Source organism: Pseudoalteromonas sp. A22 (genome assembly GCF_018141345.1).
Lineage (GTDB): Bacteria > Pseudomonadota > Gammaproteobacteria > Enterobacterales > Alteromonadaceae > Pseudoalteromonas > Pseudoalteromonas maricaloris.
Genome location: NZ_CP047237.1, coordinates 346,028 through 403,698, shown reverse-complemented (window position 1 = coordinate 403,698; position 57,671 = coordinate 346,028). Strand labels below are relative to the sequence as shown.

Sequence of the window (57,671 nt, the reverse complement as noted above, 5' to 3'; positions counted from 1 at the left end):
GAAGAACAAAGTAAAGCAGGCGTTAGAACCTCATATTACGATCAAAGTGCCGGTGATATTATCATCTATAACCACACTTATTTAGGTGGTATTCAAACCATATCTGATTACGCCCCTTTTTATCCGTTGCGACAAGACTTTGATTCATATGCTGGATACGTTCAAGCAAAGTATCGGTTTAGCGAGCAACTGAGTATGTTCGCGGGTGCACGATATGACGAAGTGAAAGATATAGATGATAAGTTATCGCCTAGACTAGCGTTCGTTTATGGTTACGATGAGGCAAACACTTTTAAGTTGCAATATGGGGAGTCTTTTCGCACCCCTGTGAGCAACGAACTTAACTCAAATGATGATGTTACATCAGGTAATTCGGAGTTAACTTCAGAATATGTAAAAACCACAGAGCTTGTTTGGCACTATCAAGATGAGTCTAAACAGTTTGATGTAGTGTTATTTGATAATAAGCTTGAAGACTTCATTAATCTAGTACCAATAGATGATGAACAAGCGGAGTTTACATTTGATAACGTCTTTGAGACGAGCATGCAGGGTATTGAAGTTAATGCTAATTTTAATCTGAGTGGCACAACTTGGATACAAGGCGCATACACCCAGTTATTTGACGAGCCATTAAATGGCAGTTTTAAAAAGTTTGCTGCACTTGCCTTTACTCATAAAAGAGAGGCGGTAGAAGTAACTTTAAATGCAATTTGGCGAGACACAACATTTATACCTGCTCCCCCTGAGTCAATTGTCGATGATTTCGAGCAGTCAAGTTACTACCTCATCGGCGGCACCGTTTCTTTCAATTTGGATAATCACGCTAAAATTCAACTGAAAGCTGAAAATCTTTTTGATAAAAAATACACCGTATTTGATCCAAGATTGATTGACGGTCATGTGCCACAACAGGGCAGAAATATCATGATTCTGTTTGAATATCGCTTTGGATTAAAATGATAATTAAAACCACCATTTATGAACTAATGGTGGTTTTTTTGCTTTCTTAGAAAGGATCAGGACATTTTCCTTTGCAAGGGTAGCCATTCCATCTGAGGATGATATTTCGCGATGTTGAGGATGAATAACCATCGTTATCACGAACTTTAGCCATTACATTGAAAGAGTCTCCATCTTGTCCAACAAGTTCAGTGGATGAACCACTCTGTTTTACGCCATTAACCCAAAGCTCCTGAGAACCAATCGAACCATCTTTATCTCTGGCAACGATATACACATGTCTATTAGCACTACCAGCTATTGCGCTATGCCAAATTTCGACCGACGGTTTATAGTCACACACAGTTTCATAAACGGCTTCCGAATGAGAAAAAGGAACATTATGTGCTGTACAAGATACTAAGTGAGTTTCTCGTAAGCGTGCGCCAGTAACTCCGGTAACCCACTGTTCTACTAATTCTTGTAGCTGAGCGCTATTTGAAGTTTGTAATGGTATATACTTGCGAATTGTAACAAAGTTATCATCCACGACATGACAACTTCCAATTCCAGAGGGACATGTGCTGTAGGCATATTCACCTACGCACGAAGCTTCACCTTCATAAAAGTTTTTAGTACCTGTTTGCTCGCTTCTGCAGTTAACCGGTTCATACTCTACGGCATTTGAGAAGCATGAAACACACATTAGAATTGAATAGATTATTACTTTCATACGTTTTCCTTGTTGTTTTTATATTACATACAAAAGATATATTTTTATTTATTAATTGTAAATGTTTGGTGTTTTGATTTTTTGGTTTTATAAAGAGGTGATCGAAATGGCTTTGGCTTATAAGTTAAAGAATAGGATAGACAAAATGTTTTCAACTGGAGACTTCTCATACCCTCTACTAGTAGGAGTTTCTGGCGTTCAGGGCTCTGGTAAATCAACACTAAGCTATTCTCTTTGTAAACAACTTAGGGAAGTTGGCATTGCCTGTAAGTGTGTGTCTCTTGATGATTTTTATTTAGACCCAGAAGAGCGGGCAGTGCTTGCTTCAAAGTTTCATCCGCTGTTTCAACAAAGAGGCTTGCCTGGTACTCATGATCTGCAACTATTACAAGGTGTTATAGACAGGTTTAAACGCGGCGAAGCATTAACTTTACCTGTATTTGATAAATCAATTGATAGGAAGTTGCCAAAATCAAAATGGCGAGAAGTTGAGGCGGGTTTACAGGTACTTATTATCGAGGGGTGGTGTATGGGAGTGGAGCCGCAGCCTAGCGATGAGTTAGCATCTCCCGTTAATCAATTTGAGCAAGAGTTTGATAAAGACGGTTCGTTTCGCTTACAAGTGAACCACATTTTATGTGAAGAGTATCAAGCTATTTTTTCACAATTAGATAGTCTCATTTATTTAAATGGAATGAGCTTCGACAGAGTATATCAGTGGCGCCTGCAACAAGAGCATATGCTCAAAGCATCGACTGGAAAGGGAATGAGTGATGAGCAAGTTAGACAATTCATTCAGCCATTTCAACGCCTTTCGGTATGGGGGATGCAAAGCTTACCAAACATCGCAGATATTGAAGTGTGTTTGGGTGAGGATAGAGCTGTGCTGCAAATAAACACTCAACTTGGTGAATAAACAAGTTGAGTGTAATTTTTACTAAAGTTGATGAATTAGGCCGCTAGCTCTTCAACACCAACGATTAACCAGGGTGCATCCCCCGTCGTTTTACGCTCTAAGTGCCATATTTCGTGGATAGGTTCTTCTTGCATGTCGCCGAGGTCACGATATTTGCCACTAAACTTAATGCTAACTTCCCAAACGTCAGGGCGTGTATCTGCACGGACTAACTCAGCATCAACAAACATCACTTCAGTGTTAACGTCGCCTTGCTGCTCTCGCTCACGTTTGAACTCTTCAACCAACTCTGGACTCAAGTATTCAGAAACCGTCGAAAAGTCGTTGTTATTCCAAGCGGTTTGAATGGTTTGATAATGCTGCCTTGCGCCTTGTAAAAAGCCGTTGATATCAAAATCTCTAGGCAGATTCATAGGCACGCTACTTGCGCCAAAACCACCGCCAATTGGTCCTTGGTTTTGAAATTGTTGTGGTGGTGGCGTATTGTTGTAGCCACCCATGTGCGGCGCACCGGCATAACTTGGCTGCTGTTTTTTTGCAAGCATGCCTTTAACCAATTTGAAGATTAAAAAGGCAGCAGCGGCAAGCAAAATCATTTCAAGGAATTGAAATCCTTCAAAATCATCGCCAAGCATTGCGGCAATTAGACCACCGGCTAGTAATCCGCCAAGTACACCGGCCATAATGCCTTTTTTACTCGACTTAGGTGTCGTAGTCGATTTTGCATTTAATGCTTGTGTATCAGTTTGCTGCTTTTGTTGGGTTGTTTGTGTTTGCTGGGTTTTTCCTGAGCTCTTACTACCAAACTTCTTTCTTGCTTCAGCATTAAAACTAGCTGTAAATAAAAAAGAAACAAGGGAAAGTAACACAATGAAATGTTTCATAAAGTTCCTATATACCAAAATAACTGCCGCCATTGTAAAGAACTAACATGGCTATTTAAATAGGTATGTACCTCAATTAAATTTGTATTTTGAGAGGTTTAGTAAGGATATTGAGACACCGCCCCAAAGAGTGGGGCGGTGGCGTTATAACCAGCGCAGTGAGCTTGTCACTTCTGATTGGAAGGTTTCAATCGGCGTACCTCGGTTTGCCACCAGTATGGTGTTGGCTTTGCCATCATGAGCAATTAAGCCTTCAAAGCGGTTATCACCAAAACTATCTTTGCCGTCAATCGTACTTTGTTGACCAGCTGGCACGACAAAAACCGTGAGTGGACCAAACTCGGATTGCATAACCAAGTGAAGGCTTTTTTGGCCTTTAAAATTACAAAATGTCGCGTAAACCACTTTACCCGGCAAGTTGTCGAACTTACCCCCAAACATCGCGAGCTTCTCGTTCACGGTTTGCAGTGACACTGATTCTTGCTTTTGCAGTGCATTCTCTTCGTAATACACATGAGCAAGCGCATGTTCACCGGTATCGACAGGGTGTCCAAAACCACCAAAGTAAAAGACCACGGCGGCAAAAAATACACTGGCGGCAATTGCAAATGGTGCAGTAGCGCGTCTAAACCAAGACATTTTCACTACTTTGTGTTCTTCCGTTTCAAGCTCCTTTTGCTTTGCAATTATCTTATCAGCCAACCCCTCAGGCACATCAATATCGAGTGATTTTCCCAAGAAATCGTCGAAAGCTTGCATTTCTTCGACCAGTGCTTGCAACTCAGGTTGCTGTTCGGCCTGTTTCTTGACCTCTTCATCATGAGGATCAGCAACGAGGCGGCGTCGAAATTCGAGTTCATCCATCAGTTTGATGCCCCCTTTATTGGTTCATATTCAGTCGTTAAAGCGTCTTTTAGCTGGTTGCGAGCACGGTATAACCTTGTCATCACCGTGTTTTTATTCAGCTCAAGTATATCGGCGATTTCATCCCCAGAGCATCCCATCACCACTTGCAGTAGCAGTGGTTCACGATATTCTGGTGCTAAGTTGGCTATTTGTCGTTGCACAACGGTTTGCTCCATTGCATCATCCAAAGCCGAACTGGTATCGTCGACCAGCGTATCTTGTTCAACCTCCGCATAGTCAAATTGCTTGCGCTCAAAACGACGTGCATTCTCTCGTCTTAAAATAGTTAATAACCAAGGCTTTGCTGCATTTTCATCTTGTAATGAATCGAGTGCGCGCCAAGCCCGCAAAAAAGTTTCTTGTACTAAGTCTTCTGCTATTGTCGGATCGCCAGACAACCAATAAGCGAACTTATATAGCTCTTTATGGTACATCCGAACCAGTGACTCGTAGTGATGTTGTTTACTGGCCATATCTATGAGACCTATCTTTTTGCAGGTTTATTTCAACAAAAACGTATTTTATTTTAGTTGATTTTGGGAATGTATCTCACACCAAGCATAATGGATCTGTTAATTATTTACTAACAAATCTAGTTCGTCTTGCAATAAAAAAGCGCCCTGAGGCGCTTATTGATATAGATTGCCTAAATTCTGGCTTTTATTTGTGTGAACCGTGCTTTTTACACTGGTTTTAATTTCATCATATAGTTGAGACAAGTCTACTTTTGCGCTATTGCCTCCATACAGCGAGCTTTGTAGCGTTTGTACCTGTGCGCGCAATGAGCTGGGTTGAAGTGCTAGCCATTGTGTCATGGTGATATTTTGTTGTTTGGTGTAGCGCAGTAGCGCTTGATAAAAGCCCGCTGGGTTATCTTGCTTAACCGCTTCTTCAAACGAAATAAAAAGTGCTGGATTTTCATCAGTGACCGTATTTACTAGTGGGTTTGAGGCCGGTTTTGCCCTTAGGCGCCATATTAGTAATGTTATTAGCCATAATACGTATCCGAAAGCGGCGAGTCCCCACATCCACAGCGGGATAACTTGCTCTGTGATCACGTTGGTTTGCGTAGCCGTTGATGGATTTACGCTTGGACTTGAAAGCGGCTGCGTGATTGGAGCAGCCTGTGGTAAGGCAGGCTGATTTGGATCATGAATTACGCTGACAGACTTACTTGGTAATGTCGCAAACTCTCCACGTTTAGTGATGGTGTTAAACCAAGGTAGTTTTACTTCGGGCAGAGTAAAATCACCGGCAAGTTGCGGTAGGTAAGCAAAAGAAATGGTTAACTGTGAGATGACTTTTCCATCTCGGGTAATTTGCTTACGCTCTGACGCGTCTGGATAAATTCTAAAGCCATTAACGTCTTCGAGCTGAATGTCAGGAAGCTGCTCTTTAGTAACACCCACTGCAGTGAGTGTTAGTGTTCGCGTGATGGGCGTCCCAACCATAAACTCGGTATCTTTGGGCTGCCATTCTTCAGAAAAATTCAAATATTCACTGGGTAGCCAGTTATCAGCAGCGTTAGCAGGGATTGGAGATACTGAAAAGTCAATGGTATTGCCAACCGCAGAAGTCGCCATTCTACGATAGCCATCTCTGATCTGGCCGTTGAAGATCGGCGGCTCTATGCTGAAATCACCACTTTTTTGTGGTTGGATCATATATTCGCGAGTGAGCACCATGTAGCGTCGGCCGTCAATAACTTCGTATTCTTCACTGGCTTTGCCCAATTGTGTGAAATTAGCGCCATCTGATATTGGGGCACTCAGTTGACCATCTAGTAGTTCTTTTCCTACATAGAGCTTAACGGTATAAAGCGCAGCCTGTTGAACATAGAGATTTTTTGTCTTGAGTTCGGTTTTTACGAATATATCTTCACTTTGCTGCTCATCATCACGAGCGACAACTTTTATTTCGATCGGCTGGGTCGTTTCACCATCTACCTCTAACGCAGGAATGGTGTAAGTACCCGGAGTGCGAGCAACGAGCTGCATTTGCCAGGTAGTGGAGCTTGAAACACTACCATTAATGATACTGGTTCTAGAACTGGTATTCACCGGGCTGGTGATAAAGTCGTTACTAAGCACAGAAACATCAGGAATGGTGCCTTTGACTTTGCCCTCAGCGATAATCGACAACGTGAAATATTCACCTGCGAGCACTGGGTTTTTGTCTACGCTGGCTGTGAGATTTTCCAAAGCCAACGAGGCGTGGCTTAATATCAACAAAGACAGAAAAAATAGAATGCGTTTTACCATGATTTTTCAGCTCCTCTTGGTAGACGTCTTTGTTTGCGTTGTTGTGCTTCTAGTTGCATTTTATTTCTCAATAATATGGCCGGATCATCAGGTACTTTTCTAAGCAGTTGATTAAGCTGTTGCGCTTTCTCAATTTCTTCAGGGGTAAGTGGCCGACTATCTTGCATCATTGCAGCTTGTGCCTTTTCTTCATCCTGCGGTGATTGCTTGGGATCGGGCGTAGGTGCGGCTTGTGCTTGCTGTTGTTTTTGCTCTTGAGTTTGTTCGTCAGCTGCTTGCCGGTCTTGGCGGGCAGCATCTAGCTCTGGCTCGTTGTTGTTTTGTTCTGACTCACTTCCTGCTTGTGAATTCTGTTGGTCTTGCTGACTTTGTTGGTCCTGCTGACCTTGTTGGTCCTGCTGACCTTGTTGGTCCTGCTGACCTTGTTGGTCCTGCTGACCTTGTTGCTCTTGCTGACCTTGTTGGTCTTGCTGACCTTGTTGGTCTTGCTGACCTTGTTGGTCTTGCTGACTTTGTTGGTCTTGCTGACTTTGTTGGTCTTGCTGACCTTGTTGGTCCTGCTGATTTTGCTGCTCTTGCTGGTCCTTTAACGCTTCGACTAACGCTTTATTATCCTTCGCTTGCGTAAAATCAGGAGCTAGGGATAAGGCTTTTTCGTAGGCAGAAATTGCGTCGTCTAATTTACCAAGCCGTGCTAGCGCATTGCCCAAATTGTATTGGCCTTCTACTGAGCTTGTTTGTTCGAGTGTTTTTACCGCTCCTTCGTAATCTCCAGCTTTATATAGGGCTGCACCTTTTAGTACCGGATTATCGGCAAGAGCAGCTTCATCGAACGCTTCATTTTGGTAGGCCTGCAGCGCGTTTTGGTCGCTATTTTTAAACCACTGTGTCCATTCATTCGCCAGCGCTTTTTGCTGCGGCAACATCGCAAAAACAACCAAAGCACTGAGCATAACTGCGTGATTTCGAACCAATAGCAGTGCAAGTGGGATAAGTACAATCAGCAGATATATTCCCGCATCTACTCGCCACTTAGCACTTTCTTGGTCGCGTTTAAGCACCGATGTATTTGCACCCAAATTAGGTTTAAATGTTTCTATGTCACTGCTGTCAGCGGTATAGCTGGCAAATTTTCCACCTTTTACTCTAGCGAGTTTTTCAAGTCGAGTCGGGAATAACTTTGGCACGACTATCTGACCATATTGGTCTTTTAAAAAGCCGCCTTCAGGTAATTTGATTGGTGCGCCTTGCGCCGTACCTAAGGCATAGATACTTAACTTAAATGGGCTGTCAGAAAGAAGCTTTTGTACATCTTCAGCGTCTTCTTGTTCAAGTCCATCGGTTACCAAAATAATGTCACCATAGGTTGCACTTGCACCTGTTAATAAGCTAACGGCTTCTTCGATGCCTGCATATACGTTAGAGCCTTTTGAGGGCATGATCTCTGGACGAAGGCTCGGGATCAAATTCTCAAGAGTGGTGACGTCCGTTGTGAGTGGTGACACGGTAAAAGCATCGCCTGCATAGGCAACTAAACCCGTTTCGCCTTCTTTAAAGAGCTTGAGCATGTCTAAAGTCTTAAATCTCGCTTGCGTTAAGCGGTTTGGCGCGAGATCGGTCGAGTACATAGAATAAGACATATCCAGCACTAACACTCTAGGTGCCTGAGTTTTAAAAACCGGTACTTCTTGTTTTTCGATACTTGGTCCTGCAACCGCAATAATGGCCAACAAAAAAAACACAATACCAAGCCAAGAGTTACTTTGTTTTTGGTGCTTTTGACCATCGGCTCCCATCACCACCTTCATCAGGTGCGGTGCGATAAGTTGCGCTGATTTTTGATTGGACTTTTTAGACCATTGCAATGCACTGTATATCACCCAAGGAATAAGGAGCCAAAGTAGATGTGGGCGAATAAATTCAAATTCCATCATATTATTTACCCTCTTAATTTTGTTCTTAGTACGAGACTTAGCTGAACCACAAAAAGCAAGCCGAGTATCGCGAGGAGAGGAATATAAAACAGTGAAATCTTAGGACGGAAAGTCTGTGTTTCATCACTTATCGGCTCTAGCTCATCGAGCATAGCGTAGATCTGTTGTAGGCCTTCCACGTCTTTTGCGCGAAAATATTGCCCACCAGTTTCTTTGGCGATATGTTGCAACGTTTTCTCGTCGATACTACTACCAGCCATAGAATTAAAACCAAATAAACCAAAACCGCGTCTACCATCAGAGCCAACACCAACAGTATAAATCTTTATGCCCTCTTCTCGGGCTAAGATCAGTGCTTCTTCTGGTTGAAGGTTGCCCGCGGTGTTTTGACCATCGGTCAGCAAAATCAAGATTTTGTTACTTTGTTCACGTTTACCAAAACGCTTTACCGACAAACCAATAGCATCGCCAATCGCTGTGGCGCGTCCAACTAAACCAATTTGTGCCTCACTAAGCATTTGGCTAACCGTCGCTAAATCTCGGGTGAGTGGCGTTTGCAAAAACGCGGTGTCACCAAAAAGAATAAGTCCCAGACGATCTCCTTGGCGCGCTTCGATAAAGTCGCTAACAACGGCTTTGACGACAGACAATCTGTCCACTAAGCGACCTTGGTATTCCATATCTTGCTCTGTCATTGAGGCCGACAAGTCAACGGCAAGCATAATATCGCGTCCCTCGTTTGGTACAACGATTGGGTCGTCAAGCCAAGTCGGGTTTGCCGCTGCGGTTACCAGTAGTAGCCAGATGAGTGTTTCTACTAGGCTTACTTTTGCGCGCTTATTGAGTTGATTTGTGCTCGCGAGTTGTAACTTCGCGGCACTTGGCATACGAATATTGATGTTGGTCTGCGCGATACTCGGTTTAAACTTCGCAATTAGCCAAGGCAGAGGTAACAATAAAAAGGCAAGGGGCCAACTAAACTCAAACATCGAGACGCTCCTTCACTTTGAAGGTATTAATCGCACGACATAGTTTATCGCTGAGTGCGGGGTCTTGAGTCGGAGCATATAACGAGTCGAGCTCTTGCTGAGTGAGTTCAACGCGTGTGAGTCTTGCTTGTAGCGTTAACCATGCTTGGCCCGATCTACTTGCAGCGGTATCACCGTAATAGTGTTTTACTAAACGTTTGAGTATGGTGTGTAATGCTTGGGCATTACCCTGCGAATGACTCAGTTTTACGGCTTCCTTTTTTGCCTTTAAAAATTGCTGGCGACGATACAATAGCCAACATATAGCCCCAAATATTGTGAGTAGAACACAAATGGCTCCCCACATTGGATAAGAAAGTGGCCACCAGCTCACGCTTTGAGGGATGACCACATCATTAAGCTGGTCGAGTGGATTGACTTGCATTTAACCCCTCATGATTTGTAATTCGATTGGTAATGACGCGTCGTACTTTTGTAACGACATACCAGAGCGCTTAAGTAGCGCTAATCTTCGATTGAAAAAGTCAGACGCATTTTGCGAGAATTTGTCTCTAAATTGCTTGTCCATCAAGGGCAATGTCCAGTTTTGTTCACCAGCTGAGACCTCAATCGCTTGACTGTATTCAGGCAGGTGATGCTCAAAAGGATCGCTTACCATACAACCAATTACTTCGTTATGGCGGGTGGCACGCTCTAGCAATTTAAAGCTTTCATCATTCAACTCCGTAAAGTCCGAAATGAGATAAATCAGGCTGCCGGGTTTGGCTAGATGCACAAGCCGTTTTAAATTCTCATTGAAACGATCCCCCGAGGGGGAGTCTCTTTTTGAATTAATGCTTGTTCGTGTAGGGCACAAAACTGATGAGCTAGCGCAAGCACTCCACGGTCGCGAGCAATCGGTTTTAGCTCGTGGTGATTGCTGTCATTAAATACCACACCACCAACACGGTCGCCGCGTTGGCATGCAGCCCAAGACACCAAAATGCCTAAGTGCGCCGCAAGCACCGACTTAAGTAACAGCTTTGAACCAAATAGCATGCTTGAGGAAAAGTCACAAAATACAAAAACGGGGCGTTCTTTCTCTTCTTGAAAGAGTTTCGTGTGTGCTTCACCGGTACGCGCGGTAACTCGCCAGTCAATCGCACGAATATCATCACCATATTGGTATTGTCTGACTTCAGCGAACTCCATCCCCCGACCTTTATGCGGTGCAAGGTATTGTCCTGATTGAGCACTTTTCACTTTTCCTCTTGGTTTGAGCGAAAGTAAATGCGCTTTGGACTTATAAAAAAGTAGCTCTTTCAGGCCGAGTTCGACACCATTACTGTGGCTTTCATTAAACCAGCTGGCTGAATTAAACTGCTTGATGTCGTTCATAGTATTATGGAACAGCAACCAATTCTAAAATCTTACTGATCACCTGATCTTTGGTGATCCCATCCGCCTGTGCCTCATAACTCAGCACGATACGGTGGCGTAGCACGTTATGTACCACAGCTTGAATATCTTCTGGGGTGACAAAGTCTCTGCCTTGTAGCCACGCATGAGCACGAGAACATTTATCAAGCGCAATTGTAGCTCGAGGGCTCGCACCATAATCAATCCAGCTTGCAAGCGTTGCATCAAAGCGTTGTGGCTGTCTGGTCGCAATAATTAATTGTACAAGATATTGCTCCAGAGGCTCAGCAAGGTGCATGCTTAGTACGGTTTTACGGGCCTCAAATAGGGTTGCTTGACTAATAGGTGTGAAGGTTGCTTGATACTCCTCCAGCGCCTCGCCACGAGTGAGGCGCAAAATATCGACCTCGGTTTCTGCATCCGGATAATCGATATTCAGATGGAGTAAAAAGCGGTCAAGCTGCGCTTCAGGTAGCGGGTATGTACCTTCTTGTTCAAGCGGGTTTTGCGTTGCCATTACCATAAATAGCTCAGGTAACGGATACGTTGTTTTGCCAACGGTTATTTGGCGTTCGGCCATTGCTTCTAGTAGTGCTGATTGCACTTTGGCTGGCGCTCGGTTGATTTCGTCAGCCAAAATCAAATGATGAAAAAGCGGGCCTTTCTCAAATACAAATTCATTGGTTTGTTGGCGATAGATATCTGTACCAGTTACATCAGAAGGCAATAAGTCAGGGGTAAATTGGACGCGTTGGAAGCTCCCTTCAATGCCTTTAGCCAGCGCATTTACTGCACGGGTCTTAGCTAGACCTGGGGGGCCTTCAACCAATAAATGACCATCTGCTAAAAGCGCGATAAGCAAGGATTCGGTCAGTGCACTTTGTCCTAAAATTTGGGTATCTAAATATTCTTTTAGTTGAGAAAACTCGTTTACTGCCATGAGACTGCCTTTTAAGCCGACAAAAATAAAAATAGTTATATGGACGCGGAATGAATAATCAAGTTGATTAGACCCATAATTTTAGAAAAGTTCATAAATTTTAAATAACAATTTCAAATACTTTGAGATTGCTTGAAAAAACATCTAAAGTTGGTTTTCACGGTTTAAAAAGCAGCCATTTCGTGCTTTGCTATTGGCAACTTCGATTTGGTTGTTTAGAATCGGAGGAAATTAACAGGTCAGACCTGTCAGCGGGAGAGCAAAATTCATGTCTGAACAAAACATACTAAAAACATCAAAAGGCGACCGAATCGCTATCGTGAGCGGCCTGCGTACGCCATTCGCAAAGCAAGCTACCGCTTTTCACCACGTTCCAGCCCTAGATTTAGGTAAAATCGTCGTCAACGAAATGCTTGAGCGTTTGAACTTCGATCGTAAAGAAATCGACCAACTGGTATTCGGCCAAGTTGTACAAATGCCGGAAGCACCAAACATTGCGCGTGAAATCGTGCTTGGCACTGGCATGCCCGTTTCTGTTGACGCTTACTCTGTATCACGTGCATGCGCAACCAGTTTCCAAGCGATTGCTAACGTTGCAGAGAGTATTATTTCAGGTCAAGTGAGTGTCGGTGTCGCTGGTGGTGCGGATTCTTCATCAGTGCTACCGATTGGCGTGAGCAAAAAGCTTGCAGGTAGCCTTGTTGACTTGAACAAAGCACGTACACTTAAGCAGCGTTTACAGATTTTCTCAAAGCTAAGACTCAAAGACTTACTACCAGTGCCACCGGCAGTTGCAGAATATTCGACTGGCTTATCAATGGGGCAAACCGCTGAGCAAATGGCTAAGACTCACGGGATCAGCCGTGCAGATCAAGATGCGATGGCGCACCGCTCACATACCTTAGCTGCAAAAGCGTGGTCGGAAGGCTTATTAAACAATGAAGTAATGGCTGCCCATGTTGAGCCATACAAAAGCTTTATTGATAAAGATAATAACATCCGTGAAAACTCCTCATTGGAAAGCTACGCCAAGTTAAAGCCTGTATTTGACAGACAGCACGGCTCAGTAACTGCAGCAAATGCAACGCCACTGACCGATGGTGCGGCGGCAGTATTAATGATGAGCGAAAGCAAAGCCAAAGCGCTTGGTTATGACATCTTAGGTTATGTGCGTAGTTTCGCCTTCTCTGCTATCGGCGTACACGAAGATATGTTGATGGGTCCTGCACATTCAACGCCTGTAGCACTTGACCGTGCGGGTATTACACTTGCTGATCTTGACCTGATAGAAATGCATGAAGCTTTCGCAGCGCAAGCGCTGTCCAATATGAAAATGTTTGGCTCAGACAAATTCGCGCAAGAAAAACTTGGTCGCAGTAAAGCAATTGGCGAAATCGACATGGATAAGTTTAACGTGCTTGGTGGTTCACTTGCATATGGTCACCCATTCGCAGCAACCGGCGCACGCTTGATCACGCAAAGCCTACATGAGCTTAAGCGCCGCGGCGGTGGTCTTGCATTGACAACTGCCTGTGCTGCAGGTGGTCTTGGAGCAGCATTCGTATTGGAGAGCGCATAATGTCAGTATTTTCTTATGAATTAAACGACCATAAAGTCGCCATCGTCACCATCGACGTGCCGGGCGAAAAAATGAACACCCTACGTGATACATTTGCTGATGAATTATTAGAGATCATCGCAAAGAGTAAGCAAGACGACGTAACGGGTATGGTTTTTATCAGTGGTAAAGACGATAATTTTATCGCTGGTGCAGACATTAAAATGCTAGACAGCGCGAAAACCCGCGAAGATGCGTTAGCGATTTCGGAAATGTGTCATAAAACTTTCTTTAAATTGGCTGATTTACCATTCCCGACCGTTGCCGCGATCCACGGTGTAGCACTGGGTGGTGGCTTAGAGTTTGCGCTGGCTTGTGATTACCGTGTATGTACTGAAGACAGCAAGACTAAATTGGGTCTTCCAGAAGTACAGCTTGGTCTATTGCCAGGCGGTGGCGGTACACAGCGTCTACCGAAATTAGTTGGTATTCAAAAAGCACTTGAATGGATGCTAACTGGTAAACAAGTTCGACCTAAGCAAGCGAAAAAAGCGGGCCTAGTTGACGATTCCGTGCCGCACAGTATTTTACTCGACGTAGCGGTGAAGCTTGCCAGAAAAGGTAAGCCTAAGCCTCGCAAACCGAAATTAGACAAAATTAGCCAATTGCTAGAGTCTAACCCGTTCGGACGCAATATCATTTTCAAAAAAGCACAAGAAAATGTTGAGAAGAAAACGGGTGGTCACTATCCAGCGCCGCTCGCTATCATCAAAGCGGTACGTGCATCTGTAGAGCTGGACAAGCTTAAAGGTTATAAAACCGAAGCCGAGGGTTTTGCTGATTTAGTGATGTCTGAAGTATCGCGCTCGCTACGTGGGATTTTCTTTGCGACAACGGAAATGAAAAAGGATTTCCAAGGTGAAGATCTTGCTCCTGTGAAGCGTGTTGCAGTGCTAGGTGGTGGCTTAATGGGCGCAGGTATTACCCATGTTAGTGCGGTTAAAGCAGGCACACCAGTACGTATTAAAGATGTTGCGCATCAGGGCATTAGCAACGCATTAAATTACAGCTATAAGATCCTAACTCAACGCCAAAAGCGTCGTATTATTTCAAAGGCAGAGATGCAGTCAACTTTGAATATGATCACGGGGACAACAGATTACTCTGGTTTTAAACACACAGACATGGTGATTGAAGCCGTATTTGAAGACTTAGACCTTAAACAGTCGATGGTGGCGGATATTGAACGCGAATGTAGTGAGAGTACGATATTTGCAAGTAATACGTCATCATTACCAATCGGCCAAATCGCGGCAAAAGCGACGCGTCCTGAAAACGTAATTGGTTTGCATTATTTCTCACCAGTAGAAAAAATGCCGCTGGTGGAGATCATTCCGCACGACACCACCAGTGATGAGGTTATTGCGCGCACTGTGGCTTTTGCTCGTAAGCAAGGGAAAACACCAATCGTCGTAAAAGACAAAGCTGGTTTTTACGTAAACCGTATTCTGGCACCTTATGTCAACGAAGCAGCAAATCTTTTGCTTGCCGGTGAGCCGATAGAGAAAATCGATCAAGCCTTGGTTGAGTTTGGTTTCCCAGTTGGTCCTCTTGCGCTTCTTGATGAAGTAGGTGTAGACATTGGCTCTAAGATTGCGCCAATTCTAGAAAAAGAATTAGGTGCTCGATTTAAGGCGCCGGATGCTTTTGCACGTATGATAGATAGTAAACGTCTTGGTCGCAAATCTGGTCGTGGTTTCTACACCTATGAAGGTAAAAAAGGCAAGCAAGTGGACGAGTCAGTTTATGAGTTACTCGGTGTCACGCCTTCTCCTAAATTGAATAAACAAGAAATTGCGAACCGCTGCGTTGCACAGATGCTCAATGAGGCTGCGCGCTGTCTTGATGAAGGTATTATCCGTAATGCAAGAGATGGTGATATTGGTGCTATTTTTGGCATTGGTTTCCCTCCATTCTTGGGCGGCCCATTTAGTTATATGGACAAAAAAGGCGCCAATAAGGTGTGTTCAGAGCTATCAACATACGCTGCTGATAACCCTGTATTTACACCTGCGGAGCCGCTACTTGCTATGGCCGAAGAAGGCAAAGCTTATTACGAGTAACGATACCAATTTATCTAGGGCTTGTTGACCTTCGCTGTTTGATTTTTGTTCTTCTGAGTGTGTTTTGGTAGCGACGCTCGACTTGCCGCCTAGTAATCTAGGCAAAAGTTGAGCAACAATGAACAAAGCGCACTCAGGTGAACCCAAAGGGCAGCGCTTGACTGGCATTTCTACTGTGTTATCGCCAGGCTTACATAGAATGACTATGCTACGCAGGCTTTGCCTTGTATAAATACCAGTCAAACTGCTGCAAAAACAAACTTGAAAGATCAACAGGCCCTAATACTCGCTTAAAAATATCCTATCTGTAAGCCGCTGTAATGCGGCTTTTTTCGTTCTCTGGTCTAGACTTAATAGCTGTAATGGTATGTAACTTTTGTACCATCGACATGGATTCTACAGCACCTAGACGGCCTCTAATTTCTTCTTTTGCACACTTCGCTCTAGGATTTGCTGAATTTGGACAGCAGAGTATATGAATAAACGTATCTTTTTGCAGATCAGCGGGTTAGTTATTTTTACTATTTTGGTGAGTGGTGGCCTATTTTATTGGTCCACTTTGTTAAACCACTCCATTTCTTCATTTCATCAGTCATGGCAATCAGAAACGGAAGTTGCAATTAAGCGTGCTGAACTGCTAGCTGAGCTTGAGCGTAGCTTTGGTTATAACGGCTTTATTCATCACTTCAAAAATTATGTACTACGCCAAGACGAGATTTATTACGAACAGGCTTTAGCTGATGTTGAAGCGACCAAAGCGACAATCCTAAAATTGCAAAGTACGGCGCTAAGCAGCCAAGAGACAAAGGCATTAACCGTTATTCAACACACCTTTGATGAATATACACAAATGCTTGCGCTTGCTAAGTCAAAATTCACATCGAGAAGGTTGAGCTCTGACGCTGTGGATCGTTTAGTGAAAGTAGATGACACGGACGCAGAAGCAGCATTTAATTATTTGCGTAAGTCGATTGGAAAGAAATTTGAGTTTGCAAAGCAAAACCAGTCGATAAAGCTTGCTCAAACCCAAGAGTTTAGTAACACCGGTGTATTGTTGCTGCTACCAATAGTCTTGTTGTTTGCTTGCTTAAACATTTTTACGCTTATTTTTGTGGTTAAACTTATCAACGAAAAGCGAAAGTTATTCAACTCTACTCCTGATGCCATTTTATATTGTGATAAAGATGGTAGGCTTACAGAGGTCAATAAGGCCTGTACAGATTTATTTGGGTATCAGCCTCAAGAGCTATTAGGTATGCAGGTTGAAGACCTCATTCCAGAGCGGTATACCGGTAAACATGTAGTGGACAGAGAGAAGTTCCAAGGCACTTCTACCATGCGTAGGGTGACGCATGATGGTCTAAAAATTGTAGGGCGGCACCAATCAGGTGTAGAGATCCCTGTGGATATCGCGTTATCCACGGTGTCCGTCTCTAAAAATGATGTTTTTATTGCTGTGATCCGAGATTTACGTCAAGAACAAGAATTGAAGAACCGAGCTGAACTGGATTTCTTAACTCAGGTTATGAATCGCAGAAAGATTGAAGCGCTGCTGAAAGAAGAAGTGCAGCGGGCCATACGTTATCATCGAGCGCTATCGCTACTGGTAATCGACGTTGATCATTTTAAACAGCTTAATGACACCGCAGGGCATCAAGATGGTGATAATGCATTGAAGGAAGTTGGGCAGTTTCTAAGAGAGCAAGCACGCCCAAGCGATCATATTGGACGATGGGGCGGTGATGAATTTGTAATTATCTGCCCCGAGACTAGGCCGGATGCCGCGCTTAATTTTGCACAACGACTGGTACATGAATTTACCCGTTTCACCAGTTTTGGACTGACGTTCAGCATTGGTGTTGCTGGATATGAGCTTATTGGTGAAAGCTTTAATCACAAACGATGTTTTGAAGAAGCTGACTTAGCCCTCTATGAGTCGAAAAAGTCAGGTCGAGATCGTGCTTCGCTTTATATCGCGCCACGCAGCTCGTTGGACAAAAAGGCATAGTCTAAAACGAGATCTTTTACTTTAGCCGCTAAAAACCTTACAATTTGCGCCCAGTTTAGACTTGTGGCGGATGTTGATGCATAAAATAGAAGACCTCATTGCTGTTTTTAATGGATTATTTCTGCACACGCTCAACACGGAGCTGGTAGTGGGCGGCGACGAACCTATCTATCTACCTGCAAATGAATCACACCCTCATCACCGCATTATTTTTGCTCATGGCTTTTATGCTAGTGCTTTGCATGAAGTAGCGCACTGGCTTGTTGCGGGCGAAGAACGTCGGCAACTCGAAGATTACGGCTACTGGTATTGTCCTGATGGACGAGATAAAGCGCAGCAGCTCGAATTTGAAAAAGTGGAAGTGAAACCACAAGCGATTGAGTGGGCGTTAAGTGTCGCAGCTGGTTTTTCATTTAATGTTTCCGTTGATAACCTCAACGGTGAACAAACTTGCCGTTTCAGTTTTCAACAACGGGTGCATCAGCAAGTGCTAGCTTTATTAGAAAGTGAATTTAATACCAGAACGACTCAACTTCTCAACGCATTAAGCAATTTTTATAATACACCTTGGCCTTTACGCCAGCAGCAATTTAACTGGGATATCCCGACAGAGCTAAGCATGGAGTTTGACGATGCAATTTAAGCTTGGACTTATCATCAATCCTTTGGCTGGGCTTGGTGGGAGCGTTGCACTAAAAGGTAGCGATGGCGCAGAAACAGCCCAACAAGCATTGGCGTTAGGCGCAGAGCCTCGCGCTAATCAGCGAGCAAAAACGGCTTTAACACAATTACTTCCACATCAACAAAACATCGAACTATTTACCGTTAACGGTGAGATGGGGGAGCGTACGGCAAAAGAGCTAGGTTTTAACACCCAAGTGATTTATCAAACTCAAAGCACGGTAACTCGTCCTGAAGATACCGAGACCGCAGCGCAAATGATGCAACAGCTCGGTGTCGATTTGATTTTGTTTGCGGGTGGCGATGGTACTGCCCGTAACATTTGCCACGCGGTGGGTGATTCATGTCCTGTACTTGGGATCCCTGCTGGGTGCAAAATTCATAGCGGCGTATACGCGATAACGCCAAAAGCAGCTGGTAGAGTCGTTGAACTTTTGGTTACCGGAGAGCTCGTCTCCATTGGCGAAGCCGATGTGATGGACATTGATGAAGCTGCATTTCGTGAAGGGACAGTGCGTGCTAAACGATTTGGTGAAATGCAAGTGCCGACCGAGCTGAGATATGTTCAAGCGGTGAAAAACGGTGGCAAAGAAAGCGATGAATTAGTGTTAGCAGATATCGCCGCCTATGTGGTTGCCGAAATGGAAGAAGACGAAACCTATATCATGGGATCTGGTTCTACCGTTGCAGCAGTGATGGAAGAGATGGGACTTGATAATACACTTCTTGGTGTTGATGTTGTAAGGGACCAAGCGCTGATCGCGCAAGATCAAACCGCGCAGCAATTGTTGTCGCTTGCTGATGACAAAACAAAGCTAGTGATCACATTAATTGGTGGGCAAGGACACATTTTTGGCCGCGGTAATCAGCAGCTAAGCCCTAACCTCATCAAAAAAATCGGTAAAGATAATATTATCCTTATCGCCACAAAATCGAAATTAAAGGCCTTAAATGGTCGTCCTTTAATTGCTGATACCGGTGACGAACAGCTTGATGAGTCCTTAGCTGGATTTATTAAAGTGATCACTGGATTCAATGACCATGTAATGTACGCCATAGGCCATCAAGAATAATTTAGGAATAAATATGTCTTTAGTAGAATATGTAGAGAAAGCGCAGCAGTTTTTTGATGAGCTTGTTGATAGAGCGAGCGATGACGAACTATTTGCTGGCGGCTATTTACGCGGTCACTTTGACTTAGCGGTAGGCTATGCACAAGTAGAAGAAGCAGATCTTTCGATTGATGAGTTAAATGCCAAAGTTGAGAGCAGCTTGGTAAAAGCATACCGAAATGGAGAGCTAAATGACGATGATAAAGCGCACGTAGTTTCTATTTGGGAGCAGGTGCAAAATCTAAAATAATGCACTTCGCTCGAGTGTAGCAGATGCTAGAAGTCTAATTTGCGTCTGCTACTCAGCCTCTTTTGGCTTTACATCAAAAATCGCCAATAGATGAACAACAGTGCAAAGCCCACTAAATAAACCAGCCCCAGTCCCGTTAGAACCTTGGTATAAATTGGTTGACGGCGATAGATCTCACCTTTCACTAATCCTAAATTCATCCAAGCAAAGATAGGAGTAGTGACAAACGCTGAGCTCATGGCAAACATTAGCATGCTCTTTAAGTCGGCTTTAAAAAACAGCACCACGGCCATACCAAGCGCTGCTTGTAGCAATAGAATGAGCGTGTAACTCTTTTTCGTTGTGTTAGGTCGTAACAACTGAAGCGATTCACTAAGCACTCGGGAGTAGCCATCTAACACCGTGATGGTTGTTCCAAACATACATAAAAATGCGACGCCAGCAATTAGCCATCTGGCCCATTCGCCAATCGTATTAGCATACATATCAATGAGCTGCTGTGAGAACGCAACACCAGCGAGTTCCACAGGCTTCTCTTGACCGTATTGCATTAGCATACCGAGTAAACAAAAAACGACCGCCAGACCCAGCGTTACAAAATATCCCACCTTGAAATCCAGTAGGATCTGGCTACTTGTTAGCGGTTGTTTAGTCATCTTCGTTTTTAGCCAAGACGAATTAATGGCTGAAATCTCGATTGGTGCGGGCATCCAACCCATCAAGGCAACTAAAAAGCCCAGTAGTGCGATGTCGTAGGGGGAAACCGGATCAATAGGGGCTGGATGGGCCGGACCATTATTAGCCGCAATGGCAAGGGCCATAACCGTGGAAATGGTCAAAATTATCATTACCCATTTGCTAGTCACATCGAGTATTTTGTAATGCCCAACCAATAAGATTGCCAAGCAGCTAGCCAAAAGTAGAAAGCTTAACAATTCAATATTTATTGGAAATGGCAGCGAGTAGCTCAGAAGACTTGCGGTAAGTAATAGCACGCCTGCGGTATTTACAATGGCTGCGAAAATATTGAGTAGCACAAAAACCTTAAATCCGAAGCGGTAATGTGCGTGATAACCTTCGACGACACTATGCTTAGAATGGCTTGTGTACTCTACTGCATATTTAAAAAAGGGATATTTGAGCAAGTTAACGGCAACAATTAGCCAGATCAATTGACTACCAAATAGTGCCCCAGCCTGCGTTGACGAAACGAGATGTGAACCACCGATAGCAGCAGTTGCCATTAATATTCCAGGCCCAAAGATGGCAAATTTGCCTTTAAGAGATAGCAGCGCTGGCAATGTAAATTCCTTAAGTCTTTGTTATTTTAATTTTGCTGCCAGTCTACGAAGTTTTAAGAATTGCCGCAACACTGTCGTTGAGTCGCATTTCACAGACGGTGTTGAATGTGAGATAACTAGTCGCTTACTCATCCTGCTCTAAAAAGTATTCATCTAGGTCTTCTTTGATGTCCTGATAATCATCTTCATCTAAATTTAAAACTTTCAATACATCTGCTTTCATTAAATGCCAATCAGGTGCGGCAACAAAACGTTTATTGATATGTACAAAATTTTCAGCCATTTTTAGAGCAGCGAAAGCTAATTTCTGCTCGTCGTCTTTACAGTTTCCCAAAAACTCAGGGTCATGATGGCATAAAATCATCTGACAAATACTTTGTGGCAAATTCCAGGAAGCTGCGAGGAAGTAGCCGATAATAGCATGATTGGTCTCGTACTTTTCTTCTTCGTGCTCGACTAACAGCTTGTCATAATCTTTGTTAGCGGCAATGAGCGTTTCCATATAATCGGGGTAATTTACCGCCATAGCGGCAATCCCTGCGTCATGAAATAAGCCTAGTAAGTGCAAGTTTTCGATAGGAACACGCGATTTAAGTTTATTACCAATCACCATAATGCTATCTGCGATGTCTGAAGCGTTATCCCAAAACCGCTCCAAACTGATACAACATTTACGTTGGTCAAAGGTTTGTTTGAGCAAAAAGCCGGTCACAAGCGTACTAATAGAGTCTAGACCTAGAAAGACGACAGCCTGTTTTACATCAGTGACCGTTCTTGCCAAACCGTACAGTGGGGAATTGATGATTTTTAGCACCGCGGCTGAGGTGCTGACATCATGAGCGATGATAGAAGCGATGTCGTTCAGATCTGGATCTGGTGCAGCAAGTGCTGCTTGCAACTCGCTTATCAGCGCGGGCTTAGGCGGTAAATTAAAACCATGTTTGACGTCAGCTAACACTTTGTCGTCTAGATCTATCATCTAAAAATCCTTAATTTCAGACATATAAAAAGCATAGCGTAAATTCTTTATTGAACACTGACTTGAGACAAAAAAATACCAAGTCGACTACTAATTCGGCAAAGTGTCTCGTCAATAGGCACGTTTTCTTGCTTAACATGTAAATATTAAGTTATGGTTAAGCAATTTTTTTCTTAGGGCAATGGTATGCACGAAACACAACAAGCGAACTCGCAAAATTCTGCGATCACCCGTTTTTTAAACGGGATAGAGCGGGTGGGGAATAAACTTCCTGATCCTGCAATCATTTTCTTATCAGCAATGTTGCTGATTTGGCTGCTATCTTGGTTAATTTCAGGCGTAGAATTTAGCGCTATTGATCCAAGAACCAATCAGGCGATTGTCGTTCACAATTTATTAGACCCAAATGCGCTTGCCGGATTTATGGCAACGATGGTAAAAACCTTCACGGGATTTGCGCCATTAGGCGTGGTGCTAGTTGCTATGCTAGGTGTGGGTGTTGCTGAACATTCTGGCTATATCAATACTGGCCTTAAAATCATGCTTAAACGCACGCCTCAAGCACTACTAACTCCTTCTATTATTCTTATCGCAATTGTAAGCCACACGGCGACAGATGCTGGATACGTGTTAGTTATTCCGCTTGCCGGTGTCATCTTCTATGCGATGGGAAGACATCCTCTTGCGGGTATTGCTGCGGCATTTGCTGGCGTAAGCGGCGGATTTAGCGCGAACTTTATTCCTTCAGGTATCGATCCGTTGCTACAAAGCTTTACTCAAAGTGCAGCACAGATCATCGATCCAGAAATCGCGATTAACCCACTAAACAACTGGTTTTTCACCTCAGCATCGAGCTTATTCATTATTTTATTAGGTTGGTATATCACTGATAAAATCATAGAGCCAAGGCTAAAAGCGACAGAAATTGACGGCGATACAGAGAGCTTGCCTTCGTTTGATGAGATCACAAGCAAAGAAAAAAAGGGCTTTGTGGTGGCGTCTATGGTGATGTTAGCAGGTATTGCATTATTGGTTTATGCATCAAGCGGCGATGATTCAGCACTACGCAGCCCGTCGGGCGCTTTAACTGATTTTAGTGCGCCGTTAATGCAATCAATTGTACCACTTATCTTCCTACTGTTTTGGATCCCTGGTGCGGTTTACGGTTTCGTTGTCGGTACGTTTAAAACCTCAAAAGACATGATTGATGCCATGACTAAAGCCATGAATAGCATGTCTTACTATATTGTTATGGCGTTTTTCTGTGCACTTTTCATCAGTGCCTTCAGCCATTCAAATTTGGGTGCATTGCTTGCTATTGAAGGGGCTCAAGTATTAAAAGCATTGGCGCTGCCAAGCTATGTTACTGTAGTTGGTATTATCTTCTTGACCGCATTTGTAAACTTATTTGTAGGGTCAAGCTCTGCGAAGTGGGCATTGCTGGGGCCGATTTTTGTTCCGATGTTAATGCAATTGGGTATTTCACCTGATTTAACACAAGCGGCTTATCGTGTTGGTGATTCTGGCTCAAATATAATCACTCCGCTTATGCCTTACTTCCCACTGGTTGTGGTTTACTGCCAGAAATACGTTAAGTCGACAGGAATAGGTACATTGATAGCGATGATGTTGCCTTACTCGATCGCCTTTTTGATTGGTTGGAGCATCTTCTTATTGATCTACTGGATGCTTGGTATTCCACTAGGTCTACAAGCGAGTTATGCATATCCAGCTGGAATGTAATTTGAGGAATGTAACTTCAGGGGATCCTTAAAACAATGAACTCCTGATCCAAATTTTAGATTAAGTAACAAAAAGCGCTGTTCATTGACATGACAGCGCTTTTTATATTCTGTTATTTTGCATTGCGCCTTACGCGGCTTTATTGATACCCAACCAAGAAAATGAGCGGTTTAAAAATGCTCCAGCGCCTGTTTCAATGCATTCACCATGGGCAATCACGATATATTGAGGTTGCCAAGCAGCCATCTTTGAAAAACAGGCTCGGGCCTGCTGCTTCCCAAACACAAACGAAGTTCGCCAGTCTATGGGCGTTTTACCGTTAGGGCTAATAATCCCAGTGATTTTCGCTAATACTTTTTTAAAACCGGAGAAGTGGCTAGGGTGAAAGTTCTCGATAAGATCTGTCAAAATTAATGTACTGCTCTCTTTGTGGAAGAATACGACTTCTTCCATCACCGCGCTGCCTTTAAAAATGAGTTGCTCAATATCTTCTTGCCATTCGGGTTCTGCCATGTTGCCCAGTTGGCGCTGAAAAGTAAGATCAGGCCGTTTTTTGTCGACACCTGGAGAAGCAAACATAATCGCATGTGGGAACTTTTCCTGCCAATCTCCCATAAATAGGTGATGAAGTTTATTTGGAGAAATTAGGTAGGCCACTTGCCCAAGTTGCGTCAATTCACTCAGTAATCCTTCCGTTAATTTTCCGGGAGAGTGGACCCATAATGCGTCAGAAGAAAGCTTTACTATGGTGCTTCTGGTAGTGTATGGCATGCCAAAGAATGGTACAGCTGGGCCGTTGTGGATCCAAATGTTTTTACCAATTGCAATTAATTCGCTCATCTGATTTCCTTACTCTTGTTAGCGTGGATGACTATATCAGGGAAGTTTTTTGTTTAAAATATAGCCTTATGCAAGATTGTATGAAATTTATTTAAATCCTTGTATTTGCATACCTTATCATTAATCTTGGGCGCGTTGTCCAGTCCCATATCTCGCCATAAAAAGCGCAACGCTTTGCTCTACAATAAAGTCCGTTTCCTCCGTATTTGTGAGATCAAATCCATAAAGCCGTGGGTAAAAGATAAAAGACTTGAGTTGATATAAAAACTGTTGTGCTGCGAATGCCTGATGTTCGATATACAGTGCATTGTTAGCGACAGCATCGGCTAAAAACGTTTCTAAATAACGCATACAACCTACTTTACTGTTATTGAAATGCGCAGCCAATGTAGAGTCTTGCAACAACTCGATAAATGCCACGCGAGCCACTTTGATAAATGATTCAGAGGTGAGCAGATTGACTTCTCGTAAAGCGATTTCTTGAAGTTGTTTTGCAATCGAGACATCGGGTCGATATTGATAAATATCACCTTGGTCAACTTGAAGCATCATGTGTTCAAGTACGTTATACAGTAGCAGCTCTTTGGTCTCGAAGTGGTTATAGATCGTTCGTTTAGACACTTCAGCGTGCTTTGCGATGAGATCCATACTGGTATTTTGAGCACCGTGCTGAGCAAATAACTGTTGGGCAGCCTCTAGAATTTGCAGTCGCTTTCTTTCTGATTGTTTCATTTTATCTATTACAGGCAAGGGAATATCAACAAATGGATACTCCACATTCTAGCAAAACTAAAATAAATTACACTGCTTAGTTTACTTTCTATTCTTGATGTGTAAACTACACTGTGTAGTTTACTTTTGGTGGTTATATGAAAAAGCGAACATGGTTTGGCTTGATTGTGGTCTTGCTGATAGGAGTAGGAGGAGTTATGGCTTCTAATTTAAATGCTGCGGTAAATCAAAGTGGGTATTCATCAACTCAATATAGTGATGGTAAATTTCATAATACTCATGAAACGAATAAAACGAGCCTAGGTAAGACGCTGGAAATTTTTTGGCGCTTTTTTACCGAGCAAAAAGTCAATGCGGTGCCGAAGGTTGATATGCCAGTAAAAGTGCTCACTGAGGAGAATTTAAAGGCACTTTCTGATACGCACACTCACGTTATCAAACTGGGACATTCATCAGTACTTATTAAAGCGCAAGGGAAATATCTTCTGATTGACCCCGTTTTTGCTGAACGAGCATCACCATTTTCATTTATTGGTCCAAAGCGTTTTCATCAACCACCTATTACTATTGAATCATTGCCTCAAATTGATAAGGTGCTGATTTCACATAACCATTACGACCACCTAGACAAAGAAAGCGTAAAGCGATTAGCAGACAGAGTGGGGGTATTTTATGTACCTTTGGGTGTAGAAGGTGATTTGCAAAAGTGGGGAGTTCCCGCCGAGAAAATAAAGCAGTTTGACTGGTGGCAGTTTGAAGAGACCGCTGAGTTAACACTCACCTTTACACCTACTCAGCATTTTTCTGGACGTGGACTTGGAGATGCAAATAAAACCCTTTGGGGAGCGTGGGCTATTCGCACAGCAGACAAAAATATCTTTTTTAGTGGAGACTCTGGTTATTTTGCTGGATTTAAGGAAATAGGTGAACGGCTTGGTCCGTTTGACCTAACCTTAGTAGAGACCGGCGCCTATGATAAAGATTGGTCTGATATTCACATGACGCCAGAGCAAAGCGTACAAGCTCATATAGATCTGCGAGGAACGCATATGATCCCCATTCATAATGGTACTTTTGACTTGGCTTTTCACTCTTGGTTTGATCCGCTCGCAAGAGTGAAAATCGCAGCAGAGCAAAATCAAGTGGCGCTGGTAACACCTGTTGTAGGTGAAGTGTTGACGCTATCAGAAACGCTATCAAGTAGCAGCTGGTGGGAAGCGCTGATGCCCTAATATCCATATCTTAGTGATTGAATGAGGGCTAACGCATGATGCGGAAACCCTTATTTGGCTTACATGTGTTAAGCAATCAACAGCCTTAATGAGAAGACCATAAGCAAAACAGCAAGTGCTTTTTCAACCAAGTTCATTTTGTTCAAGAACCAAGCGCGGGAAGATGGAGCTGAGAATAATAAGCTGATACAGATAAACCATAAAGCGTTAACACTGCACATCCAAGCGCCGTAAAAAAGTTGAATATGTAACGGAGTTCCTTGGCTGACGACATTGGTCACTATGGCTAAGAAAAACAGGGTTGCTTTTGGGTTGGTTGCATTAGTTAAAAAACCAAGACTAAAGGCTTTTTTGAGCGACTGTGAGCTTACATCAGCTTGGGCATTTTCTGCATCCAGTTCAATTGTTCCTGCACTTTTGAGCAATTGAATAGCGATGTAGATAAGATACGCAGCACCGATTAATTTAGCTACTTGTAAAACCCAAGGTGAGGCCTGCATCAGTGCGCCGACACCAAGTAAGGTATATAAGATATGAACACTAAGTCCAGTGCCAATCCCCAAGGCGGTCATTGCGCCATGTAGTCTGCCGTATTTTAAGCTTTGTCTGGCTGTAATAACAAAGTCAGGGCCTGGCAAGATGACTGCAACAAAATGAATGATGGCTAATGATACAAACTCAGGCCAATACTGCACCATAATAAGCTCCCAATATAATATTGAATAATTGAGAACATTGTATTTTCATTCTCCTAGGAAGATAATAATCTAAAAATAGAAATAACTTTTGCGTAGAGCGCACAAATGGGAGAGCTATGACGACCAGTAAACATATTGAACTACTGCAAGAAATGTCGATTTTTGTTTCGGTAGTGAATACTGGAAGCTTCTCCAAAAGTGCTCGGCAATTAGGTATCTCGCCGTCGTCAGTGAGTCGTGCCATAAAACTACTTGAACAGCAATTGGGGGTGTGTTTACTTCAACGTACCACACGTAGCTTAAGATTGAGCGAAACAGGAAGGGCTGTATATGAGCGCTGTACTCAATTGGAACAAGCCGCCAAAGACGTCATCTCGCTTTGTGAAAGCTATCATCAAACGGCACAAGGAACAGTAAAAATCGCAGCGCCAAAAGCGGTCGCACATTCGCTAATTCACCCAAATGTGATGGCGCTTCTAGGCGAATTTCCAAATATTGACGTTCATTTGGTGCTAGATGACAACGCGTTGGATTTGATCCGTGATGAAATAGACATTCTATTTAAAATTACCAACGAGCCTCCACAAGGCTTAATCGGTAGAAGCGTAATGATAATAGAACATATAGTGGCGGCATCACCAAAATATCTTGCGACCCACTCAATTCCTACTCACCCTAAAGAACTAGTACAACACAGCTGTATTGCCTTAGGGGAAACGGATGCTGATGCTAAGTGGCGATTCAGAAAAGGCACACAAAAACTCACAACGCCAGTTAACGGGCGCTATAAAGCAAATCATACTCGAGTGAGGTTAGATGCTGCGCTGCAAGGGCTTGGGATCACAAGCTTACCTGTGTTTGTAGCTAAAGGTGCGTTAGCGTCAGGGGAGTTGATACAGGTATTACCTGAATGGCAATTTGAGACTCACTATTCAGGCGAGCTGTGGATGCTATATCCAGCAACTCGCCATATTCCTGCAAAGGTGAGTATTTTTGCTGACTTTATTGTACAGCGACTTACCAGGGGTTGTTGAGTTTTACTGTATATTAAAACCCGCTCGTAATAATTACAGTGAAAAGCGATAACTTAATGTTGCGCTCGCTTGATATTGACTCATTACCTCATTGTCGAAGTGCCAGCTACAGGTATTTTGGGTTTCTGGGTCGACATCGCAAGTGACTTTAGAGTTGTTGTTGAGGATAGTTGCAATCCATCGTGCTTCAGCACCAAGATGAAAACCTGCGCCAAGGTTGTATTCAAAACCCGTGTATAACCCTGATGCAAAGAAAGTATCTGAGTCGATAAAATTAGGGTCAACAAAGGTCGCACCAAGCTGTAAGCCTAGATAAACATCTAAGTTGTCTGTGAGAGGGCGTACCACCGCACTTTGAAATAATAGATACTCCATTTCCACTTTATTTAGCGGATAAGCGGTAAGTTGGGTCTCAGTTTTTCCGTAGTAGAAGCCATAACGGCCTACAGGTACATATTTATCGATACTTAATCCAAAGTGCGAATCGTCTTCTAATTCATACTTTTGATGGCGCGAAGTTTTGATATCACTGCTGTAAGTTTTGCCACCATATATTGAGACACCAAAGTCTCCATAGTCTGCGGCATTGACGTTGCTCGAAACAACTAACGCCAAAATAGTAGCTACTGAAGCAAATTTCATAACGTTCATATCCTTGAGTCGGAATAATTTTTTAGAATTGGGCTCTAGTATATCAATGATGAAAGAAAATAATAACGAGGTTGGTCTATTTACTTGCATTTCTTTGGTTAGATTTTTATTATTACTCCGCTTATTTGATTTGGAAAAGTGCCTTGCAAGTATTCTTACGTTTACTTATCACAATGTTCGTGGTGGCTACACTAAGTGGTCAAAACGCGGCTGCCTCTATGGCAGCATGTGAAATGCATGGCGCTACTAGTCATGAAACAAGTCATCAAATGCTTCAAAGTAACTTGCAATCGGCAGAGCCTCATCATCATGAAATGATGGTTGAGATGGATTGTTGTGACCCTCAGAACACAGCACAATGCAGCGATTGTACTTGCCCCACACATATGTGCTCCACAAATCTTGCAGCGTTTTCGCCAAGAGAGTGGGTAGCGCCTATTGTACTGAAAAACGATAAATTAAGTTTCACAAGTGGTCAGCTTAGCGACTATCCTCGCTCTCTTTATAAACCCCCAATACTAGCCTAACCTCAGGGCAGATCTGCCTTAATTTCAAAGTTTTGTACGATTAATCGTCTTTTTTGGCGTAATTTTCAACGAATTGATTGATACCTGTTGCACTAACGTAATTGGTATTGCATGCGAGGTTAGCATGAAAAAGTTTTATTTAGTGATGATGCTATGGCTAATGAGTGCCATGGCATACGGTAAATCCAATATAGAATTGGAAGTCTTTAAATCCCCAACCTGCGGCTGTTGTGAGCTGTGGTTAAACCATTTAACTGCGCAAGGTATCGCGCACAAAGCCACCGATTTAAATTATCTTGGCTCACTTAAGAGTAAGTTTGGTATTAAGCAAAATTATCAATCTTGTCACACCGGAGTTTCTAAAAATGGTTTTATTTTTGAAGGGCATGTTCCTGCCAAGTTTATTAAACAGTTTTTGCAAAACGAAACGTTAACTCAAGACACACAAAATATCGGCTTGAGTGTGCCGGCTATGCCACTTGGATCGCCTGGTATGGAAGTTGGCGAGCGTTTTATGCCTTATCAAGTATTGCTACTTAAAAAAGATGGGAGCTATGAGATTTTTGCTGAAATCGACAGCTATGAGGAGCAATTCTAATGACAATTAAAGTTTCCCTGTTTATCGCAACACTGATACTGCCACAGATAGCACAGGCCAATATTGCAACGTTAGAGCAAGCGATAGATGCTGCTATCAGTAACGATCCTTGGCTTAAATCTAGCCAATACAAGCGTTCTGCGATGCAATCTATGAGCCGCGAAGCGCTAAGCTATCCTGATCCTCAGGTGTCCATCGGTATGATGAATCTGCCTGTTGATAATTGGGAGTTTAATCAAGAGGGGATGACTCAGCTTAAAGTTGGCGTGATGCAGATGTTACCACGAGGAGATAGCCTCGAAATTAAGAGTCAGCAATTGGCACTTGACGCTAAAAAGCAACCGATTTTACAAGCGGATAGAAAAGCGCAAGTGCGCCGGGATGTTTCTCAGGTGTGGCTTGATATTGTGCAAGCCAAAAAGACGTTAGAACTGATTGAACGCGATAGTGTGCTGTTTGACCAAATGGTAGAAATAGCCAATGCTAGCTACTCCAATGCGCTGGGTGCAACACGCCAGCAAGATGTGATCCGTGCTCAGCTTGAGGTGATGCAATTAGACGACAAGCGTTCCGCGGCTTATCAGCAGCTTAACACCGCTAAGGCAAAGCTTTCGCAATGGCTATTAAATGATGCATTCACTAATTCAAATGCACTGAGTGTCCTTGAACAAAACGAAGTGACACTGCCGTTGATCCGCTCAATTGCGCCAAAGTTGATGCAGCAACGTCCAGTTGATAGCCAAGCTGTAGTACAACATTTGACTCATCACCCGTTGGTTGTTGCCGCCGACGTTGATACATACCGCGCCAATCAAGGGGTAAAGTTAGCTGAGCAGGCATATAAACCACAGTTTTCCGTCAATGCGAGTTACGCATATCGGGATGATGCGCCGGATCAGATGTCTCGCACTGACTTTTTCAGCGTTGGTGTGTCATTCGACGTTCCGTTATTCACAGATGGAAAACAAGACCAGCAAAAAGCGGCAGCGACCGCACAAGTTGAAGCGAGTAAAACCGACCGGTTGCTGGTGCTAAAGCAGCTGTTTTCAAACTTAAATGGAGAAATTCAAACTATCCAACGATTGCAAGAAAGGCAATCGCTATACGCAAAATCAATTGTGGCACAAAGCGCTGAACAGGCCGAAGCTGCATTGACCGCTTATACCAATGACGATGGGGACTTTTCCGAGGTAGTGAGGGCGCGCATCGCGAAACTGAATGCGCAGTTATCAGCGCTTTCCATTGATATTGCATTGTTAAAAGCGGTAGTACGCAGTAACTATTATTTGGCTCAAATTGAAGAGGGTGCAAGCCATGAATAACAACTTAAAAATGACGCTGGTTGCGGTCACGACATTAACGGCAGGTGTGCTAGTTGGGATGAACCTCTCTTCAAGTAACGAATCTGCGGTAGCGCAAAACGCTGAGAAAGCGCCACTTTATTGGGTCGCGCCTATGGATCCGAACTATCGTCGTGATAAGCCAGGTAAGTCTCCGATGGGAATGGATCTTGTGCCTGTGTATGAAGAAGAGTCTGCGAATGCAAAATTTGGTGAGGGGGTTGTGGAGATAGCGCCTCACGTTGAAAACAACTTGGGCGTTCGCACTGCGGTGGCCATGCGTCAAGCGATGTCTCACCAAATCCGGACTGTTGGGTATGTTCAGTACAACGAAGATAGCTTAGTTCACATTCACCCTCGAGTTGAGGGATGGGTTGAAAAGCTCTACGTGAAAGCAGCAGGAGATCCGGTGAAACAAGGCGAACCTCTGTACACCTTGTATTCGCCGCAACTGGTCAATGCGCAAGAAGAATATCTTATTGCTAGAAAGCGTAATAATCAGGCGCTGATAAACGCAGCGCACGAAAGGCTCAAAGCATTGCACCTGAGTGATGACTTTATCAATACGCTTAAAAAAACGGGTGAAGTGCATCAAAGCATTACCTTTTATGCGCGTCAATCTGGGGTGTTGGATGGACTCCAGATCCGAGAAGGGTTTTACGTAAAACCAGGTACAACGCTCATGAGTATCGCGAAACTTGACGAAATTTGGGTCGAAGCTGACGTATTTGAACGTGATGCTATGTTGGTCGCTCAGGGACAAGCGGTTTCCATGAGGTTAGACTTTTTACCCGGCAGAACGTGGCGAGGGCAAGTCGATTACGTCTACCCCTCACTCAATGAAAAAACACGGACACTTAGAGTAAGGCTTAGATTTGACAACAGTGATGCGCTATTAAAGCCGAATATGTTTGCGCAAGTGAACATTCATGCCGATTCTCGTGACGATGTATTACAAGTGCCGAGTGAGTCTGTGATCCGCACCGCCAAACAAAACCGTGTTGTCGTTGAAGTTGCACCCGGTAGCTTTAAATCGGTTGCCGTCGAACTGGGTCAAATTGGTGATGAAAACATTGAAATCCTCAATGGCCTTAACGAAGGAGACAAGATAGTTACGTCAGCCCAATTCCTGATTGATTCTCAATCGAGCATTACTTCTGACTTTATGCGTATGGCACCAGTTGCAGAGGCTAAGTCAGTTTGGATTGAAGGAGAAATTCAAAGCGTGAACTATGAAAGTCGAGTGGTGAATATCGATCATCAGCCCGTACCCGAGTGGGAATGGCCTGAAATGGTGATGGATTTTTCAGTGGCTGACAGTGTCGATGTTGAAGAATTAAGCCCTGGACAGACTTTGCATTTTGAAGCCACGAAACAAGATGACGGTAGCGTATTACTGACTGGCACTCACATTATGTCCGAAGGAAATACGACCGAAAATACACTGCCTACAGCAACAGTGGGCGGTGTGATAAACACCATCACCCCTGACACCCGAGTGCTTAATATTTCTCGCGGCGCCATTGAAAAATGGGACCGTCCCGCAACAACGATGGACTTTGTTGCAGCTGAGCACATTGATTTAAGCCAGCTTATGACAGGAATGAAGGTGACTTTCACCTTTGAAGTGGGTGAGGAATTTGTGGTGACTGATATCAAACCTGCAGGTGAGATGTCGATGAATATGCACTCAGGCCACTAAGGAGCGTTTACAATGATCCAAGCAATAATTCGTTGGTCAGTATACAACCGCTTTTTTGTGGTACTGCTGACACTTATGCTGGTGGGGGCTGGGCTATTTACCCTTAAAAACACGCCTGTCGATGCCATTCCGGATTTGTCTGATGTACAAGTCATTGTCAAAACACCTTATCCAGGACAGGCACCACAAGTGGTGCAAGATCAGGTGACATTTCCACTGACCACGGCAATGCTCTCCGTCCCGGGCGCAAAAACCGTACGTGGTTATTCCTTCTTTGGGGATTCCTATGTTTACGTTATTTTTGACGATAAAACGGATCTTTACTGGGCGCGCAGTCGTGTGCTCGAGTATCTAAGTCAAGTCGCACCACAATTACCTGATGCGGCAAAACCGCAGTTGGGCCCTGATGCCACTGGGGTGGGTTGGGTGTATCTTTATGCATTAGTCGATAAAACCGGCAAACACGATATTAGCCAACTACGCAGCCTACAAGATTGGTTTTTAAAGTTTGAGTTGCAATCGGTTGCCGGTGTGTCAGAAGTCGCGCCGATTGGCGGTATGGTGAAACAGTATCAAGTACAGGTTGATCCCAATAAACTGCGCGCTTACGGTATTCCGCTTACGCATGTGCAGCAGGCGTTGCAACGCGGTAACCAAGAATCGGGTGCTTCTGTGATTGAGATGGCTGAAGCCGAATATATGGTGACAAGTACGGGATATATTCAAAGCGTTAAAGATATTGAAGCTATCCCACTTGGGCAAGCTGTCAAAGGCACGCCATTAACGATAGCAGATGTTGCGTCTGTCAATATTGGACCGCAAATGCGTCGTGGCATTGCTGAGCTTAACGGCGAAGGAGAAGTTGTTGGCGGTGTTGTAGTCATGCGCTTTGGAGAAAACGCGCAAAAAACCATCGATGGGGTAAAACAAAAGCTCGCGGAGCTACAACACGGCTTACCTGAAGGGGTGGAAGTGGTGACGGTTTACGATCGCTCCGAGCTTATCACCAAAGCCATTGATAATCTTTGGTCTAAACTGCTCGAAGAGCTGGTGGTTGTGGCCTTAGTGTGTGTGGTGTTCTTATTTCATATTCGCTCTTCCGTGGTTGCCGTGATCACTTTGCCACTTGGCATTCTGGTTGCTTTTATCGTGATGTATTTTCAAGGGGTGAACGCAAATATCATGTCCCTTGGTGGTATAGCCATAGCTATTGGGGCGATGACCGACGGTGCAATCGTGATGATTGAAAACATGCACAAACACATGGAAAAAACGCCACTCAATGATGAAAACCGCTGGGAAATCGTTGCTAAGTCGGCTTCTGAGGTGGGTCCTGCACTGTTCTTTAGTTTGTTGATTATTACCGTAAGCTTCTTACCTGTGTTTATTCTTGAGGCGCAGGAAGGACGTATGTTTGCACCACTGGCATACACTAAAACGTATGCGATGGCCGCATCGGCAGGGCTTGCCATTACGCTTATTCCTGTGCTGATGGGGTACTTTATTCGCGGTAAAGTTGTGCCCGAGCATAAAAACCCAATCAATCGAATGTTGGTTGGCGCGTATACGCCCTTGTTGAAACAAGTATTACGCTTTCCCAAGCTGACGTTGTTAGCCGCTGCAGTTATTACTGTCGTTGGCTTTTATCCAATGGATAAAATCGGCAGTGAGTTTATTCCTCCTTTGGATGAAGGGGATTTAATGTACATGCCGACTACATATCCAAGTATTTCGATTGGTAAAGCCAGAGAGATCTTACAGCAAACCGACAAGTTGATAGCGACGGTGCCCGAGGTAAAAAATGTCTTTGGTAAAATCGGTCGCGCGGAAACCGCAACCGATCCTGCCCCGTTGACGATGATTGAGACCTTTATTCAATTAAAACCTAAAGATCAGTGGCGTGAGGGAATGACCACTGAAAAGCTCAAAGCAGAGCTCGATAAGCTAGTGCAGTTTCCGGGCTTAACCAATGCTTGGGTGATGCCCATCAAAACGCGTATTGATATGCTCGCGACGGGGATTAAAACGCCTGTTGGAATTAAAGTCGCAGGTCCAGATTTAGATACTATCCAAAATATTGGTCAAGATCTTGAACGTATTCTGAGTCAGGTAAAGGGCACCGCTTCGGTCTATTCAGAGCGAGTAGCAGGGGGACGCTATATTAAGGTCGATATTCAACGTGATAAAGCCGCGCGATTTGGGCTCAATATTGCTGATGTCCAGCAAGTGGTCGCAACTGCAATTGGTGGAATGGACGTCACGCAAACCATTGAAGGACAAGAGCGCTATCCGGTTAGTTTGCGTTACCCGCAAGACTTACGCGATTCTCCCGAAGCGCTGCGGAAGCTTCCTATAGTCACCGCCGAGGGATTAAATATTGCCCTAGGTGATGTGGCAACTATCTATATTGAAAACGGGCCACCGGGCATTAAAAGCGAGAACGCTCGCATTAATGGTTGGACGTTTATTGATTTAGATGGTGTCGATGTTGGCAGCTATGTGGCAGCAGCTAAACAAGTACTGAGCGAGCAGTTGGAGTTACCTGCAGGTTACTCCATCAGTTGGGCTGGTCAATACGAGTATATGGAGCGTGCTAAAGCTAAATTGACTTATGTGGTGCCGCTCACGCTTGGGATCATTATCGTTTTACTCTATTTGAACTTTAGAAGCTTTAGCGAAGTGGCAATCATCATGGCGACGTTACCTATGGCGATGATTGGTGGGCTGTGGTTACTATACCTTGAGGGGTTTAACTTTTCGGTCGCGGTAGGCGTTGGTTTTATAGCGCTTGCAGGTGTTGCGGTTGAAATAGGCGTGATCATGCTCGTGTATCTCAACCAAGCCATAAGGGAGCTTAAAGATAAACCGCAAGCATTGACAGTTGAGGCCATTAACAATGCCATTTTAGAAGGCGCGGGCAAGCGTATTCGTCCAGTCATGATGACGGTGGCAACGATTATTATCGGGTTATTGCCAATCCTTTACGGTTCGGGCACAGGTTCTGAGGTAATGAGCCGCATCGCCGCGCCTATGGTGGGCGGCATGGCAAGCGCGCTATTACTTACCTTAGTGGTGTTACCCGTAGTATATATGTTGATGATCCGTTGGCGTGAGAAAGTTAATTAATCGATAGCGGAAAAAGTTTGCCTCAAGTGCAGTAATATTAAGCGCTTGAACGGCAAACTTTGGTTTGGCAAAACCCGATTACATCGAAAAAGTGGTTAAAAGACTCTTAGGACCCTAACTAACCCGAGATCAGGTTAATAACGCTTCCTTGGCGCACTTATTGCTGTACTAGAACAGTCAATGCACCAAGGAGCGAGTATGTACATTCAAAATTCACCCTATTCACAAATGTATGGTTCGAGCGATCTTTATAGTCGAAAGAACAATAATGTTGTGAGTGATCAAGACATTTCTAATTCGGCGGCAAAAAACTCGGGAACACCTTCGTTTATGGAAGCCGCAAAGGCTGTACGAGAAAAAGCGCCGAACAACACCCAATCGACTTACCTTACCAAACATTTTGAGCAAGCTGAAAAGCTAGCCCATGAATCTTTGGTGAGTTCAAGTCACAAAATAGGCAGCCGTGAATATAACATCGAGATGTATCGTGAAATGATGACGAACATTGTAGAGATGCCGATTGAAGTAGAAATTGCACCAGAAGAGATGAACCAAGCGTTGTTATTTAATCATCTGGGATTGGACTTTAAAGAGTATAAAACCATTTCAGTGCGTTCAGAGTTGTTAACTATGCTTGAGCAAAAAGTTGAGCAGGACAGTACGCTAATTAGATCAGATAAAGCAAAACTCACCGCAATTATTACCGATACGCAAGATAGGCTAGAGGCCGCGCAAGCCGCGTTACTTGAAGGTGAAGATATTACTCAGCGACTGCAAGATAGCAAAAAAGCTATTTATCACTCTTACGAGCAGCTTAAACTTGGTAAGGTGAGTCAGCGAGACCTGATTTCGACTTTGTAGTTATGGAGGCTTTAACAAAGCGAAGAAAATGCATTTTGCAGTCTGAAATGATTGAGGATTATGTTTTATTCTAAAAAGTACAATTTTTTGTTCTGCCACATTAGTCGCACTGGTGGTACGTCGTTATGTAGTGTCCTCAGGAAAACGGCGCCAGACCTAAGGATGATAGGCAGCCAGCATGCGTCGCTTCTAGAGGCTAGAGCGGCATTGCCGGATGAGTTTGAGAGTACGTTTAAATTTGCTTTTGTACGTAACCCATGGGAAAGACTTGTTTCTTGGTATTCACTATTAGAGAAAGGTAAAAGTCTACACTCAGAAGTGGTATCTGAGAAACGTCATTATGATGAGAAAGAGAAGTTTGAACTATTTGTACAAGAAATGGTTACAGAGCAGCACGGCGGAATAGGGTGGAGTCAATGGTCCCAGTTATCTGACCATTTGGGAAATTCACTCGTCAATGAAATTTGCCGCTTTGAAAACTATCAAAAAGACAGTAAGCGAATTTTAAGAAAGTTGGGGAGCAAAGATTATTATTTGCCTTATTATAATCAAGCATCAAGTAGTCACTACTGTCATTACTACTCAGATTTAGCGTTAAAATTGGCTGAGGAGCTTTTCCTAGATGATATTTATCAATTTGGGTATAAATTTTGATAGTGGCCAGCCTTGTGAAAAACGGTAAATATCAAAGCAAGAAGGAAGTTGGAATAAATATTTGTATAAATCACAGATTGTAACAATAATGTGTTAATTGTTACCTAAAAGAGCTTTTGAGTGTTTATATGGATATCACTGAGTTAGATGAAAAGGCATTTGTTGACGTATTTAACCTGCCAGAAAAAATCACCATAAAGACTGCTAGCACCGCAGATATAGAAGAAATGGCGGTTGTGACTAAAGTGAGCTGGCAAGCGGCCTTTAGCGGGTTTTTACCAGAGCAAGTGCTAGCTGGGGGAACCGTCGAATTTTTCGCAACTATTTGGTCGGAGATCATTAAGAATTCTGCAAGCCAAACGGCTTTGCTCGTGACTGATGGTCGGAAAATATTAGGCTGCGGTGCGGCGGGTAATTACCGTCGAATGTATAATCCGGTTAGCCAAAAAGTATCGAGAATAAATGCGGGTGAACTATATCGCGGTTATATTTTGCCAAGCCATCAGAACTGTGGATTAGGTCAAGCGCTGTTGAAGGCGCGTCTATTGAAGCTTTATGAGCAAGGCTGCCAAAGCGCGTATACCTGGATTTATGAGCAGAACAAACAAGCGAGACGCTTTTACGAAAAGCATGGGGCGGTAAATCTCGACCAAGCCCAAGGGATAACAATGAAACGATTTAGGTTTGAAGAAGTGTGCTATGGCATTGAAGTAAATCGTGTTTTTGATTTTAGCTAAGATGGAGTGAGAGAAAATTTCAAACACGGCATGGTCAGAGGTAATTGTCATCGATAAGCGATGACAATTACTTCATGCAGACTAACGTAGGTCGGCGGGTGTAGGGTAGTCTGGATGCTCAACAATTTTCGGTGCCCAAGCAGCTGGGATCACGGCCTCTCGCTTCTGTTTGATACGCTCTACTAGCGTATTTAAATCAGAATTGGGTTCACCATAAACGGCTAGCCAATTCTCAGGTACGTCTTCTGGGTCTGCAGCCTGAATAACGTGTGCCATCCACTGTTTTCTAAGCTCAGCCCATTCACTACTTTGATTCTCATTGACACCTGCAAGTGGTCGAAGCTCTACATATATTGTTCTTCTAGGACCTTCACTGCGTTTAGGCTCAGAGCCATGTAAAACCATCATGTCTTGAACTAAAATATCTCCGGCTTTAGCTGGTTGCTGTACAACCCCAGGAATATTCCAGCCATATTCGCTCGAGAGAGAATAGATATCCAAAATTTGGTGTTGGGAATCTGGCAAATAGCGTAAGCACCCGTCATCTATATTCGCATCATCAAGATAGATACCGACATTTAAATATGCAAAATGACGAGAATGAGGAGCATCTTGATGCCAGGCTATGTGAGGGTGGGGATGTGGATATTTGCAGACTAAGTCACATTGCAATGGAACACAGCCTGCACCACAAAGGTGTTCACTGATCGCTAACATTGCTGGTGTTGCGAGTAGTTCGATAATTAACTCGGGCGCTTCAAAAAGCAAATCATTATAACGAAAAAGTTTTGGCTCACCTGATTCATTTGATAAATGGTATTGAGTCGCGACTTTTCCGTCTTGCTGTGCTTGTTTTGCTTTATTCTCAAGCGCATTAGATAGTTGTTTCAGTTTTTCCAGCAGCGTGTCGGGTAAAGGTTGTTCAAATAAAACGAAGCCGTTGTTTTTGTAAAAATCGAGTTTGCTTTTGCTCACAATCGTCATGCATGTACTTCCTAGTTATTTTGTTGCTTGCCAGACTTAAGTATTGTTTGTCGAGTATATTCACTCGCCTGCCAAATAGAATCTGTCTCAGCTACAGCACTGACCATAGTGTCTTAAAATGCCTGTTAGAGCAATTACGGTAGGTTACATTGTGGATTTTGTTTATATTAACTCAACTCGAATAAACAGAAACTTCCATTGGCACCGCTTTGCTTCCTCAAGTACAATTAGCGTTTTCGTTTGCAACACACCGGAACCTTCCAATGGAAATCAAAGTAAATTACCTCGACAATCTCAGAATTGATGCCAAATTTGACGACTTTTCTGTGATTGCGGATCAGCCAATTCGCTATAAAGGCGATGGTTCAGCACCAAGTCCATTTGACTATTTTTTAGCTTCTTCAGCGCTTTGTGCTGCTTACTTTGTGAAGGTATATTGTAATGCGCGTGACATTCCAACGGATGGAATTCGTGTGGCGCAAAACAACATTGTTGATCCTGAAAACCGTTATAACCAAATTTTTAAAATTCAGGTGGAGCTACCAGAAAGCATTTCTGAAAAAGACCGCCAAGGTATTCTGCGCTCAATTGACCGCTGTACCGTTAAAAAAGTGATCCAAACAGGACCTGAATTCCAAGTGGAAGCGGTTGAAAGCCTTGAAGATGATTCTCAGGCTATGCTAATGGTTGATACCAGCGAAGGCGACAGCACTTTTATCCTAGGTAAAGATCTTCCGCTTGAACAGACTATTGCAAATATGACCAAGATCCTGTCGGATTTAGGCATGAAGATTGAAGTCGCGTCATGGCGTAATATCGTGCCACACGTCTGGTCTTTGCATATTCGTGATGCTGCTTCACCAATGTGTTTCACTAATGGTAAAGGGGCAACCAAAGAAAGCGCGCTGTGCTCAGCACTAGGTGAGTTTATTGAGCGTTTAAACTGTAACTTCTTTTATAATGATCAGTTTTTTGGTGAAGAAATCGCAAATGCTGAATTTGTTCACTACCCGAACGAAAAGTGGTTTAAGCCTGAAGCTGATGATGCGCTTCCTACTGAGATTTTAGACGACTACACTCGTGAAATTTACGACCCAGAAGGTGAATTACGCGGTTCACATCTAATCGACACAAATTCAGGTAATGTAGCGCGCGGCATTTGTTCTATTCCGTATACTCGCCATTCTGATGGTGAAACCGTGTATTTTCCGTCAAATCTAATAGAAAACTTATTCCTAAGTAACGGTATGAGTGCCGGTAATAACCTGTTTGAAGCGAAGGTACAGTGTTTATCTGAGATCTTTGAACGCGCGGTGAAAAAGCAAATCATCGAACAGGAAATTGTGTTGCCTGACGTGCCAGAGTCTGTACTTGCTAAATACCCAGGTATTGTTGAAGGGATCAAAGGGCTTGAAGAGCAGGGGTTTCCTGTGGTGGTGAAAGACGCGTCTCTTGGTGGTCAATTCCCCGTAATGTGCGTAACCCTGATGAATCCTAAAACAGGTGGTGTGTTTGCTTCTTTTGGGGCGCATCCAAGCTTCGAAGTGGCACTTGAGCGCAGTTTAACTGAGCTGTTACAAGGGCGTAGCTTTGAAGGCTTAAACGACGTACCAAAACCTACGTTTAACAGTATGGCGGTATCTGAGCCGGAGAACTTTGTTGAACACTTTATCGATTCAACGGGGGTGATCTCTTGGCGCTTCTTTAGTGCGAAGCATGACTACGATTTTATTGAGTGGGATTTTACAGGCACGAATGAAGAAGAATGCGATAAGTTATTTGGCATTTTGGAAGGGTTAGGTAAAGAAGCCTATATTGCGGAGTTCACAGACTTAGGGATCGCTTGTCGTATTTTGGTTCCTGGCTTTTCTGAAGTGTACCCTGCTGAAGATCTGATTTGGGACAACACCAATAAAGCACTGCAATATCGCGAAGATATTCTCAACATCCATTCTCTAGATGACGAAGCATTAGCTAACTTGGTTGAGCGCTTAGAAGACAGCCAGCTTGATAACTATATCGATATTATCACCCTAATTGGTGTTGAGTTTGACGAAAATACGGTGTGGGGTCAGCTTACAATTCTTGAGCTTAAGATTTTAATCTATCTAGCGCTTGGCGATATCGAAGCGGCCATTGAACTAGTTGAAACCTTCTTGCAGTTTAATGACAACACGGTTGAGCGAGGCTTATTCTACCAAGCAATGCATGCCACGCTTGAAATTGCGTTGGATGAAGAGCTAGAAATAGAAGATTATATCCACAACTTCACCCGCATGTTCTCTAAAGACGTGATGGATGCGGTTATTGGCTCAATTAATGGTGATGTGAAATTCTATGGTTTAACGCCCACTAACATGAAGTTGGAAGGTTTAGATAAGCACCTGCGTCTTATTGAAAGCTATAAGAAGCTTCATGCAGCAAGAGGGAAATTCGCTTTATAATTGAATGTTGTAAATTAGGGCGCAAAGCGCGCTCTAATTTACACATGATTGCAGGCCTAAGTAAGCTTTTGAGTAAACAGCTCTATTCGGTTCTTTAACCAGCTTAAAATCTATCCAAGTCCAAGCTAATTCAAATTTTGACGATGACCATTGTTGTATCAGTGACGATTTCTGTTGAGTAATTAGTCCAGATGATGCGAGCTTCTTACATAGGTTATTCGATAATTCGGCCTTATTCTCTAGGAATGAAAACTTGTTGTTGAGCTCATCAAAATATACGGGGGAGCTGACCAATGCGAAATGGTCAAACAGTGTATCTCCAATAGCTAAGTCAAAAAATAAGTAGGGGCTATCATTTATATCACGCCAAAACAGTAGCATCTTCTCGACTTCCTTTACATCTCCGGGAAAATGCACTTTTTCCAAGTATTTTATAACCTCATCCTGATGCATAGAAATATATAGTTTTGTTGTGGCGGGCTTACGTTGCTGCATAAATGAGATATGTATGATATGACCCGAAAGCGGTAAGTGTTTGAATAGTATAGATAGCGTCAAACTTGCTTCTGAGTGATATTGTTGGCACAGACCCATAGAAAATACATATGGTTTATAGTGGCTAAGCTGTGCATTTTTCTCTGCGAGTTGTTCCGGATAGCCAGATTCTAGACAGTAATGCACACCGGGAGCTGCGACGGTTTCTGGTTTGTTTACCAGAATATTATCAAATTCAAGCCATAAAAACGGAGTAAATTCGTCAAGGGATTTCAATTTAGCGTAGGTGCTTCGTAAATTTTCTATTAAAGGAAGCCAACGATTATCGATAAAGTTTGTACGTTTTTTAGGGGATTGGTGATCGATAGCGCAGAGTAAATCCAATCGACTTAATTCATGGCTAGCTAGATCTCTTATTTCTAAATAGTAGGATGAAAACAGCTGAGGAAAAAGGCTTGCAATTTCTTGCAAGCCTTCAGTTGTTTTTCTACCTAACAATTCGTGGAGAGATTCATCTAACACTCTGTTAAGTATAGTATTCACCGTATTACCAAATAATATTTGCGTTATCAGCTAAATTTTGCGAGATAATGTTAAGAGAGAATAATTCACGTACAAATTTCTCCTCATTACCTTTTATATCTCCAAACTGAGAGACCAACGAAAGTAGTTCGTCTTTTACGTCTGCAGAAAGCTCCGCTTTGGTGTTGTTATACTCTACGCTGAAGTTTGATATATAGTCACTTGGAGATTGAATAAATTCACTGTGAGACGTTTCTTCATATGCTATCGAACGTAAGAAATTAAGTAATGCTACGACTTCAACTCCCTCGGTGATAGAAGCTTTACTGCTTGTTTTCTCACCCTCGAAGTGAGAAAGGTAGTCACTGATAAAGTCTTCGTTGTTTAGTGCAGCAGAAAAGTTGCTTTTGATAAGTTGATTTTCTTCAGGTTGTTTGCAAAGTTTACTATTACCACCAATAGTCAAGCATTCTTCGGTGATATCTTTATTGTCTACATAACCATTCAATGATTTTATTGGATTGTCCTGACTATTTAATCTGAAGTCTAAATCAATATTTAATCTGTTTAGATAGTCTATGAATGCATTGTTAGCCATTTTACTTTTCCTTAGGGTTTAATGTTATTTCTTTCATTGGTATACCAGGTATTCCACTGTTTATTAAAGTGAAATCTTTGAATCTTTCTGTCCATTTTATTTTATTTTCATTGTAATAATAATTTAGATTGTTATGACAACTTGCGCAATCAGACCCTTTATTTCTGATACTTTCAGAAACAGTCCATTGTGATTTGGGAATTTCACATTTGTTATTCACCTGAGCTAGAAAAGGCTCAAAAACCACACTTCTAACATTTTTGTCAAAGCGCTGGTATGACCCCGCGTTATCAATATGTGGATATTGTGAGCCAATCAGCTGGTAATGTTGTAATACTGAGTTTTGTTTTTTGAGCTTAGAGCGATACTGATCATTATACGTTGCTGCTAAAGTGGGGATCGGTTCATCTCGAACAAGAGGTGTCGGTCTATTGGCTGTATATATATTGGAACAGCTATATTCATCCTGAGCAATGAAGCTATATTGAATCGTTTTTGGGGTTTCACTTTCTAGCGTATCAACCTGCTCAAATGTCAACCAAGTCCAAGTCGGTTTATCACCTACTAATAGGTTTGAACTGGTACCGACACCGATGTGCATGGCAACGAGACCGAGTGTTTGTTTTACTGCAAAACCATGTAACTTAATGTTTTCCATGGTGATGTATCTCAGTTTATCATCTTTGTTTGTGAGTATGCGCCAACCCAGTTTTAACGCAATCTGAGGTTGTTTAGCGGATGTGTTACCTTGCCCACAACTGCCCCACCTAAATGCGAAACCCGCAAGGTCTTTGAGAGCAGGGTTGTTATCAATTTCGTTCAGGTTTTCTTTGGTATCCCATAGTGCTTCCATCCATTTATCATTTACACGCTTTTCAAAAAATACAGGGTTGTTATTTTTATCTCTCAGGCCTAGCATTTTGATTTCGTCGCCATCTAGCTTTAACGACATATCTAAGTCTAAACAACCAGAGTCACATTGCCAGCTATCTGCTGTGGTAATATTTTTTCGGGTATCTTTGCCTTCAACAGAAACGGGCGTGTTGAACTCCTTTAAATAGCCATTTGTATAATTGACTTCAGCAAGTGTTGCGGTATTAATCCAGTCAGCCCATGCGGGTAGTGAAAGCTTGCCGAATTGTTTTTGTTGGTTAATCGCAATAAAAGTTTGCCATGAGTATTCGTATAAATGCTCAGGTGTAAGCGTAAAATTGGCAATCGCATTGTTCGTGCTCAAATCACATGAAACGTCCGCAGGAAGCAAAGTTGTTGATGCACTCGCAACCCCTGAACAGCCCAATGCTAACAGTAAGCATGTTCTAGTTATCATTCTTAATTTCCTATTTTAAATACTTGTTGATATATCCAAGTGCCCCTTGCAATTCAGCGACTTCTTTAGCACTTTTTAATTGTTCTTTACGAGCGGATTCTGTAGTACACAGCATACTTTTAAGTCGATAAGCTTCTGGTAAGTAAAACGTATCAAGTTTTTCATTTGCAATATTGATAGCAATATCTAACTGTTCTAAAGCCTCTTGAGTATCTTCTGCAAGCAGTAAGCATTCACCATACATTGTTCGTAGCCAAGCAACATGACCGATAGAGTCCGTTAACAGGTAAGCATCTAAACCAGAACGAACGAGGGGAAGACCTTCAGATACATTGTGATCAAGGCACATCAGCCAGCCTTTTATTACGTTACCAATGGATAACCAAAGTGCGAATCCATGCTTCTCAGAAAGTGAAAGGACCTTTTCAGCGTAATACTCGGCTAGGTCGCGTCTTCTGGATATTACTCCAATGTAGGCATGACGGGCGTAAACGTGAACTTGATATGCGGGAATATCATCTAATTCTGTCAGTCTATCAGCTTTAATTCGCTGTTGATCAGAACGTTCGTAATCACCCATGAGCCAAGAAACACCGGCATGAATTGGCAGTGAGGATATTGCACAGTCAAATGGAAATGGGTAGCTTTTGAAGTATTCGTGGTGCTCATCATAGTTATAAAGTGCCAATGCCTGAGTAAAGGTCTTGTCAGCCAATAGCAGATCACCTTTAGCCCATTCGATCCCGCCTTTTAAATGAAGAGCTGCAATTTCCAATGCTGCAGAATTTTGCTGCTTAGCCATTTCAAGTAGTTGCTGTATCGTGTTCAATCCTTCGATATGCTCGGCTTTAACGACTTGAATTAATGCAATACTCCAAAAAGCTGAATACAGCTCTGGGGGATTGTTGAGCTCGCTACACAGTGCTCGGGAACGGTCAATATGTGGTGTGATACTGCTGTTTGCATATCCCAATGTGGTAGCCAAGTGCAGTGCTAGTGCATTTCTTATTAGAATTTCTGTGAGCTTGTTTTCGTAACTGCCTGTACATTGCGTGAGAGTATTAAGTGCGCAGGTATAATGTTGTATTGCAGAATTTATATCTGCTAACTGTGTACTTTTTTCTGCAGCGAGTTTCCAAAGCACTGTTGCATCAGTGTATTCAAGCGCCTTTTCATGATGAGTTGCTCTTAATGTGTAATCCTCACTTTTGTATGAGTTTAGTGTTTGAGCAACCACTGAATGTAACAAACGTATGCTGGTTTGATTAACACTTTCATAAGCAGCATCCCTCACCAGCGCATGCTTAAAGATATAGCTATCGTTATCAACGCGGCGTTGGTGCACGATAAGGTCGTTTGCTATCAGCTCATTTAAGTCGTTTTGGATCTGGTTTTCGCTTAAAGAAGATGCCGCAACGAGTAAATCATATTCAAACTCTCGGCCTATCGTTGCCGCAAGTTGCGCTGTTTCTTTGGCATGACTAAGACTATCTAGTTTTTGTTGTAATGACTCTCTTAAACTCGTAGGTACTTGGTCAAGTTTATCTGGTGCGAGAAAGTCAATTTCTCCCCCTTTATCTCCAACTAATGCCTTTTGTTTAAGCATGTTGACGAGTTCTTCAATAAATAGCGGGATCCCGTCTGTGCGACTGGTAAGTAATTTGAGAACTCGCTCTGACACTCGGCGGCCATCAAACAAGTTAATGATAAAATCTTCGGTGGACTTCTCGGTTAGTTTTCTCAGGCAAACATCCACTAAGGTAAGGTCTTTCAACTGAGTTGGCACCGCTTGTCTTGAAGTGCTTAGTAAAACATCACCTGAAGCTAGCGCACCGACAAAGTGATGTAAAAACTCTAAGGTGGTGCTATCTGCCCAATGAATGTCTTCAATAATGTAAAGTTTAAACTTACTGAGCCCGTGACGGTTTGACAGTAACAATGCGCAAAGCCCTTTAAACAACACTTGCTTCTGCTCATCGGGAGAAAGTGTAGAAGGCGTAATTTCATCATCAAGTGAGATATTGAGCCAAACTAGCAACACAGGGATAGCTTGCACTAAATCGAGCTTACTATCCACGTTTGATAATACATAACTAAACACGGTATTGGCTGAATGAGCGTCAAGCTGTTCGGTGTTAAAGAGGTATTTGACCAACGTTAAAATTGGATACAAAGCATTATTTTGGTGCTCTGGTAAACACTGGGCGACTAAATGCTGATATTGCGGTGCATTAGCACGAATTTCTTGCAGTAGCCGAGATTTACCTATGCCAGCTTCACCATGAATGTGGGCGATGCGTGTTGCACCTTCGACTTCGTTATTAATGAGTGAAAGTGTCTGTTCAAGCTCAAGGTGACGACCTACAAGTTCATGATGGTTCTTTGTACCACGCATAAAGCCAAATGCTTCGATGCGACGTTCTCCTTGCAAGTTATAAACCGGCGTTAGTTCAAATAACGGGCCTATTTGAACTTGGCCGTACAGATTGAATTCTGAAAAAGCATCAAGGAGTGAGCGTGACTCTGCACTACATAAGACTTGGCGCTCGCCGGCTTCACGGGAGAGTGCTGCTGCAATATTTGCGTGATGACCTTCAGGTACGGCATTGGCGTAGGTAATAAATACACCAGTATGAATACCAATGTGAGCATTAAGGGCGACTCTGTGGGCTTCTTGCATTAGTGCGTTACGTTTGCCAAGTTCGCTTATCATTTCAAGTGCGGTACGAGCAGATAACCGCGCATCGTTATCGCTGCTAACAGGGTAGCCAAAATAAAACAAGCTGGTATCGGCGAGGTTACCCACGTGATAAGCGCCGTAACGAGTCGCGATATCAATAAAGTGATTGCGTTGAGATTTATAAACGGTGTCGATGACATCGAAATCTTTATCTTGATTGTCGAGTGCTTTAACACTTAACCTTACCGCAAGAACGGTGAGCTGTTTGCGCTCAGTAAGCGCCGTATATTCTTGAATGGCACGATGGTTAGGATCGTCATCACGGATCATTACTGTGGTTTCGTCGTAACCATGTTGAGCTTTAACATCATTTAGTACACCAACAAGGTTTGATACGTTCATTCGTGCCAGTTCAGAGAATGCCTCGGTTGCGGTGATCACGCGCTCCAACGCGCTTTTATTGAGTACGCGTCTGAGAAGCCCTGCAAGAGGGTGGCCAAGTAGTGCGCTTGGAATTGGAATATGTACATCGCTTAATTGCTTGTGATAAATCGATGCGACGCTAGTACCCGTGACCGCAGGCACGCCAGTTAAACATTCTAAAAATACCAAACCCCAGACATAGAGATCCGATTTGGCCGAGGCTGGCTCACCACGTAATTGTTCTGGTGCGCTGTAAGAAGGTGTGCCTAATGTTTCTTGCGTAAGTGTGATTGTTTCAAAGTCATGCTGGCGGGTTTCTTGTGCCAGTGTACCAATACCAAAATCAAGTATTTTGGCATAAGTTTTTGCACCAGACTGGCTAAGCATGATATTGGTTGGCTTTATGTCTCTGTGGATAATGCCCTGTTGATGAGCGTGAATGAGCGCGTCTAACACCTGCAACATGATGTCGGTTGCATACACTGAATCAATTGCACCATTTTGACTTAGATAGTCCCGTAGTGTTTGCCCTTCCACATACTCGAATACCCCGAACATTAAATTTTCATTTAATTGTCCTTTATCTAATAATCGTACGATATTTGGGTGATTTAATTGACTACAAAGTAAGGTTTCGCGATTGAAACGTTCCGCATATCTGTGTTTTTTCGTCGCTTCCAGTTGTGGTTCTAACGCCAAAAATTTTAGTGCAACGATTTGCCCAGTGTTTATTTGGCGTGCTTTGAAAACTTTACCGAATCCACCTTCTCCAATTTTTTCAAGTAGTTGGTATTTGTCAGACTGGAAAACATCGACAATATGGCTATCCGAAAACTGTGTCAGAGACATATGATTACTAATTCTTATTTTTTGTTAATGGTATAGGGTAATTGGAATGTAAATACTTGTCTAGCATGAGAATTTTAATTGTTTTTAAAAATTGAACAGTGTTGGTTTTGTTTTTATTCTAAATTTCTATAAGTTATTGATAATTAGGTTTTTTATTTTTTAAGGTTTTGTGTAATAAGGTGTAATTGTCAGACTCTTTGTAACTATGTAGAGTGTGAACTGGTGGCAGTACATAATAATTTTAGATAAGGAGCTGCAATAGTGGATAGAAGAAGATTTGTTAAAGTGGGTGTGGCAGGTGTGCTTGGTGTAGCGTTCGCGCCAGCTTTCACCTTTGCTGCTGACCAAGGAAGTAGCACTGTCATTCCAAAAGTCCCTTTAGCGCAATTTGATGGTTTAGGTATCTCTTTACCCAAAATTTCAATCCATAACCCGCAGGGGGAGTTGGTAACCTTCGAAACCCAGCCTCTTATCATTCGGCGCTCAGACAATTACTTATATATCTATTTTGAATTGTCAAAGCAAATAGACATCTACACACTTGATGGTCATCGTGTAGAACACATCTCGTTGCCAAGTAATATCAATAGGGTTGTTGATTTTACTGTCGATGTCGAAAAACAACTAATTTATGTTGTGGGTAGGCAGTTATCAACCATAGATCAATTAAGTTTCGACGGCACGTACTTGATGACAATTGGTGAGCTCGCGTATGACGCTCCAAACAGAGTTAATGGGATTAAATCGTTGGAGTTGAATTCTAGTGGCAATGTTATTGTACTCTGCGGTATGCGACAGCAGCAGTTCGAATATACTTCGAGTGGCGTGTTGGTTAATGTGAATCGTGTCGCCACCAATGTATTTTTATAAAAATAAGAGCTTAATTTAGGTATTTAGTAAATCTATCAATCACTGGGATAAAGAATAAAAGTTTGTAGACTTGTAAAATATGTACTAAACCCTAGTAGCGAAACAAACTGAGCAAGAGCCAAGTATCAGCAACACTAAAGGCTCTGCTAACGCTCTGATACTCTCCATACGTCACCGCCTAGGAGCTTAATATGGAAAAATATACGTTTGAAAATTTAAAAGCGATAGAAGGGCAAACGCTAGAAATAAAATCACCTGATTATCATGCTAATTTGCAGGTTTCAGAAGTTGTCCATTCTCCCACAAAGAATGAACATTGGGAGGGGTATATAGTGTATTTAAGAAATACAGATACCAGTAATATACCACAACAGGGAAATTATATGGTTACCCATCCTGAACTGGGTTCTGTAGAGTTATTTATGTGTCCCAATTCACCCAGTGAAATTGAGATTATTTTTTCACGTAAAAAAATGATTAACGAATCTTAGAGTGGAGAGCTTATGACACCTTTTTATGGAATGATTCAGCAATTTGCATGTAATTTTGCTCCTACCGATTATGCCTTCTGTGATGGCGAGATAATGCAAATACAACAGCACCAGGCATTGTACTCTTTGTTAGGGAGTCAATTTGGCGGTGATGCACGAACGACTTTTGCTTTACCCGATCTACGAGGGAGGGTACCTATGCATCCAAATTTAGGCGCAAGAGAGGTTCAAGGGGCGCAAGGTGGTAGTGAAACCGTTGCTATTACCCTTGCGACAATGCCTCCTCATTATCACAAAGTGAATGTCTCAAGTGCGAGCGGGATATTTCGTAAACCAAATAATAACAAACAAGAAAGACCTACTGTATTTGCTTCTGTAAATCCTGATATTGCCGAAGCGTACACTACAGCACCTTCAAACCCATCTAGTTTGCAAGATACCAGCTTGCAAACATTGACAGCTAGTCCTGCATCGGGTGGGCAAGCCCATAATAATATGCAGCCTAGTTGCGTTATCAACTTTTGTATAGCGTTGGACGGGTTATACCCTCAGCGAAGCTAATAAGGAATAGTTTATGTCTAGTAGGTATTTATCAGAAATTATTATGTTTGCAGGCACGTTTGCTCCAATGCATTGGTCCTTTTGTGACGGCCAGCAGCTTGCAATTTCGACAAATCAAGCTTTATATTCTTTATTGGGGACTACATTTGGCGGAGATGGGAGAGTTAGCTTTGCTCTACCAGAGATGAGGGGAAGAGTACCTGTAGGGCAAGGCTCAGGACATGGGTTGACGCCTCGAGCTTTGGGTCAAAAGTTTGGTACAGAGTTCGAAACATTAACTGAATCCCAGATCCCATCCCATACCCACTCATTTAGGGCTAGTTCCGAACCTGCAAATTTAGGAGACCCATCTGGTGCTGTACTTGGAACAGCAGAGCAATTTGCGCCTGAAACGGAAAGTGGTTCGATAGTGCCCATGAGTGCTGCTGCTGTATCTTCAGCTGGTCAAAGTGATCGACATTTGAATGTCGCGCCGATCTTAGCTGTCAATTTTGTTATTTGTATGGCCGGTGTATATCCCCCTAGAAGCTAAAAGGAAACGTTATGAGCGACTCGTTTTACGGTGAAATTTCAATGATGCCTTATACTTTCACGCCTGAAGGTTGGGCTGCTTGTGAGGGGCAACTAATGCCAATTGGCCAAAATAGTGCGCTATTTTCACTTATTGGGACCATGTACGGGGGAGACGGTCGTGTCTCTTTCGCGATACCAAACTTGATAGGGCGCACGCCAATACATTCTGGACAAGGTCCAGGCTTAATTAATTGGGGGTTGTCTCAATTTGGAGGAGATAGCAGTGTGTACTTAACAACAGAGCAGATACCTCCACATACTCATCAAATGATGGGGAGCACGAGTAATAATGTGGCGGCTACTATTCCGGGTAATTTACCTGCTGCGTTAATTAGCAATGATACCATATTAGATCATTTCGATTTAAACAGTGACGGTAGCGAGCTAGATTATGAGAGTGTTGCATTTACCGGAGGTGAGGAAGCCCATGAAAATAGGCAACCTTGGCTTGCGATAAAGTTTTTCATTTGCCTTGATGGAATTTATCCGTCTCGTAGTTAACTCTTTTCCCAAAAGGTATCTATATAGATACAATGTACTGTATAGATATCTATTTTTTGTTGGGAGTTAATTATGTATTCGATTTTATTACTAGTGTTTTATATGGTTGAAAGTGATGAGATCCTACCTTTTTTTACTTTTATTTTATTTTCTCCATATTTCTGCTTCTTATGCATTGAATTCTGGTGAGTGGCCAAGGGTTTTAAATGTTAAATATGGTAATAGCTCTATTTCTTTAGATTACCACTCTGAGTTCAAAGAAGCTCCCGTTTACCATCACCCAAACTTAAATAATTTTGGATTGCTTATTGGTGCGCGTATTTTAATAAAGCACAGTATTGATTTAGATAAAATAAAAGAAACTTCTCCACTGCCTCACTTTAAGGTTTATAACTTTTTGGGTGAAGCTTGGAGCGTAGTATTTACAGATGGTGTAAATCACACATTTGAGCTGTTGGAAAGTTTAGCTCATGTAGAAGGAATAATAGACTTTGAGCCAGACTTTTTGCAAGTTCGACTAGAACGAAAAAATAATGAGACTCCTGATATATGGAAAATTTACACTCATACACCAGTTCGAGAATCACTTTCAGTTAAGCGTTGGTTTGACAGAGCAGGAGAGGGGACTGTCGTTGCAATAATAGATAAGGCATTTACATTAGAAGACCCATTTCTGAGACGTACCCCTATTAAACTCCATTATAGTGTTGATGAGTTAAAGGCTCGATCCGATAATCCCCAGCAGCTAAAAAATCTAAAACAAGATGGCTTTCATGGTAATTCAGGTAGTGCTTTAATTTGGTCAACACATGAGCAATATCAAGGTTTAGCGCCTAAAGCGGATGCAGTATTAATCGCTAGAGAGTATAACTGGACATCCGATATTATCTTATCGTTTTTTTTGGCAAAAATGTCTGGGGCGGATGTGATCTCTTGCCCTTGGACATTAATGTTTGTACCGGCCTCACTACAGCAGGTTTTGACTGATCTAGCACAAGACGGTCGGCAAGGAAGAGGGACATTGGTGATTGTAGCAGCTGGTAACACACCTATGCAGTTAGATGGCGGTTTTATGTTAGCAAATCAAAGTCAAGTGATCGCCATTAATGCGATGCATGGCGAAAATTATGGGCCAGTAAAAGGGGAAAATATACTTATAGCATTGCCTGTTCCTTATACGGTTTATAATGAAAATCAGGCGGACTACAGCGCATTTTATACAGGGACATCTGCTGCTAGTGTTGCATTCACAGGAGTCTCCGCAGCGATTTTAAGTGCGTATCCTGAGTTAACAAGAGAGCAATTTATTAACTTTGTTAAGCGTAATAATAGTAAAAACCTAAATGTAAACGAGCTAATTAAGGTGATTATGGAGAGTCAAAAAAGTCGAATATTAAATGGATTCTAGCTTGATCTGACTTATTGATTACACCATGCATTATCTTGTTGTTTACTTCATATGCTATTTTTGGTGATAAATGGAAGCCTTTATCTTCCTCAATAAAAAGAACCTCTTTGTTTGTTATTATAGGGATATGAATTTTATGGGGGATATCAGCTGAAACATGTTGATCAATATGTAAATCTATATGGCTGTGTGGTAGTAGCTTTGCTAGCATAATTCGAGCAGTCCTGCCATTGTGATAATTGTAAACTTTAGTTACATGATCAATTAATGGTTGTATAGTCATTTTCCAGTTTTCCCACTGATGGGTGTAATATGACTCTAGGTGGTTGTCTAGACTTTTTGGGAATTGGAATATAATGTGCTCAGTGCTATGAAAACATTGAAAGTTGTTAGGTTTAGCGCTATTTGTGCTATCCCAAGTTGCACTACTAAGTTGTACTTGTTTATAAAGTGGTTCAAAGATAGTGTCTGGAATAGTTGTTAATTGACGTATTTTTCCATCGAAATAACACATGGGCATCCTGAATAAATAGTTAAAGTATCATAATTGAGAGAGAATGTGTTTTGAAAACTAATTTAGTATGCTCTTTCCCCAAATGCGGTAGAACCTGGGTCAGGTTCATACTTGCTAATTATATTAATCAGTATGTAAAAGTACATAAGTCAATAGATTTTTTTAGCGTGTTCACCTTGTGCCCCAATTATAACTTAGATCCCGAGAGAGGGCTCCCTGCATATGCTTTATCACAGCAAGACCCTTTCGTTACTTTTAGTCATGCAGTATCTCATAGCAAAGAAGCTGATAAGTTGCTTATTATCAAGCGCTGTCCATTAGATACTTTGGCTTCATATTACTTCCAGTCGTCTAGCCGTCACGGTAGAGATTTACCACCACTATCAGAGTTCACTGTAAACCAAAGTATTTTCACACTTATTGAGTTTTATAATGAACTTGCAGCAGCACTCATCAATAACGACCCTAAACAGCTTAAGACGATAAGCTATGAAGGTCTACATAGAAATACAATGGAAGTGATGATCTCAGTGATTGAGTTTTTTGAACTTTCACTGGAAGTTGATAAGTTGACGCAAGCGATAGCCCACTCTGCGTTTGATTCACTGAGGCGCTTAGAAATAGAAAAAGGATTTCCCAACCGACAAATTGTCATTGACCCTACTAATCCAAATTCCTTGCGAGCAAGGGAAGGTAAGGTTAATGGGCACACTCAACATTTTTCGAAACAACAAATTGATAAGATAAAAAATATACTAGAAAGTCGCCTAACATTGCCAGCAAAAATATTGTTAAGCGAATACTTTTAAGGGGAAGATTATGAATTTTAGCGAACTCGTATTACCAAAAGGGCTACATGTAAGAATGTCGAAGCCAAGCGATAGTGGGTTTTTACAAAGAGTGCATAATGAAAAACGTGACGATTTGCGTATGGTAGAGGGGGAGCCGGACTTCATAGAGTCCTTAATCGAATTACAGTTCAGAGCAATGAACCAAGGGTACGGCGAGCAATTTCCGAATGCAATGTATTTTATCATTGAAAAGCAGAATGAACCGATTGGTCGGGCGGTAGTCGATTTTTCTGAGAATCAAGTGCATTTAGTAGACTTAGCCATTATTAAAAAGGCTAGAGGAAATGGGGTTGGGGAGGCAGTATTACGCTCATTTATGCACATAGCAGGTAAAATCGGTGCTTCAATGAGTCTGTGTGTGCTTTCCCATAATTTCACAGCAAAACGTTTATACTTAAGGCTGGGCTTCAGAGTGACGAGCATAGAAGGCCCGTCGGAAGTCATGATTTGGTATCCACAGGCGGCATCTAAAATTTACGTTTGATTGGATAATTATATTAAAGGGCCATACCCGAAGTAGGTAAATAGTGGAGCATAAGGAGTGAACGCTTCGATAGCAAAAGCTAGCTGTGCTTCACTCAGGTTTTCCATTTGCTGATTGTTAAAGTTGACTAATGGAGATGTCCGACCCTTGACGTTATGTATTTTTGAGAAATCCACAGAGTCAAGAGTTGGCTCAAACTCCGCCAACTGCTTCGAAATTATTGTGGGGTTATCACAAATAGCTTCATAGTGAATAAGCAAATATGGAGCAGCGCAAGACTCTATATTTTGTTTTTGTTGCATAAAACACCAAATAATGTGGTCAACAGCGAGTTGCTCAATATTGTAAAGGTCAGCTCGACCACGAATTATCGACTCAAAGGTTGCGATCGGGTTTCGAACTAAAAAAATGAACTTGGCGTTATCAAATTCTTCCATAAGCATATTCATGCGAGCGATATTGCATGGTGACTTTTCGATAAACAAGTTAGCGCTATTTTGTGTCTGTTTAACACAATTACTCCACCCTTTTCTGATAGCTGGCCAGTTGTAACTTCGAGGATCAGTTAGGCGATTTAGTGTATTGAATTGGCTCCACACGTACATGCTAGCATCATGAGCAGGGTTTGGTCCGATAAACTCAGGCAGATATTGGCCCTCGGTTGGTAGGCTAAGTACATTTTTTCCTGCTGCTAATGTGTTAGACAATAGGGTTGAGCCTGAATTATTTGGACTTAAAATAAATAAGTGTGTAGTTGCCTGAGCAATGCGTTTTATCGGCCGAGCGTCAAAGATAAGGTGAATACGATCTTCTTGTGAACTATTTGAAACTCCATGTAAAGCAAGATTATTAAGCTCATAAATAATGCCTGCTTTAAGGGAATACGTATTATCTTCTATGTAAAAGTCGACAAGGGAATTGGTTTTAAGTGGTACATGTACGCGGTGGTACTTGGCAAACATTGGATCTGAATCATAATGCTTTGAAATGCTGTTTCCCGCAGGTAAGCGCGCAAACATTATTTTCGATATATCCAACTTATGATAGCCATAGTACTGAGCAAATCTCGCAAAAATCGGTGCGAGTAGTGGCTGAAATACTTTAAGTAATGGCTCATTTACCTCTGTATAAGAGCCTGACTTAAAGAGTAAAACAATGCTATTTGTTTGCTTATGTACCTCATACGAAGTTTGTCGATAAGTGTTTTCTTGCCAATTAGACTCTGCCAAAGCATCGATCGCTGAACAAAGATTGCTGATATCTACATGCCCTATTGTGAGCAAGGGTTTTGTTAATCGCACATTGGCTCCTTAGACACTTACCAAAACTTAACTTTTGATTCTTTAATGAGTTAAATACATTACCACCACAAAAATATGTTGCGAAAAGGAAGAAATCAGTAGCGGTAACTGTAACTATATTATACATTTTCATCTATCTTATTGATAAATATTAATGATCTAGATATGACGGCAGAGACTAAACTATCATTTGGCATCGAATATTGCGAACGTTTTCCTGCCTTATTACACGCAATGCGTTCTACTATTCTCGTATCAAGTCATAACTTAGATGGATTGCTGATTATCAGTTCGAACGATGGTTGTGAAATTCAGTTACAAGTGGTGAGAATGCCACGAGTGCTGGGCGTTGCTGTTAATGCTTCACAAACTAAAATGGCTTTTGCAGCCTATGCACAATTATTGCGATATGACAGAGTAATAAAGCCACATGAACACCCAGTTTTGCAGTCTTTAGAGACTAAGCATGACTCATTTTATTATCCAGTACAAACACATGTCACGGGCTTTTTAGATACTCATGATGTTGCATTTGGAGGTTCCAATGATGGCGAATCCATATACCTAGTTAATACGCGTTTCAACTGTATCGCAACAATAGAAACTGGCAAACAGTTTAAGTCTGTTTGGCGACCCCCTTTTATTAGTGAATTAGTTGCGCAAGACCACTGCCACTTAAACGGTATGGCGATGAAAGGTGGCAAGCCTGAGTTTGTTTCATATTTTAGCGATTTAGATAGTCAGCTTAGTTGGCAGGGTGAAAGCAGTTTTACTGGGGGAATTATGCGTATTAGTGATGAGAAGGTAATTGCAAACGAGCTCAGTTTGCCACATAGCCCAAAATGGCATAATGATTCGTTGTATTTTTGTGAGTCAGGTACCGGAAGCGTTTGGTGTTGGGATGTACGCGGGCTCAAAAAAGTGATTGAAGTAAACGGATTTACAAGAGGACTTACTTTGACTGGTAAGCTCGGTTTTGTTGGTCTCTCGAAAATACGCGGTGCACGAGACGGTAGTAAGCGTTTTAGTGATATGCCGTTACTGTCGATCACTGATGAGCTATCAAGCGGTATTGTGGCTTTTGATCTTAGAAGTGGAGAAGAAATCGCCACACTAAACTTTTCTGGAGTATTAGATCAAATTTACGATGTTACGATAATAAAAGGCGAACGGTTCCCTAAAATATTTGAGATGGATGAGAATGAAGTAAGTGAGATAATCGTCTATAGTTAAGTCAAAATTCAGTGCAACTCGTAAGGTTGCACCTTCTTCTTAATTTCGATACAAAATAAGAAATTCAGTGTAATTGCATGTAATTGAATAATTATATTGATCGGATTACAATTTTTAGTTGGTTATTTGAAAATATTTGGCATTTAGAAGCAAAACTGGAATGACGGCT

General features: G+C 42.5%; 51 protein-coding genes and 1 pseudogene (1 of these 52 cut by a window edge). 28 read left to right on the top strand and 24 right to left on the bottom strand.

Features of this window, described 5'->3' with window-relative positions; all coding sequences use genetic code 11:
- On the top strand, positions 1-963 hold the final stretch of the coding sequence (locus GSF04_RS01655) for a TonB-dependent receptor (RefSeq protein WP_211857297.1). 1,053 nt of this gene lie to the left of the window's left edge; the window shows 963 of its 2,016 coding nt (coding positions 1,054-2,016); its start codon lies off the left edge, out of view; its stop codon occupies positions 961-963.
- 46 nt (positions 964-1,009) lie between these two features.
- On the opposite strand, the gene GSF04_RS01650 is transcribed toward GSF04_RS01655, so the two are convergent.
- Positions 1,010-1,675, bottom strand: a complete 666-nt coding sequence (locus GSF04_RS01650; protein WP_130127318.1) for a hypothetical protein — start codon at positions 1,673-1,675, stop codon at positions 1,010-1,012.
- Positions 1,676-1,820: 145 nt separating this feature from the next.
- Here GSF04_RS01650 and GSF04_RS01645 point away from each other — a divergent pair, with 145 nt between their 5' ends.
- Positions 1,821-2,591, top strand: coding sequence for a kinase (locus tag GSF04_RS01645; protein ID WP_039495484.1), 771 nt, complete (start codon positions 1,821-1,823; stop codon positions 2,589-2,591).
- A 35-nt stretch (positions 2,592-2,626) separates the two neighbouring features.
- Here GSF04_RS01645 and GSF04_RS01640 read toward each other — a convergent pair whose 3' ends face one another.
- From GSF04_RS01640 to GSF04_RS01600, 9 genes and pseudogenes are all read right to left on the bottom strand, one after another.
- Positions 2,627-3,475, bottom strand: coding sequence for a Tim44-like domain-containing protein (locus GSF04_RS01640; RefSeq protein WP_039494867.1), 849 nt, complete (start codon positions 3,473-3,475; stop codon positions 2,627-2,629).
- Between the two features lie 144 nt (positions 3,476-3,619).
- The gene (locus GSF04_RS01635; protein WP_211857296.1) at positions 3,620-4,339 is read right to left on the bottom strand and encodes a DUF3379 family protein; all 720 of its coding nucleotides are present in this window, start codon (positions 4,337-4,339) and stop codon (positions 3,620-3,622) included.
- A complete protein-coding gene (locus GSF04_RS01630) occupies positions 4,339-4,854 on the bottom strand; it encodes a sigma-70 family RNA polymerase sigma factor (RefSeq protein ID WP_010605216.1) in 516 nt (171 codons plus the stop codon). The genes GSF04_RS01635 and GSF04_RS01630 overlap by 1 nt, the downstream gene beginning before the upstream one ends.
- Before the next feature lie 156 nt (positions 4,855-5,010).
- Entirely contained in the window at positions 5,011-6,642 is a 1,632-nt protein-coding gene (locus GSF04_RS01625; RefSeq protein WP_211857295.1) for a BatD family protein, read from the bottom strand.
- Positions 6,636-8,573, bottom strand: coding sequence for a VWA domain-containing protein (locus tag GSF04_RS01620; RefSeq protein ID WP_211857466.1), 1,938 nt, complete (start codon positions 8,571-8,573; stop codon positions 6,636-6,638). The genes GSF04_RS01625 and GSF04_RS01620 overlap by 7 nt, the downstream gene beginning before the upstream one ends.
- A gap of 8 nt (positions 8,574-8,581) precedes the next feature.
- Entirely contained in the window at positions 8,582-9,565 is a 984-nt protein-coding gene (locus GSF04_RS01615; protein WP_211857293.1) for a VWA domain-containing protein, read from the bottom strand.
- Complete coding sequence (locus GSF04_RS01610; RefSeq protein ID WP_211857291.1) at positions 9,558-9,989, bottom strand: DUF4381 domain-containing protein; 432 nt, start codon at positions 9,987-9,989, stop codon at positions 9,558-9,560. The genes GSF04_RS01615 and GSF04_RS01610 overlap by 8 nt, the downstream gene beginning before the upstream one ends.
- A pseudogene (locus GSF04_RS01605) lies at positions 9,990-10,942 on the bottom strand (DUF58 domain-containing protein). It abuts the gene before it with no gap.
- Positions 10,943-10,946: 4 nt separating this feature from the next.
- A complete protein-coding gene (locus GSF04_RS01600; RefSeq protein ID WP_010377722.1) occupies positions 10,947-11,903 on the bottom strand; it encodes a MoxR family ATPase in 957 nt (318 codons plus the stop codon).
- A 268-nt stretch (positions 11,904-12,171) separates the two neighbouring features.
- Here GSF04_RS01600 and fadI point away from each other — a divergent pair, with 268 nt between their 5' ends.
- A complete protein-coding gene (fadI, locus tag GSF04_RS01595) occupies positions 12,172-13,482 on the top strand; it encodes an acetyl-CoA C-acyltransferase FadI (RefSeq protein WP_010605222.1) in 1,311 nt (436 codons plus the stop codon).
- On the top strand, positions 13,482-15,584 hold the full coding sequence (gene fadJ, locus GSF04_RS01590) for a fatty acid oxidation complex subunit alpha FadJ (RefSeq protein ID WP_211857290.1): 2,103 nt from the start codon (positions 13,482-13,484) through the stop codon (positions 15,582-15,584). Before fadI ends, fadJ begins: the two co-directional genes overlap by 1 nt.
- Here the strand turns inward: fadJ and GSF04_RS23480 are convergent.
- Positions 15,543-15,752, bottom strand: a complete 210-nt coding sequence (locus GSF04_RS23480; RefSeq protein WP_312026974.1) for a hypothetical protein — start codon at positions 15,750-15,752, stop codon at positions 15,543-15,545. The two genes, fadJ and GSF04_RS23480, sit on opposite strands and share 42 nt — an antisense overlap.
- Positions 15,753-16,059: 307 nt before the next feature.
- On the opposite strand from GSF04_RS23480, the gene GSF04_RS01585 reads away from it, so the two are divergent.
- The 4 genes from GSF04_RS01585 (at position 16,060) to GSF04_RS01570 (ending at position 19,635) form a co-directional block, all read left to right on the top strand.
- Positions 16,060-17,592, top strand: coding sequence for a sensor domain-containing diguanylate cyclase (locus GSF04_RS01585; protein ID WP_211857289.1), 1,533 nt, complete (start codon positions 16,060-16,062; stop codon positions 17,590-17,592).
- 76 nt (positions 17,593-17,668) lie between these two features.
- Positions 17,669-18,235, top strand: coding sequence for an elongation factor P hydroxylase (locus tag GSF04_RS01580; protein ID WP_211857288.1), 567 nt, complete (start codon positions 17,669-17,671; stop codon positions 18,233-18,235).
- A complete protein-coding gene (locus GSF04_RS01575) occupies positions 18,225-19,346 on the top strand; it encodes an ATP-NAD kinase family protein (protein ID WP_193522475.1) in 1,122 nt (373 codons plus the stop codon). Before GSF04_RS01580 ends, GSF04_RS01575 begins: the two co-directional genes overlap by 11 nt.
- Positions 19,347-19,359: 13 nt before the next feature.
- Complete coding sequence (locus GSF04_RS01570; RefSeq protein WP_010377735.1) at positions 19,360-19,635, top strand: YfcL family protein; 276 nt, start codon at positions 19,360-19,362, stop codon at positions 19,633-19,635.
- A 68-nt stretch (positions 19,636-19,703) separates the two neighbouring features.
- Here the strand turns inward: GSF04_RS01570 and GSF04_RS01565 are convergent, their stop codons facing one another.
- Both GSF04_RS01565 and GSF04_RS01560 read right to left on the bottom strand, forming a co-directional pair.
- Positions 19,704-20,936 carry a divalent metal cation transporter gene (locus GSF04_RS01565; protein ID WP_211857287.1) on the bottom strand — a complete coding sequence of 411 codons (1,233 nt, stop codon included), beginning with the start codon at positions 20,934-20,936 and terminating at the stop codon, positions 19,704-19,706.
- A gap of 124 nt (positions 20,937-21,060) precedes the next feature.
- Positions 21,061-21,915, bottom strand: a complete 855-nt coding sequence (locus tag GSF04_RS01560) for an HDOD domain-containing protein (protein ID WP_211857286.1) — start codon at positions 21,913-21,915, stop codon at positions 21,061-21,063.
- A gap of 186 nt (positions 21,916-22,101) precedes the next feature.
- Here GSF04_RS01560 and GSF04_RS01555 point away from each other — a divergent pair, with 186 nt between their 5' ends.
- Positions 22,102-23,658: an AbgT family transporter gene (locus tag GSF04_RS01555; protein WP_211857285.1), complete on the top strand. Its 1,557-nt coding sequence runs from the start codon at positions 22,102-22,104 to the stop codon at positions 23,656-23,658.
- Positions 23,659-23,787: 129 nt separating this feature from the next.
- Here GSF04_RS01555 and GSF04_RS01550 read toward each other — a convergent pair whose 3' ends face one another.
- Together GSF04_RS01550 and GSF04_RS01545 are read right to left on the bottom strand one after the other, a co-directional pair.
- Positions 23,788-24,498, bottom strand: a complete 711-nt coding sequence (locus tag GSF04_RS01550; RefSeq protein ID WP_211857283.1) for a DUF4336 domain-containing protein — start codon at positions 24,496-24,498, stop codon at positions 23,788-23,790.
- A gap of 120 nt (positions 24,499-24,618) precedes the next feature.
- Positions 24,619-25,230: a TetR/AcrR family transcriptional regulator gene (locus GSF04_RS01545; protein ID WP_211857281.1), complete on the bottom strand. Its 612-nt coding sequence runs from the start codon at positions 25,228-25,230 to the stop codon at positions 24,619-24,621.
- A 197-nt stretch (positions 25,231-25,427) separates the two neighbouring features.
- Here GSF04_RS01545 and GSF04_RS01540 point away from each other — a divergent pair, with 197 nt between their 5' ends.
- On the top strand, positions 25,428-26,462 hold the full coding sequence (locus GSF04_RS01540) for an MBL fold metallo-hydrolase (protein WP_130127326.1): 1,035 nt from the start codon (positions 25,428-25,430) through the stop codon (positions 26,460-26,462).
- 68 nt (positions 26,463-26,530) lie between these two features.
- Here the strand turns inward: GSF04_RS01540 and GSF04_RS01535 are convergent, their stop codons facing one another.
- Entirely contained in the window at positions 26,531-27,160 is a 630-nt protein-coding gene (locus tag GSF04_RS01535) for a LysE family transporter (protein WP_211857280.1), read from the bottom strand.
- A 116-nt stretch (positions 27,161-27,276) separates the two neighbouring features.
- Between GSF04_RS01535 and GSF04_RS01530 the strand changes: the two genes are divergently transcribed.
- Positions 27,277-28,194 (top strand): LysR family transcriptional regulator, encoded by a 918-nt coding sequence (locus GSF04_RS01530; RefSeq protein ID WP_211857279.1) that lies wholly within the window; start codon positions 27,277-27,279, stop codon positions 28,192-28,194.
- A 33-nt stretch (positions 28,195-28,227) separates the two neighbouring features.
- On the opposite strand, the gene GSF04_RS01525 is transcribed toward GSF04_RS01530, so the two are convergent.
- The gene (locus tag GSF04_RS01525) at positions 28,228-28,836 is read right to left on the bottom strand and encodes a hypothetical protein (RefSeq protein WP_211857278.1); all 609 of its coding nucleotides are present in this window, start codon (positions 28,834-28,836) and stop codon (positions 28,228-28,230) included.
- A 660-nt stretch (positions 28,837-29,496) separates the two neighbouring features.
- Here GSF04_RS01525 and GSF04_RS01520 point away from each other — a divergent pair.
- The 7 genes from GSF04_RS01520 (at position 29,497) to GSF04_RS01490 (ending at position 38,390) form a co-directional block, all read left to right on the top strand.
- The gene (locus GSF04_RS01520; RefSeq protein ID WP_211857277.1) at positions 29,497-29,970 is read left to right on the top strand and encodes a DUF411 domain-containing protein; all 474 of its coding nucleotides are present in this window, start codon (positions 29,497-29,499) and stop codon (positions 29,968-29,970) included.
- Positions 29,970-31,292 (top strand): TolC family protein, encoded by a 1,323-nt coding sequence (locus GSF04_RS01515; RefSeq protein WP_211857276.1) that lies wholly within the window; start codon positions 29,970-29,972, stop codon positions 31,290-31,292. The genes GSF04_RS01520 and GSF04_RS01515 overlap by 1 nt, the downstream gene beginning before the upstream one ends.
- Positions 31,285-33,012, top strand: a complete 1,728-nt coding sequence (locus GSF04_RS01510; RefSeq protein WP_211857275.1) for an efflux RND transporter periplasmic adaptor subunit — start codon at positions 31,285-31,287, stop codon at positions 33,010-33,012. The genes GSF04_RS01515 and GSF04_RS01510 overlap by 8 nt, the downstream gene beginning before the upstream one ends.
- A gap of 12 nt (positions 33,013-33,024) precedes the next feature.
- On the top strand, positions 33,025-36,138 hold the full coding sequence (locus GSF04_RS01505; protein WP_211857273.1) for a CusA/CzcA family heavy metal efflux RND transporter: 3,114 nt from the start codon (positions 33,025-33,027) through the stop codon (positions 36,136-36,138).
- Between the two features lie 198 nt (positions 36,139-36,336).
- Positions 36,337-36,999 (top strand): hypothetical protein, encoded by a 663-nt coding sequence (locus GSF04_RS01500; RefSeq protein ID WP_211857271.1) that lies wholly within the window; start codon positions 36,337-36,339, stop codon positions 36,997-36,999.
- A gap of 60 nt (positions 37,000-37,059) precedes the next feature.
- Positions 37,060-37,653 carry a sulfotransferase family 2 domain-containing protein gene (locus GSF04_RS01495; RefSeq protein ID WP_211857269.1) on the top strand — a complete coding sequence of 198 codons (594 nt, stop codon included), beginning with the start codon at positions 37,060-37,062 and terminating at the stop codon, positions 37,651-37,653.
- Between the two features lie 128 nt (positions 37,654-37,781).
- Positions 37,782-38,390, top strand: coding sequence for a GNAT family N-acetyltransferase (locus tag GSF04_RS01490; RefSeq protein WP_039494918.1), 609 nt, complete (start codon positions 37,782-37,784; stop codon positions 38,388-38,390).
- Positions 38,391-38,471: 81 nt separating this feature from the next.
- On the opposite strand, the gene GSF04_RS01485 is transcribed toward GSF04_RS01490, so the two are convergent.
- Positions 38,472-39,374 carry a phytanoyl-CoA dioxygenase family protein gene (locus GSF04_RS01485; RefSeq protein ID WP_211857267.1) on the bottom strand — a complete coding sequence of 301 codons (903 nt, stop codon included), beginning with the start codon at positions 39,372-39,374 and terminating at the stop codon, positions 38,472-38,474.
- Between the two features lie 263 nt (positions 39,375-39,637).
- Here GSF04_RS01485 and GSF04_RS01480 point away from each other — a divergent pair, with 263 nt between their 5' ends.
- Positions 39,638-41,818 (top strand): OsmC domain/YcaO domain-containing protein, encoded by a 2,181-nt coding sequence (locus GSF04_RS01480; protein ID WP_211857265.1) that lies wholly within the window; start codon positions 39,638-39,640, stop codon positions 41,816-41,818.
- 33 nt (positions 41,819-41,851) lie between these two features.
- Here the strand turns inward: GSF04_RS01480 and GSF04_RS01475 are convergent, their stop codons facing one another.
- From GSF04_RS01475 to GSF04_RS01460, 4 genes are read right to left on the bottom strand one after another with little or no spacing between them, the layout of a single operon-like run.
- Complete coding sequence (locus GSF04_RS01475; protein ID WP_211857263.1) at positions 41,852-42,856, bottom strand: hypothetical protein; 1,005 nt, start codon at positions 42,854-42,856, stop codon at positions 41,852-41,854.
- Between the two features lie 4 nt (positions 42,857-42,860).
- Positions 42,861-43,433, bottom strand: a complete 573-nt coding sequence (locus GSF04_RS01470) for a hypothetical protein (protein WP_211857261.1) — start codon at positions 43,431-43,433, stop codon at positions 42,861-42,863.
- A 1-nt stretch (position 43,434) separates the two neighbouring features.
- A complete protein-coding gene (locus GSF04_RS01465; RefSeq protein ID WP_211857259.1) occupies positions 43,435-44,763 on the bottom strand; it encodes a hypothetical protein in 1,329 nt (442 codons plus the stop codon).
- Between the two features lie 10 nt (positions 44,764-44,773).
- Complete coding sequence (locus tag GSF04_RS01460) at positions 44,774-48,715, bottom strand: TOMM system kinase/cyclase fusion protein (RefSeq protein ID WP_211857257.1); 3,942 nt, start codon at positions 48,713-48,715, stop codon at positions 44,774-44,776.
- Between the two features lie 261 nt (positions 48,716-48,976).
- Between GSF04_RS01460 and GSF04_RS01455 the strand changes: the two genes are divergently transcribed.
- The 6 genes from GSF04_RS01455 (at position 48,977) to GSF04_RS01430 (ending at position 53,119) form a co-directional block, all read left to right on the top strand.
- Positions 48,977-49,585 (top strand): hypothetical protein, encoded by a 609-nt coding sequence (locus GSF04_RS01455; RefSeq protein ID WP_211857255.1) that lies wholly within the window; start codon positions 48,977-48,979, stop codon positions 49,583-49,585.
- 191 nt (positions 49,586-49,776) lie between these two features.
- On the top strand, positions 49,777-50,076 hold the full coding sequence (locus GSF04_RS01450; RefSeq protein ID WP_211857253.1) for a hypothetical protein: 300 nt from the start codon (positions 49,777-49,779) through the stop codon (positions 50,074-50,076).
- 12 nt (positions 50,077-50,088) lie between these two features.
- Positions 50,089-50,637 carry a tail fiber protein gene (locus GSF04_RS01445; RefSeq protein ID WP_211857251.1) on the top strand — a complete coding sequence of 183 codons (549 nt, stop codon included), beginning with the start codon at positions 50,089-50,091 and terminating at the stop codon, positions 50,635-50,637.
- Between the two features lie 13 nt (positions 50,638-50,650).
- Positions 50,651-51,169, top strand: a complete 519-nt coding sequence (locus GSF04_RS01440) for a tail fiber protein (RefSeq protein WP_211857250.1) — start codon at positions 50,651-50,653, stop codon at positions 51,167-51,169.
- A gap of 11 nt (positions 51,170-51,180) precedes the next feature.
- The gene (locus GSF04_RS01435) at positions 51,181-51,711 is read left to right on the top strand and encodes a tail fiber protein (protein WP_211857249.1); all 531 of its coding nucleotides are present in this window, start codon (positions 51,181-51,183) and stop codon (positions 51,709-51,711) included.
- A gap of 115 nt (positions 51,712-51,826) precedes the next feature.
- Positions 51,827-53,119, top strand: coding sequence for a S8/S53 family peptidase (locus GSF04_RS01430; protein ID WP_211857248.1), 1,293 nt, complete (start codon positions 51,827-51,829; stop codon positions 53,117-53,119).
- On the opposite strand, the gene GSF04_RS01425 is transcribed toward GSF04_RS01430, so the two are convergent.
- Complete coding sequence (locus GSF04_RS01425) at positions 53,079-53,633, bottom strand: aspartyl/asparaginyl beta-hydroxylase domain-containing protein (RefSeq protein ID WP_211857247.1); 555 nt, start codon at positions 53,631-53,633, stop codon at positions 53,079-53,081. The genes GSF04_RS01430 and GSF04_RS01425 overlap by 41 nt on opposite strands.
- Before the next feature lie 50 nt (positions 53,634-53,683).
- Here GSF04_RS01425 and GSF04_RS01420 point away from each other — a divergent pair, with 50 nt between their 5' ends.
- Both GSF04_RS01420 and GSF04_RS01415 read left to right on the top strand, forming a co-directional pair.
- A complete protein-coding gene (locus tag GSF04_RS01420; RefSeq protein WP_211857246.1) occupies positions 53,684-54,442 on the top strand; it encodes a sulfotransferase domain-containing protein in 759 nt (252 codons plus the stop codon).
- Between the two features lie 10 nt (positions 54,443-54,452).
- Positions 54,453-54,968: a GNAT family N-acetyltransferase gene (locus tag GSF04_RS01415; protein WP_211857245.1), complete on the top strand. Its 516-nt coding sequence runs from the start codon at positions 54,453-54,455 to the stop codon at positions 54,966-54,968.
- Between the two features lie 8 nt (positions 54,969-54,976).
- Here the strand turns inward: GSF04_RS01415 and GSF04_RS01410 are convergent, their stop codons facing one another.
- Positions 54,977-56,269, bottom strand: coding sequence for a sulfotransferase (locus GSF04_RS01410; RefSeq protein WP_211857244.1), 1,293 nt, complete (start codon positions 56,267-56,269; stop codon positions 54,977-54,979).
- 165 nt (positions 56,270-56,434) lie between these two features.
- Between GSF04_RS01410 and GSF04_RS01405 the strand changes: the two genes are divergently transcribed.
- Positions 56,435-57,502, top strand: coding sequence for a TIGR03032 family protein (locus GSF04_RS01405; protein ID WP_211857242.1), 1,068 nt, complete (start codon positions 56,435-56,437; stop codon positions 57,500-57,502).
- The last annotated feature ends 169 nt before the right edge of the window (positions 57,503-57,671 follow it).

What these genes read in the sequence shown, in the direction of transcription:
- GSF04_RS01460 (WP_211857257.1), bottom strand. Translation starts at nt 48,715, where the DNA reads ATGTCTCTGACACAGTTTTCGGATAGCCATATTGTCGATGTTTTCCAG.
- GSF04_RS01450 (WP_211857253.1), top strand. Translation starts at nt 49,777, where the DNA reads ATGGAAAAATATACGTTTGAAAATTTAAAAGCGATAGAAGGGCAAACG.
- GSF04_RS01600 (WP_010377722.1), bottom strand. Translation starts at nt 11,903, where the DNA reads ATGGCAGTAAACGAGTTTTCTCAACTAAAAGAATATTTAGATACCCAA.
- GSF04_RS01645 (WP_039495484.1), top strand. Translation starts at nt 1,821, where the DNA reads ATGTTTTCAACTGGAGACTTCTCATACCCTCTACTAGTAGGAGTTTCT.
- GSF04_RS23480 (WP_312026974.1), bottom strand. Translation starts at nt 15,752, where the DNA reads ATGCCAGTCAAGCGCTGCCCTTTGGGTTCACCTGAGTGCGCTTTGTTC.
- GSF04_RS01560 (WP_211857286.1), bottom strand. Translation starts at nt 21,915, where the DNA reads ATGATAGATCTAGACGACAAAGTGTTAGCTGACGTCAAACATGGTTTT.
- GSF04_RS01620 (WP_211857466.1), bottom strand. Translation starts at nt 8,573, where the DNA reads ATGGAATTTGAATTTATTCGCCCACATCTACTTTGGCTCCTTATTCCT.
- GSF04_RS01495 (WP_211857269.1), top strand. Translation starts at nt 37,060, where the DNA reads ATGTTTTATTCTAAAAAGTACAATTTTTTGTTCTGCCACATTAGTCGC.
- GSF04_RS01515 (WP_211857276.1), top strand. Translation starts at nt 29,970, where the DNA reads ATGACAATTAAAGTTTCCCTGTTTATCGCAACACTGATACTGCCACAG.
- GSF04_RS01430 (WP_211857248.1), top strand. Translation starts at nt 51,827, where the DNA reads ATGAGATCCTACCTTTTTTTACTTTTATTTTATTTTCTCCATATTTCT.
- GSF04_RS01650 (WP_130127318.1), bottom strand. Translation starts at nt 1,675, where the DNA reads ATGAAAGTAATAATCTATTCAATTCTAATGTGTGTTTCATGCTTCTCA.
- GSF04_RS01545 (WP_211857281.1), bottom strand. Translation starts at nt 25,230, where the DNA reads ATGAAACAATCAGAAAGAAAGCGACTGCAAATTCTAGAGGCTGCCCAA.
- fadI (WP_010605222.1), top strand. Translation starts at nt 12,172, where the DNA reads ATGTCTGAACAAAACATACTAAAAACATCAAAAGGCGACCGAATCGCT.
- GSF04_RS01505 (WP_211857273.1), top strand. Translation starts at nt 33,025, where the DNA reads ATGATCCAAGCAATAATTCGTTGGTCAGTATACAACCGCTTTTTTGTG.
- GSF04_RS01525 (WP_211857278.1), bottom strand. Translation starts at nt 28,836, where the DNA reads ATGAAATTTGCTTCAGTAGCTACTATTTTGGCGTTAGTTGTTTCGAGC.
- GSF04_RS01615 (WP_211857293.1), bottom strand. Translation starts at nt 9,565, where the DNA reads ATGTTTGAGTTTAGTTGGCCCCTTGCCTTTTTATTGTTACCTCTGCCT.
- GSF04_RS01500 (WP_211857271.1), top strand. Translation starts at nt 36,337, where the DNA reads ATGTACATTCAAAATTCACCCTATTCACAAATGTATGGTTCGAGCGAT.
- GSF04_RS01640 (WP_039494867.1), bottom strand. Translation starts at nt 3,475, where the DNA reads ATGAAACATTTCATTGTGTTACTTTCCCTTGTTTCTTTTTTATTTACA.
- GSF04_RS01585 (WP_211857289.1), top strand. Translation starts at nt 16,060, where the DNA reads ATGAATAAACGTATCTTTTTGCAGATCAGCGGGTTAGTTATTTTTACT.
- GSF04_RS01480 (WP_211857265.1), top strand. Translation starts at nt 39,638, where the DNA reads ATGGAAATCAAAGTAAATTACCTCGACAATCTCAGAATTGATGCCAAA.
- GSF04_RS01415 (WP_211857245.1), top strand. Translation starts at nt 54,453, where the DNA reads ATGAATTTTAGCGAACTCGTATTACCAAAAGGGCTACATGTAAGAATG.
- GSF04_RS01465 (WP_211857259.1), bottom strand. Translation starts at nt 44,763, where the DNA reads ATGATAACTAGAACATGCTTACTGTTAGCATTGGGCTGTTCAGGGGTT.
- fadJ (WP_211857290.1), top strand. Translation starts at nt 13,482, where the DNA reads ATGTCAGTATTTTCTTATGAATTAAACGACCATAAAGTCGCCATCGTC.
- GSF04_RS01580 (WP_211857288.1), top strand. Translation starts at nt 17,669, where the DNA reads ATGCATAAAATAGAAGACCTCATTGCTGTTTTTAATGGATTATTTCTG.
- GSF04_RS01440 (WP_211857250.1), top strand. Translation starts at nt 50,651, where the DNA reads ATGTCTAGTAGGTATTTATCAGAAATTATTATGTTTGCAGGCACGTTT.
- GSF04_RS01610 (WP_211857291.1), bottom strand. Translation starts at nt 9,989, where the DNA reads ATGCAAGTCAATCCACTCGACCAGCTTAATGATGTGGTCATCCCTCAA.
- GSF04_RS01445 (WP_211857251.1), top strand. Translation starts at nt 50,089, where the DNA reads ATGACACCTTTTTATGGAATGATTCAGCAATTTGCATGTAATTTTGCT.
- GSF04_RS01575 (WP_193522475.1), top strand. Translation starts at nt 18,225, where the DNA reads ATGCAATTTAAGCTTGGACTTATCATCAATCCTTTGGCTGGGCTTGGT.
- GSF04_RS01520 (WP_211857277.1), top strand. Translation starts at nt 29,497, where the DNA reads ATGAAAAAGTTTTATTTAGTGATGATGCTATGGCTAATGAGTGCCATG.
- GSF04_RS01535 (WP_211857280.1), bottom strand. Translation starts at nt 27,160, where the DNA reads ATGGTGCAGTATTGGCCTGAGTTTGTATCATTAGCCATCATTCATTTT.
- GSF04_RS01435 (WP_211857249.1), top strand. Translation starts at nt 51,181, where the DNA reads ATGAGCGACTCGTTTTACGGTGAAATTTCAATGATGCCTTATACTTTC.
- GSF04_RS01625 (WP_211857295.1), bottom strand. Translation starts at nt 6,642, where the DNA reads ATGGTAAAACGCATTCTATTTTTTCTGTCTTTGTTGATATTAAGCCAC.
- GSF04_RS01470 (WP_211857261.1), bottom strand. Translation starts at nt 43,433, where the DNA reads ATGGCTAACAATGCATTCATAGACTATCTAAACAGATTAAATATTGAT.
- GSF04_RS01550 (WP_211857283.1), bottom strand. Translation starts at nt 24,498, where the DNA reads ATGAGCGAATTAATTGCAATTGGTAAAAACATTTGGATCCACAACGGC.
- GSF04_RS01510 (WP_211857275.1), top strand. Translation starts at nt 31,285, where the DNA reads ATGAATAACAACTTAAAAATGACGCTGGTTGCGGTCACGACATTAACG.
- GSF04_RS01630 (WP_010605216.1), bottom strand. Translation starts at nt 4,854, where the DNA reads ATGGCCAGTAAACAACATCACTACGAGTCACTGGTTCGGATGTACCAT.
- GSF04_RS01530 (WP_211857279.1), top strand. Translation starts at nt 27,277, where the DNA reads ATGACGACCAGTAAACATATTGAACTACTGCAAGAAATGTCGATTTTT.
- GSF04_RS01570 (WP_010377735.1), top strand. Translation starts at nt 19,360, where the DNA reads ATGTCTTTAGTAGAATATGTAGAGAAAGCGCAGCAGTTTTTTGATGAG.
- GSF04_RS01405 (WP_211857242.1), top strand. Translation starts at nt 56,435, where the DNA reads ATGACGGCAGAGACTAAACTATCATTTGGCATCGAATATTGCGAACGT.
- GSF04_RS01635 (WP_211857296.1), bottom strand. Translation starts at nt 4,339, where the DNA reads ATGGATGAACTCGAATTTCGACGCCGCCTCGTTGCTGATCCTCATGAT.
- GSF04_RS01540 (WP_130127326.1), top strand. Translation starts at nt 25,428, where the DNA reads ATGGCTTCTAATTTAAATGCTGCGGTAAATCAAAGTGGGTATTCATCA.
- GSF04_RS01485 (WP_211857267.1), bottom strand. Translation starts at nt 39,374, where the DNA reads ATGACGATTGTGAGCAAAAGCAAACTCGATTTTTACAAAAACAACGGC.
- GSF04_RS01425 (WP_211857247.1), bottom strand. Translation starts at nt 53,633, where the DNA reads ATGTGTTATTTCGATGGAAAAATACGTCAATTAACAACTATTCCAGAC.
- GSF04_RS01490 (WP_039494918.1), top strand. Translation starts at nt 37,782, where the DNA reads ATGGATATCACTGAGTTAGATGAAAAGGCATTTGTTGACGTATTTAAC.
- GSF04_RS01555 (WP_211857285.1), top strand. Translation starts at nt 22,102, where the DNA reads ATGCACGAAACACAACAAGCGAACTCGCAAAATTCTGCGATCACCCGT.